The organism is Actinoplanes philippinensis, from assembly GCF_900113015.1.
In the GTDB taxonomy this organism is placed as follows: Bacteria; Actinomycetota; Actinomycetes; order Mycobacteriales; family Micromonosporaceae; genus Actinoplanes; species Actinoplanes philippinensis.
The window spans coordinates 171,831-221,151 of record NZ_FONV01000016.1; the positions used below are offsets into that span (position 1 = coordinate 171,831).

Sequence of the window (49,321 nt, forward strand, 5' to 3'; positions counted from 1 at the left end):
CTCTACGGCGAGGCGGAGTTCCGGATGCCGGTAGATGAAGGAGCGGTGGACGCCGGCGGCTCGGGCCACGGAGGAGATGGTGATGTCGTGTGCGGCCTCGACGAGGGCGGTGAGGGCTTGTCGCACCCGGTCGTGGCGCCGGGTGGTGTCGCCGGCGCGGGCCGCGGCGAGCGCGGCACGGGCCGCTCTCATGGTCGCCTGCCGGGTGCGGGCGGGTCGGCCGTGGGTGCGAGGACGCTGGGCATGCCGAGGGACACGTGTTGGCGGACCTGCCGGACGGTGGCGCAGGCTAGCTTGATGTGGGCTTGCTCCTCTGCGGTGAGGTTTGCGAGGTCCGATTCGACGCGTCGGATGAGATGCCGGACTTTGGTGATCTCGGTGTCGCTGGGGGTGGCTTCGGCGCGGGCCCAGTCCTCGAGGTCGGTCGTCGCCAGGACGCGTTCGCGGTCGGCGAGGAGCCGGTCGAGGTAGAGGCGGAGTTCGGGAAGGTAGGAGGCGTCGGTTCGGAAATGGCCGCAGCCGAGGCAGCGGAGGCGGTAGGGGCATGCGGTGCCGCCGGCTTTGACGTTGGAGGGCTCGGCGCACACGCCGAACGGGACGGCGACCTGGCCGACGCCCCGGCGGGTGTGTTCGCTATCGATCAGCTGGGTGATCTCCCGGGCGAGGTGCTGGCCGGTGCCGTCGTACTGGTGGGCCGCGAGCTGGTCGACGGCCTTGCGAGTGCGCTTCTCGGTGATCCGGTAGTAGATCTGCGTGGTTTCGGTCGATCGGTGGCCCATGAGCTCGCGCAGGACGTCCATGGGGGTGCCGGCGTCGGCGTGCCGCTGGGCGAAGCTGTGGCGGTAGGCGTAGGGAACCAGGTATTCGCGGGGGAACGCGGTGCCGTCGGGCAGCGTCGGCGCGGGAAGACTGTCGACCCATTGCCGGTGCGCCTGTGTCAGGGTCGTCGCTCTGATCGCTCGTGCGCCATGGGAGTTGCGCTGTCTGGCGGGCAGCAGGACCAGTTGCCGGTCAGGGGTGTTCGGGAACCGGTCTCGGGTGCGCTGTTGCTGCTCGCGGATCAGCTGGGCGGTACTGGCGGCGATCGGTAGGCGCCGCTCGACGCGGTTGGCCTTGAAATCGGTGTAGACCAGCACATGGTTGCCGTCGGCGTCCTGGTCGAGGCATTGCTGGGGTAGCCGGCAGATCTCGTCGGGCCGACGGCCGGTGTCCATGATGAGTTCCACGGCTACGCGGAACTCCCGCACGATCTGCTTCTCCAGCTCTGGCAGCCCGGCGATGAGGGCATGGAAGACCGCGGGCGGCAGCGCCCGCCAGGACTGCTTGCCAGGTGCGGGCGGGAGGTCGCCGCGGCGTATCGAGAACTCCCCTGACAACCCCGCCATGGCGTTTCCCGGCTTGGTGAGCCCGGCATCGCGACACGTCGTCAGGACGGCCTTGACGTGCCGTACGACCTTGACGTGCTGTGCCGGGGTGAGCATGTCACTTTTGTCGAGGTGGCTGAGGCGGGTCAGGAACGCCAGGATGTCGCTACGCCCCAGCTCGCCCGGCTGGACTCCCGCGTCACGGCGGTGCAGCCGCAGGCTCTCGGAAAGCAGTGCCATCGAATTCACGTGATCACGTAACACTCCAGCGGGCTTGGTCGAACGCCGCCGGTGCACATCCTCGGCCGTCCACCACTTCATGCCGGCGCGCAGCCAGGGCTGGCTGATTGCGGTGAAGTCGACCGCGCCGCGCAGTCCCAGGACGCCGAGGTCCCATACGTCGCGGTGTTGTTCCTGGTCCCAGGTGCTGATAGCGCGGCGAGCCTCGCGCCGCAACAGTTCCAGGAGGTTCCGCAGCCGGGGCAGCATGTCGCCGTCCTGAGCGGTATGCAGGCTGACAGCCTGCTGATGCCGAAGGTTGCCGATGACGAGGTGCCAGTCACCGGTGTTGACCTTGGCGCCGCTCTCGGCCAAGCGCTGCGTGGCGGCTATCATCTGGGCCCGCACCAGCCGCGGAATAGCCCGAAGGTTGATGAGGCCGGCACGCCGCAACCCCGGTTCGGTCAGGCACCAGCGGTCGAGGTCGAAGCCGGGTTGCCGGTGAACCTGCTTCCATCGACCGTGGTGCGACAGGCAGAGACCGCGCAGGTTATGGGCCAGCCGGACACAGGTCAGCACTTTGCAGTCACCCAGCGAGGACAAGGGACCGACGTCCGGCTGGGCGAGGAGCGCCGCAACGTTTTCCGGTGTGATGGAACCGAACCGGGTGAACACCAGCGAGCGATGGGTGTTGCACAGCGCGTCGGTGCTCAAGTGTTGCGGACGCGGGCACCCGGGCACCGCGCACGGCGTATCGAAGAGCTTCCAGCGGCTTCGCCCCGCTGGGATGGGCTGAGCAGCGAACTCGTCCAGAGAAACGGATCGGTCCCACCTGTTCCGGCACGCCCTGCACAGCTTGCCGTCTATGGAGCTGGTCTCGCAGTCGTTCACCAGGCAGCATGGCCATCCGAAGGCGGGGTGCTGCGGCTGCGGTAGGAGGATTCGCAGGTCCGCATGCCACCCCGCATCCGCCCAGAATTCCGCCGAAAGGCTCTCCTCAAGACGTCGCACCTCGTCTTCTCTGGCTAAACCTGGATCGAGGGAACGCGATGGAGTGAGCCGGTGAGAGACGTGACCAGCCTCGTGCGCGGGCGCGGTCATGACGGGGAGTTCCGGTAGGCGGCGGTCCGATCCACTGCCGCACGCATCCGAGGCAACGAGGGATGCAGATACGGCCGTAGCGAATCCGGGCGGGCATGGCCCAGCAGGTACTGTGCCTCGTCGAGTGCACCACCGGAGTCGAGAACGTCACTGGCGAACCCGTGCCGCAACATGTGCGGGTGCAACAACCGTTCCAACCCGGCCCGCCGAGACAGAGCCACGAGCAGCTCATTGATCGCTCCGGGGCGCATCGGCACACCGACCGGCTCGCGGAACAGGTTCACCAACACGAAGTCGCACGGCTGCGCCGCTCGGCACGCCGCCCGCTCCCACCAGTAGGCATCCCACGCCTGGACCAACAGCGCGTCCGCCGGCAGCGTCCGTTCCCGGCGTGATTTCGCGAACGCCTTCCGCGGCGACACGTCGCGCCGCACCACGTGCAGGTGCTCCTGGGCGACGTCGCAGCCCAGCGCCGAGGCGTCGAGCATGAAATGCACGTCCTGCCGGCGCAGCGATACCAGCTCGCCACGACGCAGTCCCCGGGCCAATGCCAGCACGATGAACCGGTCCCGCGCCGATCGGCACGCTCCTACCAATGCGACGACCTCGTCCTGCGTCGCCCGATCTACCTGTCGTTCGGGATGCGGAAGCCGGTGCCGTGCTCGCGCTACGGCTCGTGGTGTGACGTTCTCGCCCCGGACCTCGTCAGGTAGCCACCGGTCGTCGGATAGTTCGTACAACACCCCCAGCAGGTCAGCCGGGGCCAAGCCACATGCCACCCCGTGCTTGCACAGCTCCCGAACGACGGCGACGATCGCGTTGACCCGGGAAGCGCCGCGGGTGCCGCCATGGCGCAACCACAACATGAATCCGGTCAGCCGGTGCGCACCCTGCCACCAGTCCAGCCGGAGGCTGCGGCACCACGACGTGTACAAGGCCAACGCCCGTGCATACGCCTCAGTCGTACTCTCCGCGCAGCCCCGCCCGAACCGGATATGCCGCAGGAACTCATCGACCTCCGCGACCACGCGCAACTCCTCGTCAAGCACGGTCCAATAGACCTGTGCCGACGGCAAACGCACCGGGAACGCCTTCACCATCACCACCTCGGCCGGAACGCTACGGCCGACATGCGCCAACACGGAACACCCCGACAGAAGGGTTCAACAGGTCGTTATCCGGCCCTTAGACCGCATCTCATTTGGGGTTGTTACTGTTCAACAGGTTCAGCCTGGCCGCGCGGCGGTAGCAGATGACAGCGCAAGCCAGGCGCAGGAATCCGCGGAAGTGGAAAGCCTTACGGTCGTAGCGGCGGACCAGACGCCGGAACCGGGTGACCCACTCCAGACAACGCTCAATGACGTAACGATGCCGGCCGAGCCGGGTCGACGACTCGATGCCCTTACGCGCGATCCGGGCCTTGATCCCGCGCCGGGCCAGAGCTTGGCGGCAGGCCCGGTAGTCGTAGCCCTTGTCGCCATGCAACTTCGCGGGCCGCTTGCGGGGCCGGCCTACCGGCTGGCGCACCGGGCTGATGCCGTCGACCACATCTTCGAGGACCTTGTGGTCGTTGACGTTGGCAGCCGAGATGTCGGCGTGCAACGGGAGCCCGTTCCGGTCACTGATCGCGTGAATCTTGGAGCCGGGCTTACCGCGGTCTACCGGGCTCGGCCCGGTCAGATCCCCCCTTTTGCCGCCCGCACGTGCATGGCGTCGATACTGGCCCGCGACCAGTCGATCTGCCCAGCAGCGCCGAGCACATCGAGCGTGGCCTGGTGCAGCGCTTCCATCACCCCTTGTTCGACCCACTCCGTGAACCGCCGGTGCGTGGTGGCCGACGAGATCGGGAACGACTCCGGCAACTCGTTCCAGGCGCAGCCGGAGTCGAGCACGTACAGGATCGCCGCAAGCGCTACGCGATCGTCGATACGCCGCCGCCCGCCGCCTTGATGCCTTTTCGGGTGCTCGGGCAGCAGCGGCTGCGCAAGGTCCCACAACGATTCCGGGCAGTACTTCTCCACATCACCCACGACCAGTACAACGAGTGATGTTGTGCTGCAACAACCCCAAACGAGATGCGGTCTTATGCGCAACAGTGCACGACACCTGTACGACCCCGACAGAGGACCGTGATCCCGCACGAGGCCGACGTGGTGGTCTGCGGCTGGATCCCTGGCCGGGGCCGGCTGCGGGACACCATCGGCGCGCTGCTGGTCGGCGCCTACGACCGCGCCGGGCGGCTGCATCTGGTCGGCCGGGTCGGCAGCGGCCTGTCCGGTGCCTCCCGGCAGCAGCTGCAGCAGCAGCTTGCGCCGTTGCGCCGCCCTCAACCGCCGGCCGGGCACGCCGAGGCCATGGCCATGACCGAGGCGACCTGGGTCGACCCGCAGGTGGTCGCCCGGATCGCCTATCGGTCCTGGACCAGCGGCACCCAGCTACGGCACCCGGTGTACCGGGGTGTGCTCGACGACCGGGACATCTCGGCCGCGCAAATGCCCGAGTAGCCGCCTCGGCCCGCGCGTTACTGTGCAGGTCCTTCCCAGCCAGGGCGTCGACGGAACGGGACAAGGTGAGAGCTGGCGTCGGTGGCTTGGCGGCGTAGCGCGGTGTTCTCGGTGTGCAGCGCCGCGATCACCGTGGCGGCGGCGTCGAGCTGCGCTTGCAGCGTGCGGCGCTCAAGGGTGCTGGCGCGCAGACGTTCGCGTAGTTTTTCTAGTTGTTCATCGCGACGGCGAACGGCCAGGCCGGTAGGGCTGTCACCGGCGCGGGCGTCCCATTCGGCGAGGATGTCAGCGGCGCGGTTCATCGTGGCCCGGCTGACTTGGGCTTCACGCCAGAGGTTGTTCTTGGTCAGCGTGCCGTCGGTGTGTAGTGGTCGGCCGTTGAACAGCCGTTGCATCGCCTCACGCAGTCGTTGCCGGGTGGCGGGCGACACGCCGGCGCTCATGGGTGGTGCCGATCGAGGACGCGGTCTACTTCCTTGAGTTCGGCCTCGATACGGCGCCGGTGGTTGGGGGCCAGTTTGTCGGTGTCCAGCAGGTGGTGCAGGGACGACTGCTCGGCGCTCCAGATCGGGATGTGCGCGGGGGCGATGATGCTGTTCGCGCAGCGGCCGGGCTGGCAGCGGTCGAGCAGGGGGCCCCGGTGGCCGTCCGGCACGATGGCGTCTTCCAGGCACTTTGCCCCGGTGGGATCGTTGTCGTTCATGGTGCAGTGGTTGAGTTTGCCGAACCGAATCGAGATCCGGGTGCGGCGCAGCAGGTCGTGTTCGACGCGCACGTCGCCGCGGCGGGCTTGGTTGGTGGCGCGTAGTTGCTCGGCCTGGGCGCGGACGGCGGCGAACGTTTCGCGCATGCGGTCGGCGCCCGGGCCGAACCCGATGGCGTGACCGTCGGTGTCGGCGTCGAAGAGTTCGGTCAGACGCTCGAAACGGCGTTCGGTGATCGATTTGTCGAGTTGACGTGCCCAGGAGGGGTCGTTGTCCATGTAGCTGCTGGTGACGCGGTTCGCCAGGGCTCGGGTGGCGACGTGCTTGAGTTGCATCCCGACGGCGATCTCGGCTCCCGGAACGTCACGGGTCAGCATGGCCATGGTGCGCCGGAACATGTGCGGTGTGACCTTGCCTGGCGGGATGAGTTCCAGGCCGCTGATGTGCCGCCACCGGTTCATGTGGTTGATGAGGTCGACGATCGCGGCGATGCTGGCGAAGCCGTCCCCCGTGCGCTTTCCGGTCACTGTGGCGAATGTCAGGGTTTCGTGCTGTGACAGCCGGGCCGCGGTCTCGAGAGCGCGGGCTACGGGCGGGGTGATCCACCAGTGCTTGACCGGCAGCGCTGGGTCCAGCTTCTGCTTGGTGGATTTCACCGCGGGGCTGCCGTAGTAGTCGGCCACGGCGTCTTTAGTGATCTGCCGTAGTTCCGAGTCGCGCATCATCGACAGTGCGGCGGTGAAGACGTAGCAGGCGTTGCGCAATGTCACCTGTTCCAGCCAGAGTTCGCGGCTGCCCAAGGCGTCGTGCCAGGGCCCGCGGGTGCCGTCGGGCCGGCTCACCTCGACGAGGTCGGCGAGCAGACCCGGGCGGGTGCGTCCGGCGGCGGCCAGGCGGTCGACGGCGGCTGTTCGTCGCGGCCCGTGAGGGGTGTCGCTTTGGAAGAAGGACGGGGAGACGCCGAGGATGCTGGCGAGTATCCGCCGGTGGGGCACCGGGTTCGGTCCTTCGCCGACGTGGGGGCGGCGCAAAGGCACGGTGCTGGTGGGGTCGCTCAGCCAGGCTTGGAAGCGTTGTTCCCCGGCGCCTCGTCCGCTGGCCGGTCTGTTCTTCAGGTCGCCCCAGTGGTCGGTGGCACGGATGATGTCGGGGGCGAACACGTCGATGTAGGTCCAGCAGTTGCGCAGCAGCGGGAACCAGATGTCCGGTGGGATCGCCGGGGTCCGTAGCGGCGCGACGATCGGCTGGTTGGCCACGGCGTTGGTGGAGACACCCGGCCACGGGTCGTGGGGGATTCCCGCGCCGGTCAGGGCGGCACGGAACCGGTGCAGGGCTTTGATCAGGTGAACCCGGGGATCGGCCTGTCTCCAGCTTCAACCGGTCACTGCGATGACCAGCGGTGGGCCTCTCATCCCACACGGTTTCTCAGCGCCTCGTGGCGCACAGCCGAGCTCGTCGATGCAAAGCAGGTCGACGCGTCCGTAACGGGCGATGGTTTTGGTCAGGACTCGATCATCGGCGGCTTCGACGAGTTCGTTGACCAGCTTGGTGGCCAGGGCGTAGCGGACGCGGTAGCCGGCCATCGCGGCTTCGGTGCCCAGGGCGATGAGCAGATGGGACTTGCCGGTCCCGGAATCGCCGAGCGGTTCCTCGGGTGGGACGCTTCTCGCCATTCGACTCCGGAAAGGCAAACCCGGCACGACAGCGGGGTCCCGCCTTTACTGGGCGCCCCGAATCACATGATCGTTCCTGTGGACCCCGTTCGACAGTTGGTGAGTTCCAGCCGGTACCAGCTGTAAACGCCGGTGATCCGTTCAGCCCACTGGGCAGTTGCCCGGGTTTTCACGATCGCCCAGTTGTTCGTGTCCCGGACCCGCCAGTCACACAGAGTCCCGGCAGGCGTCGTAATGTTGATCCAGATCACGCCGTCGCCGGCAGGCACTGCGCCGGTTTCGCAGCCGCTCCACGGCACGGTGCAGAACCCGGTGGCAGCCTGCGCGGGCTGGGCGGTGACGGAAACAAGACCGGCCGTTGCCATCAGCACGGCCGCCGCGTTTAGCAGCTTTTTCATAGCCATCCCTCTTCGCTGAGGTCGAACATGCGTGAGGGCAGCGTTACGTACGGTTCTGGCATGGAGCTGTCAGCGATCTGGATGAGATCCGATCAGGTGCGGGTGCGCCGGACCTGTTCGGCCCACAGGTGCAGCTGCCGGGCGAGGTCGTCGGCCTGGTCGGGGCTCAACCGTGCGGTCATGCCGGTGCCGAGCAGGCTCACGTTGACCCAGATGTGGTCGTCGCGGGTGCCGCCGGTGACGGCGCCGCCGTGCATGCGGTCACCCCAGCCGCGTTCGTTGCCGTGTGTGCCTGCCGCTTGCCGTTCGTTTGGCCTGCGCTCCATCCGTAGACGATATGCAGGCATCTATTTCTGCACTGTTAGTGAAACACCGTCCGAACGCGCGTCTATCCGGGAACCTCGCAACCCTCACACACCGGTCGATGATCGGCTACGTCGGGTGTCTATGCGGGTTACCTCTAACCGGGGATCGACGTAAGAGGCGTGCACTGGGATGGTTCTTTCCGCCACACACAAGCCGCAACACGTCATCTTCAACACGAATGCGAGAAAACTGCACATGAGTCTGCACCTCGACGAAAACGCCGTCCGCGCCAACGCCGCCGACATCGCTGGCCGCGCCGCGAAGCGCAAGTCCCGCAAGATCTGGGCGTTCGCCGCCGTCGGCACGCTGATGGCGACCGGCGCCGCCTACGCCGCGGTGCAGCTGTTCTCGTACGGCACGATCAGCCAGGACGCGGCGACGATGAAGGAACTCAACCTCACCGAGGCGAAGCTGACCGGGTCGCTGGTGCCGGGGCAGACCGTCGGCGGTTCGGTGAAGGTGGCGAACCCGAACGACTTCCCGGTGAAGGTCACCGCCGTGATCCTGAAGGATGCGTCGCTGCAGGCGACCGGGCAGGGCTGCGACCCGGCGACCGTGTCTCCCGGCGGCTCCGTGGCCGCGTACCCGGCCGGCGGCGCCGGCCACAAGATCGTGCTGGCGGCTCCGGTGACCATCAACGCCAACGGCGGACCCGTCACCGTCACCGTTCCCGGTGCCGTCTCCCAGGCCGGCACCGCGACCGGCCTGTGCGCGGTGTCCGCGGACTTCGCGGTGGAGGCCAGCGTCGGCTCCTGATCTGCGGGCCTGCTCGAAGGGGGCATAGGCGGTGCGGTGACCTCGTGGGGGTCACCGCACCGCCTATTTTTGTGCCTGCGGACAGTAGTGGGCCGCCCGGACTCAAAGTCTCGGACGGCCCAGGCCGAGACAGGTACAACGCCACCGCGTGGGCCTTGAACTGTGCGGGATGGTGCTTGTTCGCCAGCCTGCTTCAGGACTCCTGATCTACCCGGCCCTCACGATCCGAGGTTCAAGTGTCCAAGATCAAGCGGGAAGGCCCGATCCCGCCAATGGGCATGTTCGAACATTGCTCACCTAATCCGCCGGGGCGAGCCGAAGATCGGGCTGGACCGCCCATGGCTCTTGCATTCTCGTGCAGCAACGGACTGAGCAGATATTGCATGGGCTGAGAGGTCACAACAGCCGGGTCCGGTGAGTGCACGTGAGTCCCGCACCGGCACAGCCGGCAGATCCTGTTCAAGACCCGAAGTCAGTAGTCAGGGCACGGGTCAGAACGGCCGGTACGGGATTCACGATCATTCTCACTGTCAGATCAGGAGCATGATCACCAGGAGGCCTTGCGGATGCCGGGCAGTTCGCCGCGCAGGGCCATCTCGCGGAAACGGACGCGGGACAGGCCGAAGCGGCTGAACACGCCGCGTGGACGGCCGTCGATCATGTCCCGGTTGCGGCGGCGCGACGGGCTGGCGTCGCGGGGAAGCCTGGCCATGGCGCGCATCGCGTCGGCTCGCGTCTGCGGGTCGAGGATCTGCTTCTTCAGTTCGGCGCGCCGGTCGTAATGCCGGAGGGACAGTTCGGCGCGGCGTTTCTCCCGCTCGGTGAGGCTGCGGCGGGCCATCAGCGGTCCTCCCGGAAGTCGACATGTTTGCGCGCGACCGGGTCGTACTTGCGCAGGACCAGGCGGTCGGGGTTGTTGCGGCGGTTCTTGCGGGTGACGTAGGTGTAGCCGGTGCCGGCGGTGCTGCGCATCTTGATCACGGGCCGGATGTCGGTGCTCTTGGCCATCAGATCTTGACCCCCTTGGCGCGCAGCCGGGCGATCACGGCGTCGATGCCGTCCCGGTCGATGATCTTGATGCCGGTGGTGCTGACGGTGAGCCGGACGGGGGTGCCGTCGGCGAGGCGGTAGCGGCGGCGCTGGATGTTGGGGTTCCAGCGGCGGCGGGTGCGGCGGTGGGAGTGCGACACGGCGTTGCCGAAGCTTGGCTTGGCGCCGGTCACGTCACAGACGTTGGACATGGTGGCGACTTTACAATGAAAACCGTTTCCAACAAGATGGGGGGTGTGAGTGCGAACCCGATCACCGACGCTCTGCCCGCCCGAGTGGACCAGCGGCCTGCCGTCACCGTGCTGTCCGGCTTCTCCCCCGGCGCGGTCCACGCCACCGCCCAGGCGCTGCTGCTCGCCGAGGACCGGCTCCTGGCGATCCGGCATGACCTGACCGGCATCCGCGACGGCCGGCTCCGGCGTACGGTTCGCTCGGCCACCGAGCTGATCGAGGACGTCACCACCACGCTGGTGCACGGCTGCGTCTCCTGCACGCTGCGCGAGGACGTGCTGCCGACTCTCGTACGCCTCGCCCGCACCCGCCCCGGCAGCGACCTGCTGCTGGTCCTGCCGCCCTCGGTGGAGCCTGAGGCGGTGGCGTCCGCCTCCGAGCACTGCGTCGTCGACGGCGCACCGGTCACCGACGCGGTCCGCTTCGACTCCTACGTGACCGTCGTCGACACCGAGCGCTTCCTCGACGATCTGGCCAGCACCGACGACCTGAGCGACCGCGACTCGCACGCCGCCGGTGACGACCACCGCGCCGTCGCTGAGGTGGTCGTTCATCAGGTGGAGTTCAGCGACACCGTCGTGCTGTGGAGCCGCCCCGGCGCCGACACGCTGGAGCTGAGCCGGGTCGGCGCCCTGGTCCACCGGCTCGCGCCCTGGTCCATTCAGGTGACCGTCGGCACGACCGCACAACTCGACTGCACCGGACTCAGCACACTCGTACGTCGTACCGGCCGGCACAACCCACGGCGGCCCGGCATCCTCGGTCTCGCCTTGGAGGGCCGGTCCATCGCCGTGGACGACGCCGGCTCCGACGTCACCTCGGTCCTGTTCGAGACCCGGCGGCCGTTCCACCCGCAGCGGCTGCACGACGCTCTGGAGGACCTCACCGAGCACGCCCTGCGCGGGCGGGGACAGCTGTGGATCGCCAGCCAGCCGGACACCGTGCTCGCCTTCGAGTTCGCCGGCGGCGGCGTCAGCCTGGGCACCCTCGGCTACTGGCTCGCCGCCCTGCCCGCCGAGCGCTGGACCGAGACCAGCGACGAGCGCCGGATCGCCGCGGATCTGTCCTGGGATCCCTACTACGGCGACCGTCGCACCGTGCTCGCCCTCATCGGCCTGCGCCTCGACCACGCGGCCATCACCGAGCGGCTGAACGCCTGCCTGCTCACCGACGCCGAACTCGCCGACGGCTTCGACGCCTGGCGCCGCCTGCCCGACCCGTTCGCCGGCTGCTTCCCGCTGACCGACGACAACACCATCACCGAGGAGAACCAACCATGAAACCCGGCATCCACCCCGACTACCACCCCGTCGTCTACCGCGACCGCAGCGCCGGCTTCGCCTTCCTCACCCGCTCCACCGCCACCAGCGACAAGACCGTCGAATGGGAGGACGGCAACACCTACCCGGTGATCGACGTGGAGATCTCCGCCGCCGGCCACCCGTTCTGGACCGGCAAGAAGCGGCTGCTCGACACCGCCGGCCGAGTGGAGAAGTTCCGCGCCAAGTACGCCCGCAAAGCCAGGTGATCAACGGTGGGCGGCACCGGACCGCCGCCCACCACCGCCGGTCACGAAATCGAGCAGGTCGTCGATCAGCTTGCCCGTCGACTCGCTCGGCAGCGCGTAGTAGACCCGCCGGCCCTGACGCCGGCGCTGAACGAGTCCGGCGTCCGCGAGGTGGCGCAGGTGATGCGAGATCGCGGTCGGATGCGCCGGCACGACCTCGCTCAGCTGCGCCGGGGTGGCCTCGCCGGCGCGCAGCACCATCAGGATGTGCAGGCGGTGCTGGTATGCCATGCCGCGCAGCACCTGCACCGCCCGGTCGAGATCAGCCGGATCGATCAGGTCGGCGCTCATGCCGGAACCGCCCGCACCCGTGTCCCGCACGCGATCCGGCGAGGCCGTCGCAATCCCCAGGAGGCGACCAGCACGGCAGTCGCGGCCAGCGAGACACTCGCGCCGGCGGCGATGTTCCACCGGCCGGAGACATAGAGTCCGACCAAGCCGCTCGCGATGGCGAACGTCACGGCGAGCAGGGTCGCCACCGGCAGGCGGTCCGTCCACAGCCGGGCGGCCGCGGCGGGGGCGACGATCATCGACAGGGCGAGGATCGTGCCGACGGCCGGAACCACGGTCACCACGACCAGCACGATCGTCAGCAGCAGCACCACGTCCCATCCGCCGGCGCGGACGCCCGATGCGCGGGCGCCGGCCGGATCGAAGCCCGCGTACAGCAGCGGCCGGGAACACAGCACCAGCACCAGCGCGACCACCGCCAGCACCACGGCCGTCACGACCAGATCCGGCGCGCTCACCGTGAGGATCGAGCCGACCAGGAACGACGACAGGTCGCGGCTGAATCCGCTCTGCGTGGCCACGAGCGCGGCGCCGAGCGCGAACCCGCCGGACACCAGCACTCCGGTGGCGGCGGCCGCGTCCTGGCCGCGGCGCCGGGTCAGCGCGGCCACCCCCAGCGCTACGACTGTGCCGGTCACGACGCCGCCGAGCAGCAGATTCACCCCGATGATCGAGGCCGCCACCACGCCGGGAAAGGTGGCGTGGGTCAGCGCCATCGTGAAGAACGACAGCCGCCGCACCACGACGTGCACGCCGATCAGTCCGGTCAGCGCGCCGACGAGGACGACCTCGGCGACGGCCCGGTGCATCACGTCATCCCACCAGTTCATGCGGTGACTTCCTCTGCAAGGCAATCGGCGGTACGCGGCGGCGATCTCGCCACAGCCGTACCGGCAGGAGCAGCAAGTAGGCCAGGACGAGCATCAGCACCACGGCGGAGGCCGACGTGAGCGCGATCCCGTAGTGCAGCGACGCGGTCCAGCTCAGCAGGAGCCCGAGGTAGCCGCCGGCGAGGACCAGCCCGGTGCCGATCACGGCCATCGGCACGAGCCGGTCGGTGACCATGCGGGCGGCGGCGGCCGGGACGATCAGCAACGCGACGACCAGGATCGTGCCGACCGCGCGGACGGCGGCGACCACGACCAGCGCGAGCAGGATGTTGAGCCACAGGTCCAGCCGGCCGATGCGCAGTCCGGCGGCTGCGGCCCCGGCCTGGTCGAAGGCACGGAAGATCAGCGCCCGGGCGCCGATCGCCAGGGCGATCAGGATCACCACGGCCAGGGCGACGGTCTCGGTGATCTGCCGCGGCGTCACGGTCAGCAGGCGGCCGAAGAGAAAGGCGGTCAGATCGGAGGTGTACGACGTGCGCCGTGACACCAGGACGACGCCGATCGAGAACATCGCGGTGAGCACCACGGCGGTGGCGGCGTCGTCGGTGAGCCGTGCGGATCGGGTCAGGACGGTCAGCACCACGGCGGTCAGCAGCCCGGCCACCAGCGCCCCGGTGGCCAGGCCGTCCATGCCGCCGGCGACGAACCCGACGACGACACCGGGGAACACGGTGTGGGTCAGCGCGTCGGACACGAACGACAGCCGCCGGACGAAGACGAACACGCTGACCGGGCCGCAGATCAGCGCCAGCAGGGCGATCTCGGTGAGGGCACGGCCCATGAACGGTACGGCGAACGGCTCGATCACGGCTCGACCAGCACCATCCGGCCGTCGGCCAGATCGATCGCGGACCTGCCGTACGTCTGCCGCAAGGGTTTTGCCGTGAGGGTCTCGGCGGGGGTGCCCACCGCCCACTGCCGGCCGTTGATCAGACACACCAGATCGGCCAGATCCCGGGCGACGGCGAGGTCGTGGGTGCTGAGCACCAGCGCGGTCCCGCCGGCGGACAGTTCCCGCAGCACCCGGACGATCGCCTCCTGGCTGACCGCGTCCACGCCGTTGAACGGCTCGTCGAGCAGGAGCAGCTTCGGCTGGGCGGCGATCGCGCGGGCGAGCAGCACCCGCTGCCGCTGGCCACCGGAGAGCAGCCCGAACCGCACGTCGGCCCGGTCCGCGAGGCCGACCCGGTCCAGGGCCTCGCGGACCGCGGCGCGGTCGGCGGCCCGGGCGGGCCGCCACCACCCGAGTTGCCGGTAGCGGCCCATCATGACGACCTGCCGGACACTGACCGGGAAGTCAGGGTCCAGATTGCCGGTCTGCGGCACGTACCCGGTCAGCGCCCGGGCACGGGCCGGTGTGTGGCCGAGGACGGTGGCGCTGCCGTCGAGGATCTCGGCGAGACCGAGGACGGATTTGATGAGGGTGGACTTGCCGGCGCCGTTGGGGCCGACCAGGGCGAGCCGCTGCCCCGGCCTGAGTTCGAGGTCGACGCCGGTGACCACGGGGGTGCCCGAATAGCCCACGCTGACTCCGTCCAGGCGCAGGGCGGCGGTCGTCATGTCAGCCGGCCAGCGCGTCGACGATGACCCGCGTGTTGTGCCGCTCGGCGCCGAGGTAGGTGCCCTCCGGCGAGCCGGGCGCGCCGAGGCTGTCGCCGAACAGCGCGTCCTCACCGGCGACGACCTTGACGCCGGCCTGCTGCGCGATGGCCTCGGCGGTCTTCGGCGGCAGTGAGCTCTCCGCGAAGATCGCTGTGGTGCCGGTCGCCTTGATCTTTGCGACGAGGTCGGTCAGCTGCTTGCCCGACAGTTCGGCGGATGTGTCGAGGCTGGGGATGACCGAGCCGACGAACTCCAGCTCGTAGCGCGCGATGTAGTAGCCGAACGCGTCGTGGTTGGTGACCAGCTTGCGGTCGGCCTTCGGGATCTTCGCCCAGGCGGCGGCGTTGTCGCTGTCGAGCTTGTCGAGTTCGGCGGTGTAGGCGGCGAGGTTCTCGGCGAACGCGCCGGCCTTGGCCGGCTCGGCGGCGGCGAGGCCCTTCTGGATGTTCGCCACCATGATCTTGGCGTTGCGCGGGTCGTGCCAGATGTGCGGGTCGTGTTCCTCCTCGCCCGCGTGCTGCTCGCCTTCTCCCTCGGCGTGCTCACCCTCCTCTTCCTCGTGGTGGCCGCCTTCGCGCAGGGTGACGCCCTGGCTGGAGTCGACGACCGTGCCCTTGAACCCGGCCGATTCGATGGTGCGGTCGAGCCATTCCTCGAGACCGACACCGTTCTTGACGACCAGCTCGGCGGTCGCGATGGCTTGCAGGTCGGCGGGCGTGGGCTCGTAGTCGTGCGGGTCGACGTTGGGTTTGATGATCTGGGTGACGGCGACGTCGGCGCCACCGATGTTGCGGACGAAGTCGGCGACCTCCGGCGTGGTGGCCACGACGGCGAGCTTGGGGCCGCTCGCCGTCGAGGAGGCGCCGGTCTCGGGGGTGCCGGAACCGCAGGCGGCCATGAGGGTGGTGGCTGCGGCGATGCCGGCGGTCCAGATCAGACGGTGGGCGTACTTCATCGATTCCACTCCTGTCACTGAGGAGTGGAACGATAATCATTCTCATAAACTATCGTCTAATGGCAAGGTGACGATGTATTGAAGTCACCCACCCGGCGCAGCCCCGGCATGGCGAGTCAGGCCGCGCGCCGCCCTTCGAGCCGCTCCGACCGGCTCACCTGAAGATGAAAATCGATATCGTGTTCATCGCCACCGGATCCCTACGCGACATCCACTCGGGACCTGCTAGTGTCCCGATGAAAACGAGATTCGTTTTCATTAATTTCGCGGAAGGAGACGATGCGTGAAGAGACCCTCCACAGGGGTCGCGTTCAGCCTCGCCGGCCTCGTCCTGGCAACGGCCGTCCTGTTCGGCCCCACTCCCGCACTGGCCGCCGACCAGGTGGTGCTGTCCCAGGGGCACACCGATGCCGTCGACGTGCGCTATGAGGGTGGCCAGCTGCGCCTCAAGGTCAAGGACGACACGGTGAGCCCCGCGGTGGTACGCGACCCGGCCGACGTCACGTTCCAGGTCCTGCCCGCCGCCGAGACGGTCGTGCCGGACCTACCGGCGTTCGCGTTCCTCGGCGCACCGGGCAGCAAGATCTGGATGCTTCCCCAGGTCCAGGACCCGGCCCTGCTGTGGCCGGGATGGAACACCACCACCCTGACCTCAGGCGTCTTCGCCGGTGACCGGATCAGCCTCAGTCTGGTCGGGGTCGACGGCCCCGGTGACGTGACCCTGTTCGACACCAACTCGCTCGGCACGCCGAGCATCAAGTTCCGCAGCAACGACGGCCTGCCCGACCGGCTCGACGTTCCGGTGCACACCCACGCGCACGCCGGCTGGGTGTTCTCCGCGACCGGCACGTACACGCTCACGTTCCAGGCCGATGCAACACTGGCCGACGCAAGCACGCTGACCACCGGCCCGGTCGACTACCGGTTCGTCGTCGGCGAGCTGCCGGCCGGCGGCGACCTCAGCCTCGGCATCTCCGGCATGAACGAGGGCGAGTACCAGCCGGGCGACGCCGTCACGCTGCAGGCGGTCCAGTCCCCGCAGGGGCCGCTGACGAAGTACCAGTGGTTCAGCAAGAAGCCGGCCGAGGACGAGTTCACACCGATCGAGGGCGAGACCGGCGCGTCGTACAGCTTCACCGCGACGCGGGCCCTCAACGGCACACAGTACGTGGTCAAGCTCCACGACGGTGAGAAGGTGGTCGCCACCAGCGCCGAGGTCTGGCTGTGGGTCGCGTTCCCGCCGGAAGGCAGCAGCGCCGCCAAGACGGTGACCGCCACCATCAACGCGTCCGACGGCGCGCTCGTGATCAGCGTCGATCCCGAGAATCGTGCCGTCAACCTGCCCGCTGCCGTGTTGTCCGCGGCCGGCGACCGGTGGGAGAGCACCGGCGCGCTCAAGCCGGTCACCGTTACCGACACCCGGGCCGCACAGCCCGGCTGGACGGCGTCCGGGCAGGTCGCGGACGGGTTCCGGACCGAGGACGGCAAGACGTTCGCCGGCGGCTTCCTCGGCTGGACGCCCGGCATCACCGCGCAGGGCAGCCGGCAGGGCGTGATCGCCGGGCCGGTCGCCCACCCGTACGGCACCGTGCAACCGCACACCGGTCTGGGCGGCAGCGCCGTGCTGGCGTCCGCGCCGAACGGCCGGGGCCTGGGCACCGCCCAGCTCGACGCGACACTGAAGCTCAGCGTCCCGACCGACACAGCGGCCGGCGCCTACACCGGCACCCTGACCCTGACCGCCATCTGAGACGTCGCGGGGCGGCACGGCTGTGGCCCCCCTGTCCGGCCGCCCCGCGACCCCGGTCGAACGAAAGACCCCCTCATGCGTACCCCCATCGCCGTAGCCGTTCTGGCTCTGGCCGTCCCCGTCCTGCCCGCACCCGCCGGCGCCGCTCCGGGCGACGGCTCGCTGACCTGGTCGGTGTCGCCGTCGGGCCCGAAAGGACCGAACGGGCGGCCGGCTCTGGACTACAAACTCGACCCCGGCGCCACCATCACCGACCACGTCGCCGTCACCAACCACTCGAAGCAGCCGCTGACCCTACGCGTCTACGCCCACGACGCGTTCACCACCGCCGGTGGTGGCTTCGACCTGCGCGCCGGCAACGCCGCGCCGACCGACGCGGGCCTGTGGATCAAACTGGGCCGGCAGCGGATCACCCTGCCGCCGTCGTCGCGGGTCGTCGTGCCGTTCACCCTCACCGTGCCGGCCGACGCCACACCCGGCGACCACGCGGCCGGCATCGTCGCCTCCCTGATCGCCGACACCACCGACGCCACCGGCAACAAGGTCTCCGTCGACCACCGGGTCGGCAGCCGCGTCTACCTGCGTGTCACCGGCCCCCTGAAACCGTCACTCACTGTCACCGATGTCAAGATCCAGGCCGCGACGTCCTGGAACCCGCTGAGGCTGCCGCGCGTCACCGCAACCTTCACTGTCGCCAACACGGGCAACGTACGTCTCGGCGGCGCCCCGTCGGCGCGGATCGAGGGACCGTTCGGACTCGGCGCCCGCAGCACCACGGCGGCCACGATCCCGGAGATCCTGCCCGGTGGCTCACTGACCAGTGCCGTCACGCTCGACGCGGTGCCGCCCCTGTTCCGGGAGCGGCTGACCCTCGGCATCCTCCCCGCGCCCGCCGACGGCCGCGCCATCGATCCGGCACCGGTCCGCGCGCTCTCCGAGCATGCTCTCTGGCTGATGCCGTGGCCACGACTGGTCCTCACCGCACTCGCCGCCGCCCTGCCCGCCGCCTGGCTGTTCACCCGCCGCCGACGCAACCGCCGCATGCGCGCGGCCCTCGCCGCCGCCGAGAAACGCGGACGTGAGCAGGCGGCCGCAAACCTCGAGAAGGAAGGAACCCGATGACCCACCGTCTGCACAAGACCGTCGCCGTCACCACCACGGCGGTCGCGATGGCCTTGACCGCGGGCCTGCCGGCGGGCGCCGCGCCTGCCGACGGTGCCGACCTGGTGGCGCTCTCAGTCGAATCCGGTGAACTGCGCCTCGATGTCCGCAGCGACGGCCGGACCTACACCGATCCGCATCAGGTCCGGTTCATCGCCTCGGGGCAACCGGTCGGCGTGATCCCCGACGATCCGGCGTTCGCGTTCCTCGGCCGGCCCGGCGCGCCGGCGTGGTCGCTGCAGGACGGCTCGCCGTTCTCCACGTTCGACACCACCGCCATCACCAAGGGCGACGTGACGCTGGAACTCGCCTCGATCGAGGGTCCCGGCACTTTCGCCGCGTACACGCTGTCGGAGTGGGGCCGGCCCACTCTGCTGCTGGACAGTGACGGCCACCGCAGCACCCGGCTGCCGGCCGGAAAGCGCACGGGCGGCGTCGTGTGGTTGTTCGATGCCGCCGGGGACTACCGGGTGACGCTGCGGGCGACCTCGCACACCGGCGCGCAAACACTTCGAGACGAAGCGGTCTACACCGTCTCGATACCCGCCGGGGCCCAGGCCGGCCCGGCGAAGCAGTCGCCGCCGGCGCAGCAGAGCGCCCCGGCCGGCACGACGGCCGCCGAGTCCACCATCGCGAAGAAGGCCGCAGCGGCGGCAACGTCAGCCGCCACCGTCACCGCCACCGGCAGGAAGGTCATCTCCGACGGGCACGTCGACATGGGCCCGGTACTCGACGACGGCAGGCTGACGATCCGGCTCAAGGACGACAGCACCACTCCCCCCACCTGGCGCGAGCCGGCCGACGTCACGCTCAAGGTCACCGACAAAGCGCTGATCGACGTGCCGTCCGGCGCCGGGTACGCGTTCCTCGGCAAGGCCGGCGACAAGGTTTACCTCCTGCCCCAGTCCCAGCAGGCCGGCATCGTCTGGCCGGGCTGGAACACCCAGCACGAATCCGTGGTCAAGGGCACCAAGGGAAACGTCACCTGGCGCCTCAAGCAGGTCAGCGGCCCGGGCCGGTTCAAGCTGTTTCTCACCGGCTCGTTCGGCACGCCCGAAGTCCTCTTCGACTCGGCGAAGGCGCTGCCGCAGCAGCTCGCCATCGCGCCCAACACCCACGCGCACGGCAACTGGGCCTTCACCGAAGCCGGGATCTATCAGCTCACGGTCGAGATGACCGCCACCACGACAGCCGGCAAGAGCCTGTCGGACACCAGGATCCTCACCGTTGCCGTCGGTAACTCGACCAGCACCGGCGACGGCGGCAGCTCGGGACAGAACGGCGACGGCGGAGCGGCCACCGACGGCAAGGGCAGCGGTGGTGGTCTCGCCAAGACCGGCACGGACATCATGTCGATCGCCGGCGGCGGAGCGCTGTTGCTCATCGCGGGCGTAGCCGTCGTCGTGCTCGCTCGGAGGCGGCGAAGCGAGCCGGGTCACGTGTCCACTCCCGACCCTTCCTAATGAAAATGAAAACCATTAACATCTAGATCGTTCCGGTGATCGGTCACCGGATCCATCCCAAGGAGAATCCCCTTGCGTAAACCGCTCCGCCTCCTGCTCGGCAGCGGCATCCTCGCCGCCGCCCTGCTCGGCGCCGCCGTACCCGCCCAGGCCACCGACACCGTGGTCCTCGGCGCCGGCCACGTCGACGTGGTCGACCTCGCCTACGAGGACGGCGTCCTCGAGATCGGCGTCCACGACGAGACCGTCGAGCCCGACGTCGAACGCGAGGTCGACGACGTGGTCTTCCTCGTCAAGAAGGCCGCGAAGATCGCCGTTCCCGACGACCCCGCGTTCGGCTTCCTCGGATCGCCGGGCAAGCCTGTCTGGGTCCTGCCGGAGATTCAGAACGAGGACCTGCTCTGGCCCGGCATCGCCACCGAGGAGATCGAGAACGGCGTCTTCGCCGCCGACTCGGTCACGCTGAAGTTCGAGAAGGTCACCGGCGCCGGCCGCGTCGCCATCTTCACCGAGAACGCCGTCGGCGCCCCGAACGTGCTGGTCAACAGCGGCGACGGCCTGCCCGACGCGCTGCCGCTGGCGACCGGCACGCACCAGCACGCCAGCTGGGCGTTCCAGAAGGCCGGCGTCCACCTCATCAAGGTCAGCGCGACCGCCGAGCTGGCCGCCACCGGCCAGAGCGTCACCTCGGCGCCGGTCGTCTACAAGTTCGTGGTCCAGCCGTGAGGGCCGCCGCGGTCCTCGCCGCCGCGATGAGCCTGGTGGTCGCGGCCGCCGTGCCGGCACAGGCGGCCACCGTCACCCTCACCAGCGGTCACGTCGACGTCCTCGACGTCGACTACACCGCCGGCGCCCTGGTGCTGAGCGTCAACGACGACGTGGCCGAGCGCAACCCGGCCGACGTGGTCTTCCAGGTGCCGGCCGCCGCGAAGATCACCGTGCCGGCCGGCAGCGCGTGGTCGTTCCTCGGCATGCCCGGAAGCACCGCGTGGGTGCTTCCGCAGAGCAACACCAGCGGCCTGCTCTGGGCCGGCTGGAACACCGCGGAGGTCCCGGCCGGAGTGTTCCAGAGCAACTCGGTGACGTTCCGGCTCACCAGCTTCACCGGACCGGGCCACGTCAGCGTCTACACCGTCTCGGCCGGCACACCGACCAGGATGTTCGACTCCTCCGACGGCCTGCCCGACACCCGGACCGTCACCTACAACGCCCACACCCACGCCAACTGGGGCTTCACCGCCGCCGGCACCTACACCCTCAACTTCGAGGTGACCGGCAAGCTGATCAGCACCGGAGCAACCGTGACCACCGGCGTGAAGGCGTTCACCTTCACCGTCCTGCCGTGATCCCGGTGGGTCCGCTCCAGTGGAAGTGGAGCGGACCCACCGCCCACCGTACCCGGAGACCCGTGAAACGCCTGCTCGCCGCAACCCTGCTGGCCGGCGCCGTGGCCGGCTGCGCGCCGCCGCCCGCCCTGTCCGACACCGACGGGCGCGTCCAGGTGGTCACCACCACCGGCATCCTGGCCGACCTGGTCCGCAACGTCGGCGGCGAGCGTGTCCTGGTCGACTCGATCGTGCCGGACAACGCCGACGCCCACGCGTACGAACCCACGCTGCGCGACGTGCGCAACATCGTCTACGCCGACGTGGCCTTCAGCAACTACCTGCTCCTGGAGGCCCAGAGCGTCATCAAGACCATGGACGCCAACCTCCCCGACGGCGTACGCCAGATCTCCCTCGCCGAAGGCGCCACGAAGTACGCCGCCGAGATCATCCCACTCGTCGAGGACGTCTCCCTGGACACCATCTGGCTCGGTCTGCGCGCCCGCGGTTCCGGCGCCACGCACGGGGTCACCCGGTCCTCGGACGTCCGGCTCTCCGCAACCCGCGTCGACGGCCCCGGACGGCTGTCGGCCTATCTGACCGAGTCGTTCGGCAACCCCGACATCGCCGTCGACTCCGGCGACGGCTTCGATCCGGCCAACGGCTACCGCGACGACACCATGAACCTCCCGTCGGACGCGCACACCCACATGAGCTGGGCGTTCACCGAACCCGGTGTCTACCGGCTCACCCTGCGCGCCGAGTTGGCGGTGTCCGACGACAGCAAGCCGCTGCCGATGGGCGAGCAGACCTTCACCTTCGCCGTCGGGGTGGACCCGCACACCGTGCCCGGCATGCACGGGGCCCTGGTGCTGCACGACGGGCACACCGACGTCACCGCCGACATCGACACCGGCGAGCTCTACCTGTACGGCGACGGCCACGGCGGCACCGAGCAGGTACGCCACGATCCCGCCCGCACCGTCATCGAGGTTCCCGCCAGGGCCCTCAAGGAAGTGCCCGCCGGGCCGGGTTTCCGGTTCCTCGGCCGGCCCGGAACGCAGATCTACCAGTTACCGCAGGCGGTGCTGGGCCGGCACGTGCACGGCGAGATCGACCCGCACCTGTGGCAGGACGTCGGCAACGCCCAGTCCTACGTGGAGCTGATCCGGGACACGCTGATCGCCGCCGACCCGGCCGGCACCGCCGACTACCGGGCCAACACCGACCGGTACCTGACCGAACTGAGCGCGCTCGACGCGTACGTCCAGAAACAGATCGACGCCATCCCGGCGGCGAACCGCCATCTGGTGACCACGCACGACGCCTTCGCCTATCTCGCCAAGGCCTACGACATCCCGGTCGCCGGATTCGTCACCCCGAACCCCGCCGTCGAACCCGGTCTCACCGACCGCCGCCGCCTCACCGAGACCCTGCGCAACCTGCGGATCCGGGCGGTGTTCCTGGAACCCAACCTGCGCGCCCGCTCCTCCACCCTCGTCGAGGTCGCCAAGCAGCAGAACGTGAAGGTCTGCGACATCTACGGCGACGCCTTCGACGACCGGGTCACCGACTACGTGTCGATGATGCGGTTCAACGCCGACTCCCTCCGCTCCTGCCTCTCCTGAACCACCCGAGGACCAACCTTGATCAAATCCCTGCTCGCCGTGCTGCTCGCGGCGGCTCCCAGCCCCACTCCCGGCCTCGACCAGTCACTGGACCCGGGCCAGGCCCAGGCCACCGGCCGGGCCGTGCTGGAGACCGGCCACGTCGACATCGGCCCCCGCCTGCGCGACGGCACGTGGACCATCCAGATCCACGACGACCACGCCGTCCCCTCGGTGTGGCGCGAACCCGCCGACACCGTCCTGCGGGTCCGGGACACCGCTCGTCAGGCGGTTCCCGACGACCCGGCCTACGCGTTCCTCGGCGAGCAGCCCGGCACCGAGGTGCACGTGGTGCCGCAGACCGAGAAGCAGGGCGTCGTCTGGATCGGCTGGAACACCCAGGACCCCGGCGTGATCGGCGCGATCAGCCGCGGCGTCACCATGACCCTGCGCGGCGTGCAAGGACCCGGCGCGGTCACGGTCTTCCTCCAGTCCGGCAACCTCGGCGCCCCGCAGGTGCTGTGGAGCACCACGAAACCACTGCCACAGCCGATGTGGGTCGAGACCAACACCCACACCCACGCCAACTGGGTGTTCGGCAAGCCCGGCAACTACCAGCTCGCCGTCGACATCAGCGCCGACCTCGCCGACGGCGCCACGGCCACGGCGAGCACCGTGCTGCGCCTGGCCGTCGGGGACGGCACCGAGCCCGACTTCGACACCGCGTTCACCGCTCCTCCAGCCGCCGGGTCCGCCTCGATCGCCCCAGCGGCAACCACGGATCAAGACCCTTCATCCGGTACGTGGCAGACGCCCGCCCTGATCGGCGCCGGCCTCCTCGTCCTGCTGATCATCGCGGCGCTCGTCGCCCGGCAGTCGGCGGTACGTCGCCGCGCCGAACGCGAACGCGAGAACGTCCGATGACCGCCGCGCTGGAGATGACCAGGGTCGCCGCCGATCTCGGTGGGCGGCCGGTGCTGCGCGACGTCGATGTGCGCGTGGACACCGGGCAGTTCACCGCGCTGCTCGGCCCGAATGGCGCGGGCAAGACCACCCTGATGCGAGCCGCGCTGGGTCTGATCCCGCTGCGCGCCGGCACGGTCACCAGCGGCAGTGCCGGCTATGTGCCGCAGCGCCACGAGTTCACCTGGGACTTCCCCGCCTCGGTCCAGGACGCCGTGCTCAGCGGCCTGGTCCGCCGGATCGGGCTGTTCCGCCGGCCGGGCGTCGCCCATTGGCAGGCCGTCTGGGACGCCCTCGACCGGGTACGCCTGACCGACCTGCGCAAACGACCGGTCGGGGAACTGTCCGGCGGCCAGCGGCAGCGCGTCCTGGTCGCCCGCGCGCTCGTGCTGGAACCGGCGGTGCTGCTGCTCGACGAGCCGTTCACCGGACTCGACATGCCCGCCCAGGAGACACTGACCGATCTGTTCGCCGACATCGCCCGGGAACGCGCCGTGCTGATGGCCACCCACGACCTGACCGCGGCCGCGTACACCTGCGATCGTCTGATCCTGCTCAACCGCACCGTGATCGCCGCCGGCCCTCCCTCGGACCTCAAGGACCCCGAGGTCTGGATGCGGACGTTCGACGTCGGCCCCGGCTCCCACCTGCTCAAAGCCCTCGACCTCGGGGGAGCCTGACGTGTCGCCGTGGCAGTTCCTGGCCGACCTGACCAACCCCGACCTGGCGTTCCTGCCCAAGGCCCTGACCATCGCCGTGCTCTCGGCGATCATGTGCGGAGTCGTCGGCTGCTACGTGGTCCTGCGCGGCATGGCGTTCATCGGTGACGCCGTCGCCCACGCCGTCTTCCCCGGCCTGGCCATCGCCTTCCTCTTCTCCGGCAGCCTGGTCGTCGGCGGCACCATCGCCGGAATCGTCACCGCGCTGCTGGTGACCGTGTTCGCCCAGAACCGCCGCCTCAAGGAGGACTCCGTCATCGGAATCTTCTTCGTCGCCGCGTTCGCCCTCGGCATCGTCATCATCTCCCGGGCGCCCGGATACGCCGGATCCCTGCAGCAGTTCCTGTTCGGCTCGATCACCGGCATCCCCGACCGCGACCTCTACGTCGTCGGCGGAACCGCCATCGCCGTCCTGCTCGCCGTGTTCCTGCTGCACAAAGAGTTCGTGGCGATCACCCTGGACCGCGAGATGGCCCGCGCCCTCGGGCTGCGCACCTTCTGGCTCGACCTGACGCTCTACGTGCTGGTCACCCTCGCCGTGGTGATGGCCGTGCAGACCATCGGCAACATCCTCGTGCTGGCCCTGCTGATCACCCCGGCCGCCACCGCCCGGCTGCTCACCGACCGGCTCGCGGCGATGATGGCCCTCGCCCCCGCGATCGGCGGCGCCTGTGCCCTGATCGGCCTGTACCTCTCCTGGTCCTGGGACCTGCCGGCCGGAGGCACCATCGTGCTCACCCTCACCGGCGCCTTCCTGCTCGCGCACCTGGCCGCACCACGTCACGGTCTGATCGCCCGCCTCGCCGCCTGAGGTTCCGACGAAGAGCGGCGGCTCTGGCGGCTCTCACCGTAGGGGCCGCCGTCCCGGCGCCGGGGTCTACCGCCACCGCAGCCGAAGGACCCGCACCACAACCCCGCGGCGTCCACACCGACGCCGTCTCCCCCTTCCTCGACCAGGGCCGGCCGATCCTGGCGTCGAAGGCCGACGTCGCCGAAGGCAACGGCACCCGCTGAACGGCGCGGCCTCGTCGGCGGCCGTCCCGGCTGAATATCGCCGGCGAGAGATTCGCCGGGTTCCCCGAATGGAGCATCAGGAGTCGATGAACGCCTGATCGGGCCGTCTTCATGCGTCTTTGATTGCCCGATCGGGCCAATCATCGGCGCCATTACATGCAGTTCTGACGATATATTCGTCCCAGGCGCCGATGCGACTTCAGTAGCACGGCCAGGCGAATGGACGGGGTGCCACGACGACCATCGATCAATCGATGGATCGGGCCGAGGTCACGACGAACGGTGTGCCCTGCTGACACGTTGTCACGAGGTCAGGGACCTTCCGGCCGGTCACGGCAAGTCTCGCACCGGCGCGGATCACCGTCCGATCACCACCGACCAGCAGGTATTCGCCGAGCAGCAGGCATCGGTGCTCGACCCCCGCGGTGACAATTCCGGTCAGGGTGTGCAAGCCGGTTTCCATAACGCCATCATCTCCCCCACATCAGGATCGACACGAGATCTACCAGGGCGCGATGTCTCTCAATATGATCCAGCTCAATGTGAGCTTCCTCGTTCGTACCCGGAGGACATCTGTGCCATCGAAACAACCGATCCGGATGGCCTTGGCCGTCGCGGTGTCGGCCATCCTGGCGGGCAGCGGTACCGGCGCGGCCCACGGGGCGCCGCCCACCCCGTCGGACCTCTACATTGTGCAACTGACGGCGCCCCCGGTCGCCGGCTACACCGGCGGGGTCGCCGGCATTCCGGCGACCCGACCCGGCGCGGGTGAGAAGATCGACCTCAGCACCAGCGCCGCCCGGTCGTACCGTGCTCACCTGAAGTCCGAACGTCAGCGCACCCAGCGCCTGGCCGGGGTTCCGGCGGGCCGGACCCTCTACGAGTACGACGTCGCGTTCAGCGGATACGCCGCCCGGATGACCGCCACCGAGGCCGACGTCCTGCGCCGCAGCCCCGGCGTGCTGGCGGTGTCGAAGAACGCCGTCCACAAGGCCGACACCATCTCCACCCCGCAGATGCTCGGACTGACCGGCCGCACCGGGGTGTGGCAGCGCCAGTTCGGCGGCTCCAAGAAGGCCGGCAGCGGTGTCATCGTCGGTGTGATCGACACCGGCATCTGGCCGGAGAACCCGGCGTTCGCCGCCTTGCCGAACCCGCGGCCGGACCAGCGGATCATCGACGCCAAGTGGCGCGGCGTCTGCCAGCAGGGCGAGGAGACCGATCCGGCCCGGAACATCACCTGCAACAACAAACTGATCGGCGCCCGCTACTTCACCGAGGGTTCGCTCGACGAGACGAATCCCGACGAGTTCCGGTCCCCGCGTGACTTCAACGGCCACGGCTCGCACACCGCGGGAACTGCGGTCGGCAACCACGGCGTGGACGCGGTCATCGACGGGCGTGTCGTCGGTGACGCCTCCGGCATGGCCCCGGCCGCCCGCCTCGCCGTCTACAAGGCGCTGTGGGACCAGGGCACCGGTAGTGGCAGCGGCACGACCGTCGACCTGGTCGCGGCCATCAACGCGGCGGTCGCGGACGGCGTCGACGTGATCAACTACTCGATCTCCGGGTCCACCTCGTCGTTCGTCGACCCGGTCGAGCTGGCGTTCCTCAACGCCGCCAATGCCGGGGTGTTCGTCGCCGCGTCGGCCGGCAACAGCGGTCCGACCGCGAGCACGGTGGCGCACAACTCGCCCTGGATCACCACGGTGGCGGCCAGCACGCACGACCGCGGCTACGACAAGTCGGTGACCCTGGGCAACGGGACCACCTACGCAGGCGCCGGTCAGGGCACCGCCGTGCCGTCCGCTCCACTGGTCGACTCGGAGGTGGCCGGCCTGCCCACCACCCCGGTCAGCGAGGCCCGGCTGTGTTACTCCGGTGGGCTCGATCCGGCCGTGGTGACCGGCAAGGTGGTGCTGTGTCTGCGGGGCGGCAACGGCCGTACCGACAAGAGTCTCGCGGTCCGGCAGGCCGGCGGGGTCGGCATGATCCTCTACAACAACCCCGACAACTCGGTCAACGCCGACTACCACTTCGTGCCGACGGTGCACGTCAACAGCGCGGCCGGGCTGGCGATCAAGGCGTACGCGGCCACCGCCGGCGCCACGGCGAGCCTGTCGGCGGGTACCGAGGTCAAGGTCCGCGCACCGGAGATGGGGTCCTTCTCGTCCCGTGGCCCGGCCCTGGCCGGCAACGGCGACCTGCTCAAGCCGGACATCACCGCGCCCGGCGTCGACGTGGTGGCGCCGGTCGCCCCGCCGGGCAACAACGGCCGCACCTGGGACGCGTACTCGGGCACCTCGATGTCGAGTCCGCACATCGCCGGCCTGGCCGCCCTGGTGATCAGCGAGAACCCGCGCTGGTCCCCGATCTGGGTCAAGTCGGCGCTGATGACGACGGCCGGTCAGACCGACAGCACCGGCCAGCCGATCCAGCGGGCCGGGACCGCCGCGACACCGCTCGACTACGGCGCCGGACACGTCCGTCCCGGCCGGTCGTTCCGGCCGGGCCTGGTGTACGACTCCACCTACCCCGACTGGATCCGGTTCGCGTGCGGCAGCGGCGCCAGCGGAGCCTCCTGCGACCAGTACGGTGCGATCGACCCGACCGACCTGAACTACCCGTCGATCGCGATCGGCGACCTGGCCGGGAAGCAGACGACCACCCGTACCGTGACGAACATCAGCAAACTGCCCGGCGTCTACGAAGCCAGGATCCAGGCCCCGGCCGGTACGACCGTGACGGTCACGCCGAAGCGATTCGTGGTGCTGCCCGGTAGGTCGGTGTCGTACAAGGTGACCGTCACCCGTACCGACGCGGCGATCAGCCAGTGGAGCTTCGGCTCGCTGACCTGGGTCAACAAGGCCGACCCGAAGGGCCTGACCTCCTCCGACGTACGCAGTCCGATCGCCGTCCGGCCGGTCGCGATCGCCGCCCCGACCCAGGCCGCCGGGACCGGGACCAGCGGTTCGACGGACCTGAGCGTGATCCCCGGCTTCACCGGCGCCCTGAGTGCCGCGCCGGCCGGGCTGGCCCCGTCCGTGGTGGACCGGCTGCACCTGGTCGGTTCGGAGACCGACTTCGACTCGGCTGCCCCGGCCACCGGGCCGTCGGTGGGCAAGGTGACGCTGACCGTGCCGACCGGCACCAGGCTGGCCCGGGCGGCCACCTTCGACGCCGACGTCCCGGCCGGCACCGACCTGGACCTGTTCGCCTACCGGGCCGGCACCAGCACGCTGGTGGCGTCCAGTGCGGGGTCGACGGCCGAGGAACAGGTCAACCTCACGGCCGGCTCGTACGACGTCTACGTCGTCCAGTTCGCCACCCCGCCCGGTGTGGAGGAACTCGACGTCCCGCACCACTCGTGGATCGTCGGTGACGCCGCCGCCGGCAACCTGACCGCCACCCCGGCCGGCCAGAACGTCACCCTCGGCACTCCGGCCAAGGTCACCGCGGCGTGGACCGGCCTGACCGCCGGAACCCGCTACCTCGGCCTGATCGCCTACAGCGACGGCACCGCACGCATCGGCCAGACAGTCATGTCCGTCGTCGCCTGACACGCGGCGGGGACAACGCGCACACGGCGATGTCCCCGCCGCTTCGCGCCACAGCCGCAGGCGGTTCTCCTCGTTCTTCTCGTCATCGCAGCGCCGGCAGATCGCCGCTCGGGGTGCCCGCCCCGCCGTCCAGGCCCGTTGCGCACGCCGTGGCGGCGAGCGCGGCGTGGGCGCCCCAGCGCCAGACGACGCCCGCCTCGGCGAAGCCGGCCGCGAGTGCCGCGTCGCGATGCCAGGTCACCGGCGGGGTGAACTCGGCGGGGATCCGATCGCCGAGGATCGCCTGACGTCGCTGCATCAGCGGTCGTAGCGGCTCGCAGGCCCGCAGGCCATCCCACCAGCGCGTCCAGGCCATGGCCGCGACCGCCTCGCCGGCCGCCGGGTACAACCTCGCCGTGACGCCGTCCAACCCGGCCTCGGGCATCAGATCGACGACCACCAGCAGACCGCCGGGGCGCAGGATCGCCCGGGCAGCGCGATAGAAGGCACGGACCCGCTCCGGGGGAAGATAGTGCACGGTCATGATGGCGGTCAGCAGGTCGAAGGGGCCACCGCCGGCTATCGCGTCGGTCCAGGCCGCCTTGAGGTCGGCACTGTGCACACCGATCCGGTCGTCTGCTCCGGCCGCCGCGAGAGCGAGCAGGACAGGGTCCAGGTCGACCATGCCCACCTGTGCGTCGGGCCAGCGCGCGGCCATCCTTTCGGCGAAGACGCCGGGGCCGCCGCCGAGGTCGAGGATCCGGGCGGGGGTTCCGCCGTTCACCGCTTCGGCCACCGTCATCAGCGCGGCCTCGCAACCGTCGGAGCCGGGCAGGAAGCCGGCCATCACCTCGTCCCAGGAGGCGCGCCACCGGTCGACGGTCGCACGCTCCAGCACCGATGCAAAAGGGGACGCTTGTGACGTGAGCGCCATCGACAACCTCGCGAGGATCAGCGGGACGGTGGAGACCGGGACGAGCCGATCAATTCGCCCACTGTAACGGATGTCGTTTTCAATAGCGGCGGGACGGTCCGCCTTCCTCGTCGAGGCGTTCGAGCAGTCCGAGCAGGCAATCGATCTCCTCGACGGTGTTGTACGCGTGCACGCTCACCCGTACCGATGAGGTCGTCTCTCCGCCCGCGGCCTGACAGTGGCCGTCGGCCCGGACCATGAAACCCTCCGCCGCCAGGATGAAACCGAGATCGTTGGAGCCGATCCGGTGGTGCCGGAAGGTGACGATGCCGTGCCGTTGCTGCACCGGGGAGTCGGCCGCCAGACTGCGCTGACAGCCGAGCACCTCGTAGGAGCGCAGGTGGCGCAGGCCGTCCGTGAGCCGGGCGGCCAGCGCCACCGTCCAGCGGGCTATCCGCTCGAGCCCCGCCTCCTGCAACCAGCTCATCGCGGCGGAGAGACTCACGATGCCGCTCGTGTTCGGGGAGCCGGCCCAGCCGCCCGGCACGAACCGTGGTCCCCGCTCGTTGCGGGCCCAGATCACGCCGGTGCCCGGCAGCGCCATCGCCTTGTGACCGGAGAACACCACGAAGTCGACGTCCAGGTCGGCAACCGACAGCGGCAGGTGGCCGACACTCTGGGCGGCGTCCAGGCAGATGACGACATCCGGGCCCGCCGCCGCACGGATCCTGCCGACGTTCATGTCACCGCCGTACACGTGGTGCACGTGGGTGGTGGCGATGAACCGGGTCCGCTCGTTGACCATCGGCAGGAGCGCCCGGTGATCGTAATCGTGCGCCGGGTCGTACGGCATCGGCCGCACCCGCACCGTGATGCCCTCGCGGGCCACCTCGTCGACGGCTTCCCGCCACGGCAGGGCGTTGGCCGAGTGGTCGGCGTCGGGAACGACGATCTCGTCGCCGTCGCGCAGTTGACGTGCCAGCCAGTCCCTGGCGATCAGCCGCAGTCCCTCGGTGGTGCCACTGACGAAGTGGACGCCGGACCGTTCGGGTTCCGGATCGTCGAGGAATCGGCGCACCTGCTGTTCGGTGTGCCGGATGAGCGCGGTGGTCCGGTTGGCCCAGGGATACGTGCCTCGCCCGGCATTGGCGTTCTCGCTGGTCAGGTAGTCGGTGACGGCGTCGAGGACGGCGCGGGGCTTCTGCGAGGTCGCGGCGTTGTCGAGATAGACCTGGTCCGGATGCGCGGTGATGATCGGGAAGTCCTCGCGTAGGCGACTCTGCCAGGACCGCAACTCCTCCGGGAAGGCGGCACCGTGGTTGTAGGAGGGCGCCGAGGCCACGTCAGTCCCGTACCAGTGCGGCGCCCGCGTCACGCCAGGCGATCACGCCTCCGGCCAGCGATCGCACGTCCTGGTGCCCCATCCGGGCCAGCAGCGCCGCATAGCGCGCCGACTTCTCGCCGACCGGGCAGACCAGCAGCACCGGCTGCCGGCGACCGAACGGCAGGCCACCGTGCAGCATCTCCTCGAACAGGTCGTCGACGATGTTGATCGACCGGTCGATGTGCAGCGCCCGGTAGGCGAACGGGCTGCGCAGATCCACGACCAGCGGAGTCTGTTTGTCGATCCACTCCTGGGCGTCGGCCACGCCGATGGTGTGCGCCGCGGCCAGGTCGTCGTCGGTGAGCGCATGCACCGACTGGGCCCGGGCCGGCAGCCGGAACAGCTCCGGACGACGTTCGCGCAGATAGCTCAGGTAGCTCTCGACCCGGTCACAGACGATGAACACCGCCGTACGCCGGTCGGTCAGCGTCGCGTCGACGGTACGCAGGTAGCGCACTGCCCCCTGATAGGCGCCGCCCCCGGTCGGGCCGGCCAGTGTTCCGCAGCGGCGGATCAGGGTAAGCAGGCCGTCGATCGCCTCATCCGAGCTGACCGCCTCGATCGTGTCGTAGGTGCCGGGATCGAACAGACCGACCTCGTGCACCTCATCGATGTTGCGGATGCCCGGGATGAAATCGGACTTCTGCGCCACCAGGCCCACGACGGTCACCGCCGGATCATGGGTGCGCAACGCCCGGGCCACACCGGTGGACGAGCCGGCGGTGCCGACACAGGCGATGAAGTAGTCCGGTACGCGCCCGCCGAGATCAGCGATGATCTCCGGGCCGGTCCCGAACGCGTGGGCATCGACGTTGAGATCGTTGAAATACTGGTCGGTGTGCAGGTAGCCGCCATCGGACGCGGAAACGGTGTGATACATCCGGGTGAGCGGATCGTCGGTGTCGGCCGGGTCGAGGCACTCCGATCGGCCTGGCAGCTCGTCGATCCGCGCGCCGAGCAACAGCAGCAGGTCCTTGATCTCCGGCACCTTCATCCGGTTCGTCACACTGCGAAACGGCAGGCCGTGCATGCCGGCGATCAGGGCCAGCGCCTTGGCGGTGTTGCCGCTGGACAGCTCCACGACGGTGTCACCCCGCTCGGCGGCTGCGGTGACCTGGTCGCGGACCATGTTCCACGCGGCCCGGTCCTTGAGCGAGCCGAACGGGTTGAACAACTCCATCTTCGCGTAGAGGTCGATGTTACGGAGGCCATGCACGGCGGCATCGATGCGCACCAGCGGGGTGCCTCCGATGACGTCGGTGACGCTGTCGTATCTCACGCGGTCTCCTCCCGGCCCGTGACGGGCCAGTAGTTCTCGTCGAGGCACCACTGCCAGCCGTCGTGGCCGCGGTAGGCGGCGACCGTCCGGGCGCTGGGTTGCATCAGCGCGTTGCCGGCGCTGAAGTCCATGAGATATCCGGCGGTGTTGACGAAGACCAGCAGATCACCGGGTCGGGGCCGGCCGGGGAGAAAGACCTTGCGCCGGGTGATCAGGTCCGCCTCAAGGCACAGGTTGCCGGTGAGATACACCCCCACCGGCGAGGCCGTCGCCGGGTCCGGCTGTGCACTCCGGTCGCGTGCGACCAGCAGTGGATCCATCAGAACGCCGTGCTGCTCCAAGGCGATGTCCGCGCTGTTGCCCGCGACGCGAACGAGAGTCTCGCCGTGGCCGTCGTCGCGGACCTCCTCGACCCGGGTCAGCACGGCGCCGCACTGGTCGAGCAGCGCCCGGCCCGGTTCGATGTGGAGATCGAACATGCTCTCCAGCAGCAACGTGCCGAACGGACGCCGCAGCGTCATCGACTCGGTGTCGAGCAGACGGTCGAGATAGGCCGGACCCGCGACGGCCCGGTGGGCGGGGTAGACGCTGAGTGCTCCACGGACCTTGCCGCCCTCGTTGCGCAGACCGTAGCCGTGGCCGTTCCACGTCAGCGGTGGACGGTTGCCGAGGACAGCGCCGGTCAGTTCGGTGGTCCAGGCCTCCCATTGGCTCTCCTCAGCCAGATAGCTGACGCCGAACCCACCGCCGATGTCGATCGCCCGTGGGTTCAGGCCATGGCGAGCGGCCTCGTCCATCGCGTGCAGGCAGCCCTCCAGCGCGGCGACCTTCTCCGGCAGCCCGACAGTGTCCAGGTGATAGGCGACGCCGAGGAAGTCGAGCTGGTCACCATGCCTGGCCAGCGCTTCCCACAGGGGGCCCAGGCGGGTGACGGGGACACCGAACCTGCTGGCGCGGGTCAGCACGGTGGTGCCGACGGAGGGGAAACCGGACAGCCGGGTCATCACCCGAACCCGGGGCAGGTCGTGCGTCTCGACGATGCCGGCGAGCCGGGTGAGCTCCTCGACCGAGTCGGCGTTGACGAGCACTGCGGCCCGAGCGGCGAGCCAGAGGAACTCCCGGCTCTTCGGCCCGGTCGCCATGATCCGCTCCGGTGCGAAGCCCGCGGCCAGGGCGCTCTGCAACTCGCCCAGTGACGCCACATCAATGCCCGCTTCCTCGGCCGCCAGTCTGCGGATCAGCGCCCGGGAACGGTTCGCCTTGTGCGCGAAGAAGACGTGACCGCCGAGGTGGCGGGCTCGATGGCTCGCCCGGAAACGCCGGACGTTCTCGACGGCCTGACCGGGCAGCACCAGATTCACCGGCGAGCCGAGGGCGTCCACCATCCGGTGCAGCCATGCGTGATCGTCCAGAAGAGACCGCAGCTCGCCGTCGACACGCGGTTGCAGGAAAGGCAATATCACACTCCCCGTGTCGGCGAGAATGCATATACCCCCACCCCACCACAGGAGTGCTGGCGTCGGTGTGCCGCTCCCGGCCGGCGGGTCGGCATGGACCAAACCTAATCGATGGTCCGTCCCCTTCCAAGAGGATCATGACCAAAAAGTAATCACCTGACTACTATATGCAATGTTGTGCATGCGCTCATCTCTCCCAACCGCCGAATCTGGACCCCCTGCGGGCGCTCGCAACGGAACCCCTTCCGATGGACGCAGCCGGCAGCTGTCGCGCTGCGCGCTCATCGCCGCAGGTGGCCGAGGATGTTGTCGAGTCCGAACTCGAACCGCTCGTCGAAGGCGCCGACGTCGAGGTGCGGCAGGACGCGGCGCAGCATCGGGAAGTCCCCCGTTGCCACGGCGGCGCTGAGGCGGTTCTCCTCGGGGCCGGGTGCGGCCTGCTCCTCCTGGGTGAGCCCGAGCACGAAGTAGATCAGCGTCCACGCGGTCCAGGCCGCGTCCCGGTCGGACAACCCGGCGTCCACGCAGGCGCCGATCAGTGTCTCGGCGAGGCGCAGGGTGTTCGGTTCGGCGGGATACGTGCCGACGATCAGTGCGGCGCCGTCGCGGTGGGCCAGCGCCGCGGCACGCAGTCGGCGGCCGATCTCCCGTACCCGTTGACCGGGATTGTCCGGAAGACCGTCGAGGGACACCTCGCCGGTGACCGCGTCGGCCATCAGGTCCAGCATCCGGGCCTTCGTCTTGACGTGCCACAACACCGTGTTCATCCGTACGCCGAGGCGGTCGGCCACCGCGCGGGTGGACAGGCCCTCCAGGCCCTCGTCGTCGAGCTGCTGGACGGCGGCGCGCACGACGGCGGACGTGCTGAGCCTCGCACTCTCTTGCCTTTTGGTCACTGACCAATTCTACTTGCCACTGTTCCTTGGTCATCGACCAAGGAACACGATCGGAGGACACACCATGAACAACCACGTCGTCATCGCCGGCGCCGGACCCGTCGGCCTCTGGCTCGCCGCCGAACTGCACCTCGCCGGCGTCCGGGCCACCGTGCTCGAACAGCGCACCGAACGCGACGAACGCTCCCGCGCCCTGACCGTGCACCCACGCACCCTCGAGGTGCTCGCCTCCCGCCGGATCCAGCGGCCGTTCCTGGACGAAGGCGTGCCGCTGCCCGGCGGCCACTTCGGTGTCCTGGACTCCCGGCTCGACTTCCGGCGGCTGAACAGCGCCTTCCCGTACACCCTGGCCCTGCCCCAGGCCCGCACCGAGGAACTCCTCGAAGCCCACGCGGCCGACGCCGGCGCCCGGATCCTGCGCGGCCATCGGGTCACCGGTTTCACCGAGCACGCCGAATCGGTCACCGTGGCCGTCGACGGCCCGGACGGCCGGTACGAGCTCGACGCCGCCTACCTGGCCGGCTGCGACGGCGCCCGCAGCATCGTGCGGACCGCCGCCGGCATCGGCTACCCCGGCACCGCGTCGACAGTGCTCGGCTGGCTCGGCGACGTCGTCCTGGACCGGCCACCCGTGCCCGGCTTCAGCTACTTCGGCCCGCAGGGCACCCTCATGGTGGTCCCGATGCCCGGCGGCGTCCACCGCCTCGTCGGCATCACCCCCGGCGACATCACCACCGACTGGCCCGGCGACCTCACCCTGGCCGAGCTGCGCGCCAAGACGATCGCGATGACCGGCGACGACTTCGGCATGCGCGACCCGGCCTGGCTGTCCCGCTACGGCGACGCCACCCGGCTCGCCGCCGCCTACCGCAAGGGCCGTGTCCTGCTCGCCGGCGACGCCGCCCACCAGCACTTCCCGGCCGGCGGCGTCGGCATGAACGTCGGCATCCAGGACGCCGCCAACCTCGGCTGGAAACTCGCCGCCACCCTGCACGGCTGGGCACCCACCGGGCTGCTCGACACCTACCACGCCGAACGGCACCCGGTCGGCGTCAGCCTCACCGAGACCAGCCGCGCCCAGGTCGCCCTGATGACCGCGTTCAGCCCGCCGGGGCTGAGCCTGCGCGGCCTGCTCAGCGAGCTGATCTCCACGCTGCCGCAGGTCAACGACCGGCTCGCGAACCGGGTCAGCGCCCTCGACGTGACCTACCCGCCCGCCGGCGCCGACGCCCATCCGCTCATCGGAACCCGCGTCGGCGACCCGGAGCTGCTGGCGCTGTCCCGCGCCGACGCGTACCTGATGGCCGATCTCACCCCCGGCGCCTCACTGTCCGCCCTGGCCGGCCCGCGCCTGCGAGTCCACCACCGGGCGCCCGGCGCCTTCGGCGACGCCACCGCCATCCTGATCCGCCCCGACGGGCACGTCGCCTGGGCCACCGACGAGGCCGACGCAGCCACCCGATTCGCGAAGGAGCACGCGGCATGACCATCACCCGCCTCGGCCCGCCCGGCCTGCACGCCGTGCCCGGACTGATCAGCCAGGTCGTCACGGTCACCGGCCGGACCCTGATCCACCTCTCCGGCCAAGTCGCCTGGGACGAACACGGCACACCGGTCGCCCCCGGCGACCACGCCGGACAAGCCGCGCGGATCGCCCGCAACATCGACATCGCCCTGGCCGCGGCCGGCGCCACCCGCGCCGACATCGTCAAAGAGACCATCTACGTCGTCGCATACACCCCCGACCTGCTGCAACACATCCTCGATGCGCTACGCGACGGTCATCAACCGTCACCAGCCAGCACCGTCATCGGCGTGGAGACCCTGTTCGCCCCCGACTTCCTGATCGAAGTCGACATCGTCGCCGCCGTCACCAGGCCGGCCCCCTGAACCGCCCGGGGGCGCACGCCACCGCTTCGCCCCCGGCTCAGCCCACCAGCACCATGACCCCACAAACCCCGACGGGGTACGCGCAGCAGCGGCACGCCATCTGCAGCCGACGGACCGCCCTCGGCGTCCTGCATGGGACTCGGCGCCTTCGGCGTGCCGCTGGGGATCCGTCGTCGCCGGACTGCTCCGGCAGCACTGCTGGTGGGGCTCGGTGTTCCTGGTCGACCCGGCGCCGCAGGCATCGCCGCGCCACTGTGCCCGCTGATCCCCATGTCGCCGGCCAACCCATCGGAGGCACGTGGGATCAGACAGCCGGATCGCGCCGGAATCTCCAAGCCGCTCTCTGAGCCGCAGCCGTTGGGAGTGTCAACCAGCTGTAACGGCTGACATCAGGGTGCTGTAGAACGCCGCGTGCTGCTCGGCCGCGGCCCGCCAGGTGTGCGCGGCGGCCAGTGCCCGGCCCGCGGCGACACGCGACGGCGACGGCTCGCCGATCGCGTCACGCAGAGCACGGGCCAGGCTGTGCGGGTCGCTGCCGTAGCCGACGGCGGAGCCGAAGACCTCGCGCAGCACGGGCAGATCACGGACGACCACGGGTACGCCGGCGGCGAGGGCTTCCATGGCGGCCAGCCCGAAGCCCTCCTTCGTGGAGGGGAACGCGAAAGCGGCGGCGCCGGCGACCAGGCCGGGCAGGGCGTCGTGATCGACGGGACCGAGCACCCGCGGGTGGACGCCGAGTTCGGCGGCACGCGTCTGCCAGGCGGTGCGGTAGTCGCGGTAATCGAACAGGGTCTCGCCGCCGGCGATCACCAGGTTCAAGCCGGGCAGGCCGGCCCGTAACAGCGCGTAGGCGTCGAGCAGGTCGATGGAGCCTTTGCGGGGCTCGATGCCGCCGACGGCCAGGACGTAGCGGCCGTGTTCGGTGGACGGCGCCGCGGCGGCGAACCGGTCGGCGTCGACACCGTTCGGGATGACGGTGGGGGTGATGCCCCAGCCGTCGCGGACCTCGGTGGCGACGGCGGCGGAGACGCACACGTGTGCGTACGGCCGGACGATCGCCTTCTCGTGGCAGGCCGCGAGCTCCGGCGTGGTGAACCGGTCGAGATGGTGGATGGTGCGTACGCAGCGGTCGACGGCGTTGGCGCTGATGCAGTCCTGGGCGTGGACGATGTCGTACTCGCCGGGGGTGAAGGCCTGGCGCAGCAGGTCGATGGACCGCAGGATGCGCGGGCCGACGCCCTCGTCCGGGATGTCGGGGAACGGCACGACGGCCAGCCGGACCCGCGGGTCGACGTCGCGGAAGAAGCCGCCACCGCGCCCGAGGGTCCAGACGGTGACGTCGTGGCCGAGCACGGCGAGGGCCTCGGCCAGGGACAGGGTGTGCACGACACCACCCCGCGGGCGGGTCGAGTAGGTGAGCAGCGCGATCCTCATGTGCGGTAGGTCTCCGGCCGCAGCTCGTCGAGATGGGACAGCACCCGGCGGGCGGCGCTGATCTCGGCGGTGACATCGAGCTCGGCGACGGCGAGGCCGGCTTTGCCCCAGGTGCGCGCCAGGATGTTGCCGGCCGGGCCGACCACCTTGGCCTGGCCGAGGAAACGCATGCCACCGACGGCGCCGGTCTGGTTGGCGGAGACGACGACGAGCTGGTTCTCGGCGGCACGGGCACAGTCGTACAGGTCGAAAAGCCGTGATTGCCGGTCCTGGGACATCTTGGGGGCGGCGTTGGTGAGGCTGGCCGGCCAGGCCGACAGGCAGGCGACGATCTGGGCGCCGTCGCGGGCCAGGGTGCGGGCCGATTCGGGGAAGGTCTTGTCGTAGTCGATGAGCATGCCGAGCCGGCCGACCGGGGTGTCGAAGGCGGCGAACGTGTCACCGGCACGGTAGGCGGCCGTCTCCGCGGCCGGCAGATGCACCTTGCGGTGCCGCCCGAGGATGCCGTCGCCGGTGAGGCAGAGCGCGGCGTTGTACCGGTCGTCGCCGTCAGCCTCGCAGTAGCCGACGCAGACGACCATGTCGCCGGCGAGGGCGGCGACCTTGCCGATGGCCGGGTCGTCGGGGCGCAGGGCCGGGGGCAGCGCGTGCGGGTCGGGGTGACGCAGGTCGGCCAGGTAACCGCCGATGGCCGCGTCCGGGAGCACGAGCAGCGCGGCGCCGGCGAGCCGGGCATCGGAGATGATCTTGCCGATGCGGCCGAGGCTGTGGTCGATGTCGCGGCCGAAGTGCGCGGCCGCCGCGGCGATGCGGGTGAGCGTCACGATCCGTACGTGTCCGGGCGGCGGTCACGCAGGTGACCCATGTGGCGACGGGCGGCCTCGAGAGCCGCGGTGACGTCGATGTCGGCGATCGCCATCCCCGGGACCACGCCGGTGGTGGCCAGGACGTCGCCGCCGGGGTCGACTACTTTCGCGCTGCACACGAAGCGCAGACTACCGAAGGTGCCGGCCTGGTTCGCCGACAGCCAGACGACCTGGTTCTCCAGCGCGCGGGCCCGGTCGAACAGATCGAAACGGCGGGTCCACCGGTCGTCGGCCAGGTTCTCGGGAGCGCCGGTGCGGCTGCCCGGCCAGGCCGAGACGCACACGACGATCTGCGCGCCGTCCAGCGCCAGGGCGCGGGCCGACTCCGGGAACGCCTTGTCGTAGCAGATCAGCATGCCGATCCGGCCGACCGGCGTGTCGAAGGCGGCGAACCCGTCGCCGGAGGCATAGCTGGCATCCTCGCGTAACGGCTGGTGGACCTTGCGATGATTGCCCAGGACCCGGCCGCCGCCGACGCACACGACGCTGTTGTAGCGGCGATCGCCGTCGGCCTCGCAATACCCGGCACACACCACCATGTCACCGGCGAGCTCGGTGAGCCGGGCGATCTCCGGTCCGTCGACGCGCAGCGCGGGCGGCTGCTCGGCGGCGCCGTTGAGGTCGGCGAGATAACCCCCGAGGCAGGCTTCGGGCAGCGCCAGCAGTCGCACGCCCTCGGCCCGTGCCGCCGCGATGATTTTGGCGATCCGCTCGAAGTCGCCGTCGAGGTCGCGGTCGAAGGGCTCGGCGACCGCGGCCATCCGGAGCATGCTCATGCGGCTGTTCCCAACTGTGTGACACCGGCCGGTACGGCTTCGGTGAGTTCTCCGTCCGGCCAGCGGAGCCGGACTCCGCTGCCGGTTGTCAGTTCGCCGCAGTCGGCGGTGACCGCGGGAACGGGCGGGACGTGGTGGGTGCCGGTGGTCAGCATGGCGAACCCGGGAAAACAGGTCAGCCAGTCCCCCGCGCTCACCGCTGCCGGGCGGGGCACCCGGGCCACGTCGAGGATCGCGCCGCAGCCGCTGGCCTCGGCGAGCATGCCGAGGGTGCCGGCGATCCCGGCCATCGACACGTCCTTGGCCGCCGGCGGGCGGGCCGCCGCCACGAACCCGTGCAGGGCCCGCAGCTGCGCGGGGGTGCGATGGCTGGTGGAGTCCCACTGCCGGCCGTGGTAGCCGGGCCGCCAGCCACCGGTCAGGTCGGCGGTCAGGCGTACGGTCTGCCCGGCGCTGCCTCCGCCGCCGGGGACCGGATGCGCGGTGCGGCCCAGCGCGGTCGCCGACAGCGCGGCCGGGACGCCGAGCTGGGTGTGCCCGCCGAGCACCGGCACTCCCCACGCCTGGGCGGCGCGCCGCAGCCCGCCGAGGATGCGCCCGGCGAGCGCGGCGTCGCGGGCCGCGACGGCGTTGAGCAGCCCGACCGGTACGGCGCCCATCGCGGCCAGGTCGTTCATGTTGACCAGCACCGCGCACCAGCCGGCCCAGTCCGGGTCGCGTTCCACCATCGACGGCAGGATCGCGTCGCAGGCGGCGATCAGGTCCGAGCCGGGCACCGGCGCGCCGTCGTCGCCGACCCATCCGGGCGGGGCGAGGCCGGCGACCAGGGATCCGAGGGGTTGTTTGGTGGCCGCGGCGAGCCGGGCGATGCGGGTGATCGGCCAGCGCATCAGTACGTGCGGGCGGCCGGCGACGGTGACCGGCCGGATCGTGTGCCAGCCCAGAGCCCGGAACATCCGCTCGGCGCGAGGCTGCACGGTGGCGTCGAACCGCAGCACACCGGCGTTCTCGGCGTACGCGCAGGCGGCCCGGATCAGCGCCGGCCCGATGCCACGGGCGCCGCGGGCCGCCGGGTCCACGGCCAGCCGCCCGCCGGTCCACCAGCCGATGTCGTCGCCGGGGCCGGCCGGGCCGAGCCGCACACCACCCAGCAGCTCACCGTGGCTGCCGCGGGCCTGCAGGACGACGGTGCGCGGGTCGTCGTCACGGTCGTCGTGATCCGTACCCTCGAAAAGCCCTTGTTCGTCGACGAAGACCCGGGCGCGCAGGTCACGGTAGTCGCGGGTGTCGTCGGCGCGTTCGATGAGCAGCCGTGCGCCCAGCAGCGCGGGCACCAGGTCGGCGCTCATCCGCCGGCCGCCTGCAGCACGCCGCACGCCCCGCAGGCCGCACAGCCCGCCTTCTGATCGGCGCCGAGCATGCCGGCCTCGCGCAGCAGCCGGGCCACACGTTCGCTGACGTCGCGCACCAGCGACGGCGCCGGGGCGGTGACTCCGTCCCGGCGCGCCAGCGTGCCCGGCATCGGGCGGAACGGCACCACGAACGGGTACACGCCGCGGTCGATCAGACGGGCGGCGCCGGCGACCAGGTCGTCGGGGTCCTCGCCGAGGCCGATCAGCAGATAGGTGGAGACCTGGTTGCGGCCGAACACGGCCACCGCCCGGTCCCAGGCGGCCTCGTACTCGGCCATCGGCACCGCGCCCTTGCCCGGCATCCAGCGGCGGCGGACCTCGTCGTCGAGCGACTCGACGTGGATGCCGATGCTGGCGGTGCCGGCGGCCCGCAGGTCGTCGATGACGCGCAGGTCGCCGGGCGGTTCGATCTGCACCTGGATCGGCAGGCCGGGCACGGCCGCCAGGACCGCGCTCACGCAGCGGACCAGGTTGCGGGCGCCACGGTCCGGGCCGGTGGTGGTGCCGGTGGTCATCACCATCTGGGTGATGCCGTCGAGGCGCACGGCTGCCTCGGCCACCTCGGCGAGCTGGGCCGGCGTCTTCGCGGCCACCGTCGCACCCGCGGTCAGCGACTCCTCGATGGTGCAGAACCGGCAGCGCTGGTCCTCGGCGTAGCGGATGCACGTCTGCACGACGGTGGTGGCCAGGATGTCCCTGCCGTGCAGGCGCGCGATCTTCTCATAAGGCACCCCGTCGGCGGTCTCACCATCATAAAACCGCGGCCGGCGTACGACCTGAAGGCTCAGGCCGGTGTCGGCGTCCCCGAGCCACACCTTGTCGTCGCGGACCTCGTAGGGGCTGAGCGGGTTGATCGGCAGCGCCGCGTTCTGCCCGTCGATCAGCACGTGGCCGTCGTCGCTGGGGCCGGCCCCGGCCGGGCGGCGCACGGGGGTGGGTACCCGTACGCCGCGCACGGCCAGGTCGGAACGAACGTCGATGGACATCAGATCATGTAGGTCGAGTTGATGATGGCGCCCTTGCGGGCGTAGTGGATGATCGCGTCCTGCACGTCCAGCGGGTGGGTGGGGATGACGCCCTCGATCAGGTCCTCCTCGCGGGCGCCGTGCAGCGACAGGCCGAACCGGCAGCAGTACACCTTGCCGCCCTCGGCGATGAACGTCTTCAGCGAGTTGTTGATGTTGTGCTCGCCGGGGAACGCCGACGTGCCGGTGGTCGGGAAACCGCGGGTGGCCAGGGCGTTGAGCGAGCCCGGACCGTAGAAGTAGATCGCCGATTCGAAGCCCTTGCGCAGCGCACGGGTGGCCTGCAGGATCGCCACGAAACTCACCGACGACTCGTGGGCGATGCCGTGCACCAGGGTGAAGTACGTCTCGCCGTTCTCGGCCTGGTAGTCGGGGAAGACCTTGGTGGCGCCGTAGAGGCTGGAGCCCTCGGGCAGTGACGGGTGCGGGATCTCGGTGAGGGACTTCTGCTCGAGTTCGGTCAGCTCGGTCATGGGGGGCTCCTTCTAGCCGTACAGCGTGTCGAAATTGGTGTGGAACACGGACTGCGACAGTTCGGAACCGGCGGCGACGGCACGCAGCCGGGCGGATTCCCCGGCGTGGTCGCCCCACGGTTCGTCGCTGGCGAACAGCACCCGGTCGTGGCCGATGCCGCGCCGGTCGATCTCGTGCGCGAGCCATCGCGGCGCGAAGCCGATGGCCCAGGACAGGTCGGTGTAGACCTGTTTGCCGGCGGTGATCCAGTCGAAGAACCGGCCGCCGATCAGCTTGATGTGCGCGCTCATCCCGCCGCCGAAGTGCACCAGGTGGATGCGGACGTCGTCACCGAACCGGTCGACGAGCGTGCCGACCCGGTCGATGTCCGAGGCGGCGCCGGGTGAGGTGTGCACGTGGACGGTCAGGTCGTGCTCGCGGGCCGCCTTGAAGATCGTCTGCAGGCCGGGGTCCTCGACACCGCCGCCGAGCAGGAAGCTGAGCTTGAGGGCCCGTACGCCCGGTTCGCCGGCCAGGCGCAGGGCCCGGGCGGTGCGCTCGGTGTCCTCGGTCTTCGCCGACACCCACAGCCCGGCCCGGATCCGGTCGTCGCGGTGGGCGGCCTCGACGACCAGGTCGTTGAAGCCGAACGCCACCTCCGGGTCGGGCACCCCGTAGTTGGGCAGGACCAGGGCACGTTCGGTGCCTTCGGCGTCGAGGTCGGCGATCAGCTCGTCGATGGTGGCGCGGGCGGTGGTGTCCGGATGGACCGGCGGGCCGCCGTAGAACGGATAGGCGGGCAGGACGCCGAGGTGGCGGTGGGCGTCGTTCATGCCGCGACCGTCTCCGGGGCGGTGCCGGCCAGCCAGATGACGTCCTCGGCGGCCCGCAGCCGACGCGGCGCGGTGATCCGGCCGGCCAGGTGCTCGGCGTCGCGGGCGATGCCGGCGAACCGGCCCGATCCCCAGGTCCACTGCCAGGGCAGACCGAGAAAGTACAGGCCGGGGCAACTGGTCACGCCGCGCTCGTGGGTGGGGTAGCCGCGGCCGTCGAAGACCGGCACCTGGATCCAGCGGTGATCGCGGTGGAAGCCGGTGGCCCAGACGACCGCGCCGAGTTCGCCCGGGTCGAGGGTCCGCTCGCCGGGCGGCGGCTGCCACACCGGCGTGTAGCGCTGCTCGGCCGGGGCGTCGATGCCCTGCGCGCTGATCCAGCCGTCGATGGCGTTCTTGATGCCGTCGGCCACGGCGTCCGCGTTGTCCAGGTTGGCGGCGAGATCCCCGGCGAAGGTGATGCCGCCGCCGGTGATCTCGCGCAACCGGCCGTACAGTTGCATGCCCTGCCGGGCGAAAGCCCGCAGATCGATGTCCCGGCCGCCGTCGCGGCCGGTCATGTAGTGGTTCGCGCGCAGCCGCACCTCGTCGGCGTCACCGAACTCGTCGACTCCCTTGGTGTAGTGGCCCATGGCGTCGAGCCAGGCCAGGGTGTCGCGGCCGCGGTAGCGGCGGGCGGCCCGCGGAGCGCTGCCGACCGCCAGGTGCACGCGGCGGCCGGCCAGGTGCAGGTCCTCGGCGATCTGCGCGCCGGACTGGCCGGTGCCCACGACCAGCACGTCACCGTCGGGCAGCTGGCCCGGGCGCCGGTACTGCGAGGAATGCAACTGCGCGAGGCCGGTCGGCAGCCGCTCGGCGATCCGGGGAATCGCCGGCTCGTGATAGGGGCCGGTGGCGACCACGACCTGGTCGGCGGTGAACGATCCGGCGCTGGTCTGCAGGGTGAAGACCCCGGTCGCGCCGCGACGCAGCCGGGTCACCGTGACGCCCTGCCGCAGCGGCGGGGCGAACGAGGCCGCGTACCTCTCCAGGTGGGCGACCACCTCGGCGCCGGACATGAACCCGTCCGGGTCGTCGCCGGTGTACGCGAAGCCGGGCAGGTCGACCTGCCAGTTCGGGGTGACCAGGCAGAACGAGTCCCACCGGCGGTCGCGCCACTCGTGGCCGACCCGGTCGCGTTCCAGGACGACGTGGTCGACGCCGCGCCGGCTCAGGTGCCAGCTCATCGACAACCCGGCCTGGCCACCGCCGACGATGATGACCGTGTGGTGCGTGCTCATGCCTCGATCCCCTCGACGGTCACCTCACCGGCGGGGTACCGCGCGGCGTTGCGTTCGACCAGGGCCAGCGATCGTGCGGCGTTGGAGCAGGGGAATCCGTAGGCGGCCTGAACCCGGTCGCTCGCGATTCGTAATGCCTCGCGGCAACGATTCACGAATTCGTCGACCGCGTATTCCTGCCCGGCGGTGAAATAGTCTTCCACCACCGTGGACGGTGAATAGATCCTCTGCTGCGGGCCGTGGGGCCAGCGCGCCAGCACATACCGTTCCGGCATCGGCGATGCCTCCTTGCCCAGGTCAAGCGGCTGTTGCGAGACCCAGTCAAGAAGTCGCATGTTTCGGGGTCGTGTCATCCGGAACAACGTGGCGTTAGAAAGAACTCACCGACCAGTCCGATGTCGACGGCATTTCCGACGAGTTTCCCGTGATTGCGCACCCGCACGGAAAAGGGAATGCCGAATGGCGGGCGATCCGATGGACCCCCCGCCTGCGCATTTCTGGCCGGTTATGCGCTCGGGCCGGCGACCGGCAAGCCGATCACCCCGCATCCACCAGCGCGCCGGCACGACTCACCACGCCGCCCCCGAACGGGCTGCGCTTGGTGCACCAATGGTTTGCGCACCAACTGTTGGCACGCTAACAGCCTGCGGCGACCGGCGGTAGACCTCACCCGGACAACGAGACGCCCGCCAGCCGGCGCAACCGGGATGAGCCGGGTCCGCCCACACCGGGCCGCCGACGATCCGGGACTCGGGCAGCGAGAGCGCCGGCCACTCCACCCACCGGACGCAACCGCCTGCCGGACAGTGCACCAGGCGGACCTCCGGATGCCCGGCCGCCTGGTGCACCACGTCAAGACGCCAGCCAGGCCCTGGCACGCTCGACAGCCCCGGGCAGAATCTGCCGATCGGCGTCGGCGACGAGGTCGGCAATCGTGACCGCACGCAACGAATCCCGCCACGCCCGGTCGGCGGAGTCCATCACCTTGGCGATCGCGCACGGATCGGCGCACTGCTCGGCCGGGGTCGCCAGCGGGCCGCGCTGCCGCACCTCGGTGCACCGGAACGCCGGCAGCACACCGTCGATCGCCTCGACGACGTCCAGCACAGTGATCGCCGCGGCGTCGCGCGTCAGCACATACCCACCGGCATTCCCCTGAGTCGACCGCACCAGGCCGGCCCGCGACATGAGTTGGAGCTGCTTGGCCAGATAGCTCGGCGAGACGTCGTGATATTCCGCCAACTTGACCGCGGGCACCGGCTGCGAAGCTCGGCTGAGCAGCGTACAGCAGTGCAGGGCCCACTCAACGCCCCCGGACATCTTCACCGCCCCAGCCTACAGCACTCGGATATATCTTATCCAAGTAGCTTGTCGTCGGGTCGGCCGACAATTCCTCGAGCTTTTCCACGAAACGGCGCGGGCTCCCCCGCGCGCCCGCCCTTCCGGCGCCGATTCCGCCCGGCCAGATCGGCTCGGCGGTCGTGCTCGGCGCCGGCGTCGCCAGCCTGCCGGCGGCTCGCGTTCTGAGCGATCATGCGACCGACGTGCTGGTGATCGACCACGATGACCAAACGGTCACCGGCAGCCGTCCCGGCACGCCACACCGCAATCACCTGGACCTTCTGTTCAGCGCCCGGGCTCTCGCTGATTTTCCGGATAAACCCGCGAGGCACTCGTACGTGGCGCGAACCTCGCGCCGGCATCCGTGCGGCGCAGCTATCTCGGTCACCGGCTGGGCGCTGGGCCGTCACGGCTGTCCCCGCTGATTTCGTCGTCGATGCCACGGTCCGGCCAGCCGCGTGATCGATTCGCTTTCCCGCGACGGTTTCACTCCACCCGAGATTCGCCGAGTGGGCAGCGGAGCCCATTACGCGACTAGCCTTTCGCCGGCCTTTCGCCGGGCGGAAGAGGCGCCGGACGCCGACGTGGCGCCGGCGAAGTTCGATTCACGCCGGTAGCCGAGGCCGGCGGCGCCCGCGGTGGTCGCCGTCGAGGACGACCGGTGGATGGTTCGGCCAGGTTCCGTCCGACCTGCTGCGCCGACAGTGAGCTCAATCGCGGGCCTGCGCCGGCATCTGCAGCGGGACGCCGAAGCGGTTGAACGCGTTCATCAGGGCCACCTGGACGACCAGCGCGCCGAGTTCCTCGTCGGTCATGACGTCACGGACGCCGGCCCAGATCTCGTCGCTGACGCCGTGCTCGGTCAGCGTCGTCGCGGCCTCGGCATAATCCAATGCGGCGCGCTCGGCCGGGGTGAACAGCGCCGATTCGCGCCACGCGACCAGCTGGTAGATACGGTTCGGCGTTTCGCCCAGCTCCAGCGCCTCATGAGTGTGCAGGTCGATGCAGTGCACGCAGTGGTTGATCTGCGAGACGCGCAACTTGACCAGCTCGCGGATGGCGGCGTCGAGCGGAGAGGTCCGGATGGCCTGATCGGCGGAGTAGAGGGCACGGGCCGCCTGCGGCGCCGCCTTCGGCAGGTCGAGGCGGGGCCGGCCGGTGTGCTGGTCGGTGGTCACGATGTCTCCCGGGACTGTGGTGAGCGGTCGCTCATGGGTTTTCGGCAGAGTGGAGTCGGGCGGGCTGCGGTCAGAAGGCGTGGGTGGCCGACCAGTCCTCGAAACTCGTCCGGGCGATCCGCGCCTCACCCACCGGCACCAGCGAATCGTGAACGATCGGCACCCCGAAATAGCCGACCCCGGCGTCCTGACGGATCGGCCGGCTGTCGCCCTGCGCCGCCAGAGCCGGACCGATGAACCGGGCGAACGGCGCACGCTCCGGGCCGGCGATCTCCAGCGCGCCGTCGAGCGGCGCGGACGTGGCGACCTCCGCCAGGGTGGCGGCCACGTCCGCGGCGGCGATCGGCTGAAGGTCCGCGGCGGGAAGCACGATGGCGTCGCCCTGAGCGAAACCGGCGCCGATGGTCGTGAGGAACTCGAAGAACTGCGTGGCCCGCACAATGGTGAAAGGGGTGCCCGACTGGGTGACGAGGTGTTCCTGCGCGGCCTTGGCGTCCAGGTAACCGGGGTGCGAGAGCCGGTCGGTGCCGACGATCGACAACACCACGTGATGCCGGACGCCCGCTTCCCGGCCGGCCTCCAGCAGCGTCCTGGTCGAGGTGGCGAAGAAGTCCAGGATGGCCTTGGGCTCGAAGACCATCTTGTTGGTCACGTCGACGACCGCGTCAGCTCCCTCGAGTGCTTCGCTCACACCCTGACCACTGATCGTGTCGACCCCCGTCTCGGGTGAGGCGGGCAGGACATCGTGGCCCTGCGCACGCAGCAATCCGACGACCTTCGACCCGATGAGCCCGGTTCCACCGGCGACCACCACGCGCATGACTCGACTCCTCAACTCGGACAACTTTTGTCTGCGATCCTACTCGGATAAAACTTGTCCGCGTCAAGCCGTGCGGATCGACGCGATCCCCGGAGACCGGGTGTCCTGCGACACGTCACGCCAGCCGCGCAGCGGCAACCGGGGAGGTTGACGGCGATCAAGGAGTCCTCCAGGCCGGGCGGGATCGGCGCGAGGAAGCCCCGGACGTCGGCGGGCACGATGACCCGGATCGGGATCGGGCAGACGACGCACGGCGTCGCCGCTCAGCTTGTCGTTTAACCTCCCGCTCCACCCCGACGCCGCCGCGGACGAGATCACTGCGTCATGAAAGGCGACTACGGTGCATGCTGCCTAGCGTGCTGGGCGCGGGCGACGACGGGATCCAACGCGCGTTTTCTGCGGCAGTTGAGTACGGGCTTGAGCGAACAATGTTGCCGCGCGACGCTGCGCGGTTGACCATATGCCGCGTGAACTACGTCAAAGTCGAGTTCGTGCGTTGGGTGGACGCCGAATGGCCCGGGCAGATCGAGGTGCAACTCCGCGAGGCGGACGGGACCACGACCGCCATCATCGAGAAGGTGCCCGTTCTTCTCTCAGATGAGCTATCAGCTATCGAGCCGGAGATCCCGTCCCAGATCGATGTTCCGTGCGACGTGCTGGAACGAGACCAGGACGCTGCCGACTGTACGTCCGTCCTCGTACGGCTGCACTTTCACATCCAGGACCAGCGAGGCCGCAGTGTCTTTCGCGTTCCTGCAGGCGACGTCAACGGTCCCCGTGAGTTTCCCCCGGTTCGGTGGAGCAGTTTTTCCTGCTACCGGCCGGCGGCAGGGGTGAGTGATACGGGCTCGTCCTGGCTTGCCTGATCGTGA

General features: G+C 70.0%; 52 protein-coding genes (1 of these 52 running past the window's edge). 17 read left to right on the plus strand and 35 right to left on the minus strand.

What is annotated here, in order from left to right; genetic code table 11:
• The 4 genes from BM290_RS36950 to BM290_RS36965 all read right to left on the minus strand — a co-directional run.
• Positions 1 to 192, minus strand: the beginning of a protein-coding gene (locus tag BM290_RS36950) for a DUF6262 family protein (RefSeq protein WP_093620593.1). 336 nt of this gene lie to the left of the window's left edge; only the first 192 of its 528 coding nucleotides appear in the window; the start codon lies at positions 190 to 192; the stop codon falls past the left edge of the window.
• Positions 189 to 2,297 (minus strand): tyrosine-type recombinase/integrase, encoded by a 2,109-nt coding sequence (locus BM290_RS36955; RefSeq protein WP_177320048.1) that lies wholly within the window; start codon positions 2,295 to 2,297, stop codon positions 189 to 191. The genes BM290_RS36950 and BM290_RS36955 overlap by 4 nt, the downstream gene beginning before the upstream one ends.
• Before the next feature lie 383 nt (positions 2,298 to 2,680).
• Positions 2,681 to 3,826, minus strand: coding sequence for a tyrosine-type recombinase/integrase (locus BM290_RS36960; protein ID WP_203779706.1), 1,146 nt, complete (start codon positions 3,824 to 3,826; stop codon positions 2,681 to 2,683).
• Between the two features lie 55 nt (positions 3,827 to 3,881).
• Positions 3,882 to 4,705 (minus strand): IS5 family transposase gene (locus BM290_RS36965; protein ID WP_093620595.1). Its coding sequence is split into 2 segments (ribosomal slippage): positions 3,882 to 4,370 and positions 4,373 to 4,705, totalling 822 coding nucleotides; the frame shifts between segments, so codons are not numbered across the junction.
• Between the two features lie 108 nt (positions 4,706 to 4,813).
• Between BM290_RS36965 and BM290_RS36970 the strand changes: the two genes are divergently transcribed.
• On the plus strand, positions 4,814 to 5,188 hold the full coding sequence (locus BM290_RS36970; RefSeq protein WP_177320050.1) for an ATP dependent DNA ligase: 375 nt from the start codon (positions 4,814 to 4,816) through the stop codon (positions 5,186 to 5,188).
• A gap of 17 nt (positions 5,189 to 5,205) precedes the next feature.
• Here BM290_RS36970 and BM290_RS36975 read toward each other — a convergent pair whose 3' ends face one another.
• The 5 genes from BM290_RS36975 to BM290_RS47700 all read right to left on the minus strand — a co-directional run bounded on the left by BM290_RS36975 (position 5,206) and on the right by BM290_RS47700 (position 8,289).
• Positions 5,206 to 5,631, minus strand: coding sequence for a hypothetical protein (locus BM290_RS36975; protein WP_093620597.1), 426 nt, complete (start codon positions 5,629 to 5,631; stop codon positions 5,206 to 5,208).
• Entirely contained in the window at positions 5,628 to 7,052 is a 1,425-nt protein-coding gene (locus BM290_RS49290) for a hypothetical protein (protein WP_203779708.1), read from the minus strand. The genes BM290_RS36975 and BM290_RS49290 overlap by 4 nt, the downstream gene beginning before the upstream one ends.
• 213 nt (positions 7,053 to 7,265) lie before the next feature.
• Positions 7,266 to 7,565: an ATP-binding protein gene (locus BM290_RS36985; RefSeq protein WP_203779710.1), complete on the minus strand. Its 300-nt coding sequence runs from the start codon at positions 7,563 to 7,565 to the stop codon at positions 7,266 to 7,268.
• Between the two features lie 62 nt (positions 7,566 to 7,627).
• Complete coding sequence (locus BM290_RS36990) at positions 7,628 to 7,963, minus strand: hypothetical protein (protein ID WP_143134057.1); 336 nt, start codon at positions 7,961 to 7,963, stop codon at positions 7,628 to 7,630.
• 92 nt (positions 7,964 to 8,055) lie between these two features.
• Positions 8,056 to 8,289 (minus strand): hypothetical protein, encoded by a 234-nt coding sequence (locus tag BM290_RS47700; protein WP_143134058.1) that lies wholly within the window; start codon positions 8,287 to 8,289, stop codon positions 8,056 to 8,058.
• A gap of 235 nt (positions 8,290 to 8,524) precedes the next feature.
• Between BM290_RS47700 and BM290_RS36995 the strand changes: the two genes are divergently transcribed.
• Positions 8,525 to 9,085, plus strand: coding sequence for a hypothetical protein (locus BM290_RS36995; RefSeq protein ID WP_093620599.1), 561 nt, complete (start codon positions 8,525 to 8,527; stop codon positions 9,083 to 9,085).
• Positions 9,086 to 9,632: 547 nt separating this feature from the next.
• Here BM290_RS36995 and rpsN read toward each other — a convergent pair.
• The 3 genes from rpsN to rpmB are packed head-to-tail and all read right to left on the minus strand — an operon-like array spanning position 9,633 to position 10,326.
• Complete coding sequence (gene rpsN, locus BM290_RS37000; RefSeq protein ID WP_093620600.1) at positions 9,633 to 9,926, minus strand: 30S ribosomal protein S14; 294 nt, start codon at positions 9,924 to 9,926, stop codon at positions 9,633 to 9,635.
• Positions 9,926 to 10,093 (minus strand): 50S ribosomal protein L33, encoded by a 168-nt coding sequence (gene rpmG, locus BM290_RS37005; protein WP_093620601.1) that lies wholly within the window; start codon positions 10,091 to 10,093, stop codon positions 9,926 to 9,928. The genes rpsN and rpmG overlap by 1 nt, the downstream gene beginning before the upstream one ends.
• A complete protein-coding gene (gene rpmB, locus BM290_RS37010) occupies positions 10,093 to 10,326 on the minus strand; it encodes a 50S ribosomal protein L28 (RefSeq protein ID WP_093620602.1) in 234 nt (77 codons plus the stop codon). The genes rpmG and rpmB overlap by 1 nt, the downstream gene beginning before the upstream one ends.
• 45 nt (positions 10,327 to 10,371) lie before the next feature.
• Here rpmB and BM290_RS37015 point away from each other — a divergent pair, with 45 nt between their 5' ends.
• Together BM290_RS37015 and BM290_RS37020 are read left to right on the plus strand one after the other, a co-directional pair.
• Positions 10,372 to 11,646 (plus strand): CobW family GTP-binding protein, encoded by a 1,275-nt coding sequence (locus BM290_RS37015; protein WP_373871137.1) that lies wholly within the window; start codon positions 10,372 to 10,374, stop codon positions 11,644 to 11,646.
• A complete protein-coding gene (locus BM290_RS37020; RefSeq protein ID WP_093620604.1) occupies positions 11,643 to 11,894 on the plus strand; it encodes a type B 50S ribosomal protein L31 in 252 nt (83 codons plus the stop codon). The genes BM290_RS37015 and BM290_RS37020 overlap by 4 nt, the downstream gene beginning before the upstream one ends.
• Here the strand turns inward: BM290_RS37020 and BM290_RS37025 are convergent, their stop codons facing one another.
• The 5 genes from BM290_RS37025 to BM290_RS37045 are packed head-to-tail and all read right to left on the minus strand — an operon-like array spanning position 11,895 to position 15,671.
• Positions 11,895 to 12,224, minus strand: coding sequence for an ArsR/SmtB family transcription factor (locus BM290_RS37025; protein ID WP_177320051.1), 330 nt, complete (start codon positions 12,222 to 12,224; stop codon positions 11,895 to 11,897).
• Positions 12,221 to 13,054: a metal ABC transporter permease gene (locus tag BM290_RS37030; protein ID WP_093620605.1), complete on the minus strand. Its 834-nt coding sequence runs from the start codon at positions 13,052 to 13,054 to the stop codon at positions 12,221 to 12,223. Before BM290_RS37030 ends, BM290_RS37025 begins: the two co-directional genes overlap by 4 nt.
• Positions 13,038 to 13,922, minus strand: a complete 885-nt coding sequence (locus tag BM290_RS37035) for a metal ABC transporter permease (RefSeq protein ID WP_093620606.1) — start codon at positions 13,920 to 13,922, stop codon at positions 13,038 to 13,040. The genes BM290_RS37030 and BM290_RS37035 overlap by 17 nt, the downstream gene beginning before the upstream one ends.
• A complete protein-coding gene (locus BM290_RS37040; protein ID WP_093620607.1) occupies positions 13,919 to 14,674 on the minus strand; it encodes a metal ABC transporter ATP-binding protein in 756 nt (251 codons plus the stop codon). The genes BM290_RS37035 and BM290_RS37040 overlap by 4 nt, the downstream gene beginning before the upstream one ends.
• 1 nt (position 14,675) lies before the next feature.
• Positions 14,676 to 15,671, minus strand: coding sequence for a metal ABC transporter substrate-binding protein (locus BM290_RS37045; RefSeq protein WP_093620608.1), 996 nt, complete (start codon positions 15,669 to 15,671; stop codon positions 14,676 to 14,678).
• A 283-nt stretch (positions 15,672 to 15,954) separates the two neighbouring features.
• Here BM290_RS37045 and BM290_RS37050 point away from each other — a divergent pair, with 283 nt between their 5' ends.
• The 9 genes from BM290_RS37050 to BM290_RS37090 all read left to right on the plus strand — a co-directional run bounded on the left by BM290_RS37050 (position 15,955) and on the right by BM290_RS37090 (position 25,470).
• Complete coding sequence (locus BM290_RS37050; protein WP_177320052.1) at positions 15,955 to 17,421, plus strand: choice-of-anchor M domain-containing protein; 1,467 nt, start codon at positions 15,955 to 15,957, stop codon at positions 17,419 to 17,421.
• Between the two features lie 75 nt (positions 17,422 to 17,496).
• Entirely contained in the window at positions 17,497 to 18,543 is a 1,047-nt protein-coding gene (locus tag BM290_RS37055) for a WxL protein peptidoglycan domain-containing protein (RefSeq protein WP_093620609.1), read from the plus strand.
• The gene (locus tag BM290_RS37060) at positions 18,540 to 20,045 is read left to right on the plus strand and encodes a TIGR03773 family transporter-associated surface protein (RefSeq protein ID WP_239144003.1); all 1,506 of its coding nucleotides are present in this window, start codon (positions 18,540 to 18,542) and stop codon (positions 20,043 to 20,045) included. The genes BM290_RS37055 and BM290_RS37060 overlap by 4 nt, the downstream gene beginning before the upstream one ends.
• A 72-nt stretch (positions 20,046 to 20,117) precedes the next feature.
• Entirely contained in the window at positions 20,118 to 20,771 is a 654-nt protein-coding gene (locus BM290_RS37065; protein ID WP_093620610.1) for a choice-of-anchor M domain-containing protein, read from the plus strand.
• Between the two features lie 26 nt (positions 20,772 to 20,797).
• Complete coding sequence (locus BM290_RS37070; RefSeq protein WP_093620658.1) at positions 20,798 to 21,391, plus strand: choice-of-anchor M domain-containing protein; 594 nt, start codon at positions 20,798 to 20,800, stop codon at positions 21,389 to 21,391.
• 62 nt (positions 21,392 to 21,453) lie between these two features.
• Complete coding sequence (locus tag BM290_RS37075; protein ID WP_093620611.1) at positions 21,454 to 22,998, plus strand: anchored repeat ABC transporter, substrate-binding protein; 1,545 nt, start codon at positions 21,454 to 21,456, stop codon at positions 22,996 to 22,998.
• Positions 22,999 to 23,016: 18 nt separating this feature from the next.
• The gene (locus tag BM290_RS37080) at positions 23,017 to 23,901 is read left to right on the plus strand and encodes a choice-of-anchor M domain-containing protein (protein ID WP_177320053.1); all 885 of its coding nucleotides are present in this window, start codon (positions 23,017 to 23,019) and stop codon (positions 23,899 to 23,901) included.
• Positions 23,898 to 24,620 carry an anchored repeat-type ABC transporter ATP-binding subunit gene (locus tag BM290_RS37085; RefSeq protein ID WP_093620612.1) on the plus strand — a complete coding sequence of 241 codons (723 nt, stop codon included), beginning with the start codon at positions 23,898 to 23,900 and terminating at the stop codon, positions 24,618 to 24,620. Before BM290_RS37080 ends, BM290_RS37085 begins: the two co-directional genes overlap by 4 nt.
• A gap of 1 nt (position 24,621) precedes the next feature.
• Complete coding sequence (locus BM290_RS37090; RefSeq protein ID WP_093620613.1) at positions 24,622 to 25,470, plus strand: anchored repeat-type ABC transporter permease subunit; 849 nt, start codon at positions 24,622 to 24,624, stop codon at positions 25,468 to 25,470.
• Between the two features lie 450 nt (positions 25,471 to 25,920).
• Here BM290_RS37090 and BM290_RS37095 read toward each other — a convergent pair whose 3' ends face one another.
• Positions 25,921 to 26,124, minus strand: a complete 204-nt coding sequence (locus BM290_RS37095) for a hypothetical protein (RefSeq protein WP_143134059.1) — start codon at positions 26,122 to 26,124, stop codon at positions 25,921 to 25,923.
• Positions 26,125 to 26,272: 148 nt separating this feature from the next.
• On the opposite strand from BM290_RS37095, the gene BM290_RS37100 reads away from it, so the two are divergent.
• Positions 26,273 to 29,233 (plus strand): S8 family peptidase, encoded by a 2,961-nt coding sequence (locus tag BM290_RS37100; protein WP_093620615.1) that lies wholly within the window; start codon positions 26,273 to 26,275, stop codon positions 29,231 to 29,233.
• An 82-nt stretch (positions 29,234 to 29,315) separates the two neighbouring features.
• Here the strand turns inward: BM290_RS37100 and BM290_RS37105 are convergent, their stop codons facing one another.
• The 5 genes from BM290_RS37105 to BM290_RS37125 form a co-directional block, all read right to left on the minus strand.
• Entirely contained in the window at positions 29,316 to 30,110 is a 795-nt protein-coding gene (locus BM290_RS37105) for a class I SAM-dependent methyltransferase (protein ID WP_239144004.1), read from the minus strand.
• 115 nt (positions 30,111 to 30,225) lie between these two features.
• Positions 30,226 to 31,467 carry an aminotransferase class V-fold PLP-dependent enzyme gene (locus BM290_RS37110; protein WP_093620617.1) on the minus strand — a complete coding sequence of 414 codons (1,242 nt, stop codon included), beginning with the start codon at positions 31,465 to 31,467 and terminating at the stop codon, positions 30,226 to 30,228.
• Position 31,468: 1 nt separating this feature from the next.
• Positions 31,469 to 32,788 (minus strand): pyridoxal-phosphate dependent enzyme, encoded by a 1,320-nt coding sequence (locus BM290_RS37115; protein WP_093620618.1) that lies wholly within the window; start codon positions 32,786 to 32,788, stop codon positions 31,469 to 31,471.
• Positions 32,785 to 34,251 (minus strand): type III PLP-dependent enzyme domain-containing protein, encoded by a 1,467-nt coding sequence (locus tag BM290_RS37120; protein WP_239144005.1) that lies wholly within the window; start codon positions 34,249 to 34,251, stop codon positions 32,785 to 32,787. The genes BM290_RS37115 and BM290_RS37120 overlap by 4 nt, the downstream gene beginning before the upstream one ends.
• A 275-nt stretch (positions 34,252 to 34,526) precedes the next feature.
• Positions 34,527 to 35,141 (minus strand): TetR/AcrR family transcriptional regulator C-terminal domain-containing protein, encoded by a 615-nt coding sequence (locus tag BM290_RS37125; RefSeq protein ID WP_093620619.1) that lies wholly within the window; start codon positions 35,139 to 35,141, stop codon positions 34,527 to 34,529.
• A 64-nt stretch (positions 35,142 to 35,205) separates the two neighbouring features.
• On the opposite strand from BM290_RS37125, the gene BM290_RS37130 reads away from it, so the two are divergent.
• Together BM290_RS37130 and BM290_RS37135 are read left to right on the plus strand one after the other, a co-directional pair.
• A complete protein-coding gene (locus BM290_RS37130) occupies positions 35,206 to 36,627 on the plus strand; it encodes an FAD-dependent monooxygenase (protein ID WP_093620620.1) in 1,422 nt (473 codons plus the stop codon).
• A complete protein-coding gene (locus BM290_RS37135) occupies positions 36,624 to 37,031 on the plus strand; it encodes a RidA family protein (protein ID WP_093620621.1) in 408 nt (135 codons plus the stop codon). The genes BM290_RS37130 and BM290_RS37135 overlap by 4 nt, the downstream gene beginning before the upstream one ends.
• A 366-nt stretch (positions 37,032 to 37,397) precedes the next feature.
• Here the strand turns inward: BM290_RS37135 and BM290_RS37140 are convergent, their stop codons facing one another.
• The 12 genes from BM290_RS37140 to BM290_RS37195 all read right to left on the minus strand — a co-directional run bounded on the left by BM290_RS37140 (position 37,398) and on the right by BM290_RS37195 (position 48,449).
• The gene (locus tag BM290_RS37140; RefSeq protein WP_093620622.1) at positions 37,398 to 38,465 is read right to left on the minus strand and encodes an MSMEG_0565 family glycosyltransferase; all 1,068 of its coding nucleotides are present in this window, start codon (positions 38,463 to 38,465) and stop codon (positions 37,398 to 37,400) included.
• Positions 38,462 to 39,289 carry a carbon-nitrogen hydrolase family protein gene (locus tag BM290_RS37145; RefSeq protein WP_093620623.1) on the minus strand — a complete coding sequence of 276 codons (828 nt, stop codon included), beginning with the start codon at positions 39,287 to 39,289 and terminating at the stop codon, positions 38,462 to 38,464. The genes BM290_RS37140 and BM290_RS37145 overlap by 4 nt, the downstream gene beginning before the upstream one ends.
• Positions 39,286 to 40,107, minus strand: a complete 822-nt coding sequence (locus BM290_RS37150) for a carbon-nitrogen hydrolase family protein (RefSeq protein ID WP_093620624.1) — start codon at positions 40,105 to 40,107, stop codon at positions 39,286 to 39,288. The genes BM290_RS37145 and BM290_RS37150 overlap by 4 nt, the downstream gene beginning before the upstream one ends.
• Complete coding sequence (locus BM290_RS37155) at positions 40,104 to 41,456, minus strand: MSMEG_0567/sll0787 family protein (protein WP_093620661.1); 1,353 nt, start codon at positions 41,454 to 41,456, stop codon at positions 40,104 to 40,106. Before BM290_RS37155 ends, BM290_RS37150 begins: the two co-directional genes overlap by 4 nt.
• Complete coding sequence (locus tag BM290_RS37160; protein ID WP_093620625.1) at positions 41,453 to 42,505, minus strand: MSMEG_0568 family radical SAM protein; 1,053 nt, start codon at positions 42,503 to 42,505, stop codon at positions 41,453 to 41,455. Before BM290_RS37160 ends, BM290_RS37155 begins: the two co-directional genes overlap by 4 nt.
• Positions 42,505 to 43,017 (minus strand): MSMEG_0572/Sll0783 family nitrogen starvation response protein, encoded by a 513-nt coding sequence (locus BM290_RS37165; RefSeq protein ID WP_093620626.1) that lies wholly within the window; start codon positions 43,015 to 43,017, stop codon positions 42,505 to 42,507. Before BM290_RS37165 ends, BM290_RS37160 begins: the two co-directional genes overlap by 1 nt.
• 12 nt (positions 43,018 to 43,029) lie before the next feature.
• Entirely contained in the window at positions 43,030 to 43,830 is an 801-nt protein-coding gene (locus tag BM290_RS37170) for an amidohydrolase family protein (protein WP_093620627.1), read from the minus strand.
• Complete coding sequence (locus BM290_RS37175) at positions 43,827 to 45,110, minus strand: MSMEG_0569 family flavin-dependent oxidoreductase (protein WP_093620628.1); 1,284 nt, start codon at positions 45,108 to 45,110, stop codon at positions 43,827 to 43,829. The genes BM290_RS37170 and BM290_RS37175 overlap by 4 nt, the downstream gene beginning before the upstream one ends.
• Entirely contained in the window at positions 45,107 to 45,445 is a 339-nt protein-coding gene (locus BM290_RS37180) for an MSMEG_0570 family nitrogen starvation response protein (RefSeq protein ID WP_239144006.1), read from the minus strand. Before BM290_RS37180 ends, BM290_RS37175 begins: the two co-directional genes overlap by 4 nt.
• Before the next feature lie 517 nt (positions 45,446 to 45,962).
• A complete protein-coding gene (locus BM290_RS37185; RefSeq protein ID WP_177320057.1) occupies positions 45,963 to 46,430 on the minus strand; it encodes an RrF2 family transcriptional regulator in 468 nt (155 codons plus the stop codon).
• Positions 46,431 to 47,161: 731 nt separating this feature from the next.
• Positions 47,162 to 47,629: a carboxymuconolactone decarboxylase family protein gene (locus BM290_RS37190; RefSeq protein ID WP_093620631.1), complete on the minus strand. Its 468-nt coding sequence runs from the start codon at positions 47,627 to 47,629 to the stop codon at positions 47,162 to 47,164.
• Between the two features lie 70 nt (positions 47,630 to 47,699).
• Positions 47,700 to 48,449, minus strand: a complete 750-nt coding sequence (locus BM290_RS37195; protein WP_093620632.1) for an SDR family oxidoreductase — start codon at positions 48,447 to 48,449, stop codon at positions 47,700 to 47,702.
• 467 nt (positions 48,450 to 48,916) lie between these two features.
• Here BM290_RS37195 and BM290_RS37200 point away from each other — a divergent pair, with 467 nt between their 5' ends.
• Positions 48,917 to 49,315: a hypothetical protein gene (locus BM290_RS37200; RefSeq protein ID WP_143134060.1), complete on the plus strand. Its 399-nt coding sequence runs from the start codon at positions 48,917 to 48,919 to the stop codon at positions 49,313 to 49,315.
• The last annotated feature ends 6 nt before the right edge of the window (positions 49,316 to 49,321 follow it).

What these genes read in the sequence shown, in the direction of transcription:
- BM290_RS36975 (WP_093620597.1), bottom strand. Translation starts at nt 5,631, where the DNA reads ATGAGCGCCGGCGTGTCGCCCGCCACCCGGCAACGACTGCGTGAGGCG.
- BM290_RS36985 (WP_203779710.1), bottom strand. Translation starts at nt 7,565, where the DNA reads ATGGCGAGAAGCGTCCCACCCGAGGAACCGCTCGGCGATTCCGGGACC.
- BM290_RS36990 (WP_143134057.1), bottom strand. Translation starts at nt 7,963, where the DNA reads ATGAAAAAGCTGCTAAACGCGGCGGCCGTGCTGATGGCAACGGCCGGT.
- BM290_RS47700 (WP_143134058.1), bottom strand. Translation starts at nt 8,289, where the DNA reads ATGGAGCGCAGGCCAAACGAACGGCAAGCGGCAGGCACACACGGCAAC.
- BM290_RS36995 (WP_093620599.1), top strand. Translation starts at nt 8,525, where the DNA reads ATGAGTCTGCACCTCGACGAAAACGCCGTCCGCGCCAACGCCGCCGAC.
- rpsN (WP_093620600.1), bottom strand. Translation starts at nt 9,926, where the DNA reads ATGGCCCGCCGCAGCCTCACCGAGCGGGAGAAACGCCGCGCCGAACTG.
- rpmG (WP_093620601.1), bottom strand. Translation starts at nt 10,093, where the DNA reads ATGGCCAAGAGCACCGACATCCGGCCCGTGATCAAGATGCGCAGCACC.
- rpmB (WP_093620602.1), bottom strand. Translation starts at nt 10,326, where the DNA reads ATGTCCAACGTCTGTGACGTGACCGGCGCCAAGCCAAGCTTCGGCAAC.
- BM290_RS37020 (WP_093620604.1), top strand. Translation starts at nt 11,643, where the DNA reads ATGAAACCCGGCATCCACCCCGACTACCACCCCGTCGTCTACCGCGAC.
- BM290_RS37025 (WP_177320051.1), bottom strand. Translation starts at nt 12,224, where the DNA reads ATGAGCGCCGACCTGATCGATCCGGCTGATCTCGACCGGGCGGTGCAG.
- BM290_RS37030 (WP_093620605.1), bottom strand. Translation starts at nt 13,054, where the DNA reads ATGAACTGGTGGGATGACGTGATGCACCGGGCCGTCGCCGAGGTCGTC.
- BM290_RS37040 (WP_093620607.1), bottom strand. Translation starts at nt 14,674, where the DNA reads ATGACGACCGCCGCCCTGCGCCTGGACGGAGTCAGCGTGGGCTATTCG.
- BM290_RS37045 (WP_093620608.1), bottom strand. Translation starts at nt 15,671, where the DNA reads ATGAAGTACGCCCACCGTCTGATCTGGACCGCCGGCATCGCCGCAGCC.
- BM290_RS37055 (WP_093620609.1), top strand. Translation starts at nt 17,497, where the DNA reads ATGCGTACCCCCATCGCCGTAGCCGTTCTGGCTCTGGCCGTCCCCGTC.
- BM290_RS37060 (WP_239144003.1), top strand. Translation starts at nt 18,540, where the DNA reads ATGACCCACCGTCTGCACAAGACCGTCGCCGTCACCACCACGGCGGTC.
- BM290_RS37070 (WP_093620658.1), top strand. Translation starts at nt 20,798, where the DNA reads ATGAGCCTGGTGGTCGCGGCCGCCGTGCCGGCACAGGCGGCCACCGTC.
- BM290_RS37085 (WP_093620612.1), top strand. Translation starts at nt 23,898, where the DNA reads ATGACCGCCGCGCTGGAGATGACCAGGGTCGCCGCCGATCTCGGTGGG.
- BM290_RS37100 (WP_093620615.1), top strand. Translation starts at nt 26,273, where the DNA reads ATGGCCTTGGCCGTCGCGGTGTCGGCCATCCTGGCGGGCAGCGGTACC.
- BM290_RS37130 (WP_093620620.1), top strand. Translation starts at nt 35,206, where the DNA reads ATGAACAACCACGTCGTCATCGCCGGCGCCGGACCCGTCGGCCTCTGG.
- BM290_RS37135 (WP_093620621.1), top strand. Translation starts at nt 36,624, where the DNA reads ATGACCATCACCCGCCTCGGCCCGCCCGGCCTGCACGCCGTGCCCGGA.
- BM290_RS37140 (WP_093620622.1), bottom strand. Translation starts at nt 38,465, where the DNA reads ATGAGGATCGCGCTGCTCACCTACTCGACCCGCCCGCGGGGTGGTGTC.
- BM290_RS37150 (WP_093620624.1), bottom strand. Translation starts at nt 40,107, where the DNA reads ATGAGCATGCTCCGGATGGCCGCGGTCGCCGAGCCCTTCGACCGCGAC.
- BM290_RS37155 (WP_093620661.1), bottom strand. Translation starts at nt 41,456, where the DNA reads ATGAGCGCCGACCTGGTGCCCGCGCTGCTGGGCGCACGGCTGCTCATC.
- BM290_RS37160 (WP_093620625.1), bottom strand. Translation starts at nt 42,505, where the DNA reads ATGTCCATCGACGTTCGTTCCGACCTGGCCGTGCGCGGCGTACGGGTA.
- BM290_RS37165 (WP_093620626.1), bottom strand. Translation starts at nt 43,017, where the DNA reads ATGACCGAGCTGACCGAACTCGAGCAGAAGTCCCTCACCGAGATCCCG.
- BM290_RS37170 (WP_093620627.1), bottom strand. Translation starts at nt 43,830, where the DNA reads ATGAACGACGCCCACCGCCACCTCGGCGTCCTGCCCGCCTATCCGTTC.
- BM290_RS37175 (WP_093620628.1), bottom strand. Translation starts at nt 45,110, where the DNA reads ATGAGCACGCACCACACGGTCATCATCGTCGGCGGTGGCCAGGCCGGG.
- BM290_RS37180 (WP_239144006.1), bottom strand. Translation starts at nt 45,445, where the DNA reads ATGCGACTTCTTGACTGGGTCTCGCAACAGCCGCTTGACCTGGGCAAG.
- BM290_RS37185 (WP_177320057.1), bottom strand. Translation starts at nt 46,430, where the DNA reads ATGTCCGGGGGCGTTGAGTGGGCCCTGCACTGCTGTACGCTGCTCAGC.
- BM290_RS37195 (WP_093620632.1), bottom strand. Translation starts at nt 48,449, where the DNA reads ATGCGCGTGGTGGTCGCCGGTGGAACCGGGCTCATCGGGTCGAAGGTC.